The sequence below is a fragment of the Bacillus sonorensis NBRC 101234 = KCTC 13918 genome, from assembly GCF_001592005.1.
Lineage (GTDB): Bacteria > Bacillota > Bacilli > Bacillales > Bacillaceae > Bacillus > Bacillus sonorensis.
In genome coordinates, this window is record NZ_BCVZ01000004.1 from 1 (window position 1) to 56,846 (window position 56,846).

Genomic DNA, 56,846 nt, shown 5'->3' on the forward strand with positions numbered 1-56,846 from the left:
GCCCCGCCGCATTCGCCGCGATTGGATTGGCGCCTTGATTCACAATTTGCCCCGCCGCATTCGCCGCGATTGGATTGGCGCCTTGATTCACAAGAACCGTCATTTTTGCCCCGGACGGATTCGGCGTTTGTAATGAGGCTTGTTTTCGGCTGAAATCCTTCGGAATCAAAAGAGCGGCATAATATTTACGATCGTTCAGCCCTTCACGGGCGGTTTTTTCATTTTTTATTTCGACCCATTTCACCGCTGATGTACCGTCATGATTTGCTTTTTGTACATCTTTTATGTTGCGGACAATAGCGGCGCCTGCGTTTATGTTTCCCTGATTCGGCATATCAGCGCCCTGATCTTCATTCACAATCGCTATCGGAAGATGTTGGGGGGGTGGATGGACTGATGGAATCAATGTGAGAGAAAAAATCAAAACCACCAGGCATACGATAAACGGCGAGAATAAGAGTAATTTTTCTTTCAGCAATTTCATTCGGCAGATCTCCTTTTCAAAAAATGAACACAGTGTTGATTAACAATCACTGCGTTCATTATAATGGAATAAAGGCAAAACTCAATGAACGATAAATCCGCAAATGTTCATTTCTCAACAAAAAGAAGAACATTGTTTATAACTGAAAAAATAAAGCGGCGAAAGGCTGGTATGTATGGCAAAACAGACGGACAGAAGAATCAACCGCACAAAAAGGATGATCAGAGATGCTCTATCAGAGCTGATGGAGGAAAAAGCATTTGAAGAAATCACCGTAACCGATATGACAAAAAAAGCGGACATTAACAGGGGAACATTTTACTTGCATTATCAAGATAAATACGACTTATTGGATCAGAGCGAGGAAGAAATCATCGATGAAATACGGGAGATCGCCAAACAATCGATTGAATCGATGGGGGCATTGAAGACGCCTGTCATTGAAGCGCCTCTTCCATTTGTAGTCGACATTTTTGAATACTTTAAAGAGAACGCGGTCTTTTTGAAGGCGATTTTAGGCCCAAAGGGAACGGGATCGTTTCCAATCAAATTTAAATCCGTGTTGTCCGAAAACTTAACACGCATTCAACAGTCGATCAGGACGAATACGCTCGTCCCCGAAGAATATTTAATCTCCTATATTGTAGGGGCCCATATCAGCGTCCTACAGCAATGGCTGGAAAGCGGCATGAAGGAAACGCCTCATGAAATGGCGCTCTTCTTATCAAAAATGACTGGCATGGGCCCCGCATTTGTAGCGGGGCTGAGAAAAAATTGCTGAAGATCGGGGGGGGACATCCCCCGTCTTCTTTTTTTGCCGGAAAATATGAATAAGAAACCTAAAATAAACCAAAATATAGTGAAAAAGGTGGTGAGAACATGGAGAAGAAAGGCATCCAAAACAGCAGCATCGAACAAATTCAAAATGACCATGAAACAGAAAGCGCATTCCAGCAAGACCAAAAAAACAACAAACAGCAAAAAAGCGGCAGGACATTAAAATAAAACGGAAGGTGATGAAACTTTATGAAGCATGTAAGGGCATTGTGTGTAAAGTTCATTGCAAGCCTTGTTCTTTTATATGTGATTTTAACTCTGTTTTTTGGTGTTCCTTTTGGAGACGTATTTGTTCTCACATTGTTTGTAGGAGTTGTATCCTATCTTGTCGGCGACCTTATGCTGCTTCCAAGAACAAATAATATAACAGCGACAATGGGAGATTTCGGCCTTTCCCTGATTCTGATCTGGGCGATTCTCGCCATGCAGGATAATCCGCCGTATGCCTCGCTCGCATGGGCTGCCATCATTTCAGCACTGGGCGTGACCATTTTTGAGTATTTCTTCCACCGCTATATGGCGGCGAATATTTTAGACGAAACAGAGGGCGAAAAAAAGCGGGAAAACAGAGGAGCTTTGCAGTATCAAAATGAAGCGTCAGATGAACTTTACCCGGTAACTCCATCAAAAAAACGCGATAAAAAATAAAGAAAATCCTATTGGGGCTCATCCGTTCCGATAGGATTTTCAATCTTTTGCCAGGCGGCTATACACCCATCTGTTCTGCCCGCCAAAAGGCCGTTTTCATTCAAACCAAACAGTTCTCCTTTTGTCCATACAAGCGCGAAGGCGTCCCCGCCGATTCCGTTCGATGTCGGTTCAACACCTGTAAGGCAGTCTGCCGCCGCAATTGCCGCATCAACGGCATTTCCGCCTTTTTTCAACATATCAAGGCCGGCATGGGCCGCAAGCGGCTGTGACGCCGCCACCATTCCTTTTTTTGCATAAACGGTGTTTCGCTTTGACGGATACGGACAGTGCAACAGATCATAATTCATGATTTCCCCCCTCCTGCCACTACAGCTTCGGAATTGAAATAAAATAAATCCTTCCTCTTGAAGGAAATAGAACAGGCCTTGTCGAAATCTATTCCTTTAAAAGCAAGGAGGACATAGCATGAAGCATGATCTAGCCAAACATTTCGATTACCATATTTGGGCAAACCGCCAGGTGTTTGAGCGCCTGAAAAGCCTTCCGGAAGACCTATTCAAGACAGAAATCAAGAGCGTGTTTCCTTCTGTTTCAGCCGTCATCATCCACATGTGTGTCACAGACTCACTTTGGCTGGACATTATAACCGGAGGCGGCTATGAGGAAACAAAGGCACTTGCTGTGCGGCGCAATGAAGAACTAAAGGAAGCTAACATTGAGAAACTGATCGCTTTTTTTGAAGACACCGCGGCCAAATATCAAGCTTTTTTAGAGGGGCTTGACAATCTCGACCTACCTCTCGCGGTTGAACACCCGGCGCTCGGGCGGAGAGAAACAACCGTTGCCGAGCTGATGAATCACGTCATCAACCACGGCACCTATCATAGAGGCAACATTTCAGCAATGCTGCGGCAAATGGGATATTCGAGCGTCCCGACGGATTATGCCTATTATCTATGGAAATAGCTCGTATTGACAATATCAAGGGGGCTGAAATACTGGCTTTGGAGTCATCTGACTTCTTTCACGGTCAATACAGCCCCCGCTTTTATCCAGTTAAAACAGTGCGATGATCATCTGCGCAGGTGCATATTCCTGCTTTTTCGACAGTTTTGAGCTTAAATGACTTGAGTATTTTTATACGGGATAGGGTCTTTACAGCCGGCTTCTTTAAACCCTTTCAGCCTTAATGTGCAACTGTCACATTCACCGCAAGCGTATTCTTCTCCGTTATAGCAGGAGGTGGTAAGTTCGTACGGCACATGCAGCCGAAGTCCCAGAGTGACCGTATCCGCTTTACTTAAGTTGATAAGAGGAGTATAAATGTTTGTTTTTTTCCCTTCGATATTTCTTTTAGTCGCAAGGCGAATCGTATGGTTTAAGCTGTCAATAAACTCAGGACGGCAATCGGGATATCCGCTGTAGTCGACTCCGCTTACCCCGGTGTAAATCGCTTCCGCTTTTATCACTTCCGCATAAGCTGCCGCACAAGAGAGAAAAATTAAATTCCGCGCCGGTACGTATGTTGCCGGAATGGCATCTTGATTCATTTTCTTCGGAACGTCTATATGTTCATCAGTTAAGGCGCTGCCTCCTATTTCTTTGAAAAACTCAATATTCACAATTCTATGATCGTGTACTTGATAATGCGCTGCTATTTTTTTTGCCTGTTCCACTTCTCTGGAATGCCTCTGACCATAGTCAAATGTGATGGCATGCAGCATGTAGCCTTCTTTCTCGGCAATCCCCATGCAGGTGGCACTGTCTAATCCCCCGCTTAAAACAACAACTGCTTTCTTTTCATTCTTTTTCATGTTACACACCCCTTGTCTGCGGATCCCAAATGATCTTATGAATTTGAAGATTAACCTGAATATCCTTCCGTCTGCTGTTTAGCACTTTTTTGACAAGGTCTGCCGGCGTCATCGTCTCCCATACCGGACTCATTAAGAGACGGCCTTTTTTATAATGCTTGTCAATGATCTCCATAGCAATGTTAAAATCATGTTCCGTTCCGATAACAAATTTGATTTCATCCTGTTCATCTAATAAATCAAAATTTTCATAGACCATTTTTTTCATTTCTCCGCTGTCTGGAAGCTTAAAATCCATGATAAAGCGGACTTTATTGGATATGATGGTGGAGAGACGCCTCATGTTTATAAAAGGCTTTAAAAGAATAGCGCCATTTGTTTCAACATGGATATCTTGAATGCAATCGATTTTGGCCAAACGATCAATTAAAGCCATTGATTTTTCCCCGTGGATTAACGGCTCTCCTCCGGTCAAACAAACATAATGATTTCCCAGACAGCGAACTTTTTCCGCGATTTCTTCTATTGTCGCTTCAAACTCAGGTTTGCTCGGTGCATAACTGTACGTCGTATCGCACCATACACAGCGCAGGTTACAATGAAACAGCCTGATAAATGTCGTCTGCTTTCCCGCAGCAGATCCTTCTCCCTCAATGGTTTCGAACATTTCCACCAGCGGTAATGAAGCATTTGTGTCAAAATTCATCTTACACTCATCACCCTCCTGCGCTTTGATAATACTTCAGTGAAATTTTCCAAAAAACGGCACTGAATACTAGAAAACCGCCGACATATAAGAAATAGTGAAGCATATTTGTTTCATGGGACACTTGCAAAAGGCGTTCTACCGGCACATTAGCGACGATTACGATTGGAAAAACAAAAACAAAAATAATTTTGCCGATCCCTTTAAAAAAAGACGTCGGATATCTAAATAACGTCATAGCTCCTAAAAACAATTCATGCAGTCCGTCTACTTTCGTGAACCAGATTGATAATGTCATGGTGATAATCCAGAGCGAGTAAGCCAGTACCACCCCAGTTAAAATAAACAATAAGTATTCCAGGATTTGATGAATGTGCAACATGACGTTTAGATGGGCCAATGCATAGATGATCAGCGCAATGGCCGGAAATAAATTACCGAAATTACCCATATCCAGTTTCCTTAAGGATGCAATGAACTGGCTGTTTACCGGTTTTAGCAAAAGAAGATCCAAAGTTCCTTTATTAACCAATGACGGAATATATGGAAGATTATTAATGAATAATACAAAAATGAAAGACTTTAAAAGCTCGCTCGTTCCAAGCAATAAGTAAATTTCATATATACTCCATCCATTGACGTTTTCCACATAGCCATAAAGTGTATTGAAGAAAATCAGCGTGATGGCAAACCATATCAGGCTGTCAATGATATTCATAAAGAAGTTGGTTCTGTACATCATTAAATTGATGCTATTGATTTTAACAATATGAAGAAAAAGACTGATGTATCTCATGTCACGCACCAACCGATTCATATTTTGACATCGCCCGTTTCCAAGCGTACCTCGAAAAGACAGATAGTATTCCGATCCATATCAGCTGTGTAAATAAACCGTATAGGATATCGCCGGCTTCCAAACGGCCAAGATATATGTTTGCAGGAAAATCAATCAAGTATGCAAATGGGAGGTTTTTGACGATAAGATAAAATGGTTCCGGCAAAAGCTGTAATGGAAACAACGTTCCTGAAAGCAGCTCCAGCAAAATATCTACTGTAAAAAAGAAAGAGGCAATCTCAACAAAATAAAAGGAAAACAGAGAAACGAGAAAATACAAACTATAATACAGAATCATCGCCAAGACGACGGCTGCAATCAGGCCGGCTACATCATGAACATCAGGAAATAAAAAATATTCTCTGTTGCATAAAGCAACGATCACCAAGGGAATGCTGACAAGGATGAATTGCACCAGCTTATTTCCGGCATTTTTCGAAAACCAAAAACCCCAGTAAGAAATGGGTTTTGTTAAATATTTCGAAAGTTCGCCGCTGCTCACCTCATCTTGAATCGACCAGTGAAAAGTGGGCAGCAATAAGATCTCGAACATTTTTGCAATAATGACATAGGTAATCATCGAATGAATTGTATATCCCTCAATGAATTGTTTATGGTCATAGACATTTTGCCATAAATAAACGACGGCAATTAGAGGAAGCAAGCTGAACGCCATATACAGCAGGGTGTTGAACCGGTACTGGAAAGCGGTTTGTATCGACATGAGCCCTGGTTTAATATATTTTTTCAATTTTTTCATCTCCGACATGCTCTGATTGTTTATAAATTTCCTCTAATAGAAATTGTATTTCTGTATGCTTCTCTTCAAAATGAATGATGTCGCAATCATTGATTATATCTCTTAAAGCCTGGCTGAATAGATTTCTGCTGATTTTCAACAGAATGGTATGGTCATGTTCTTCGATGATTTCGCCGTATTGCTTCAGCAGCGAAAGGCTGTCCTTATCTGAAAACGTGATTGACAAAAACTTATATTCACCATCGTGCAAACCTGGCAATCCATCGAGGCTCCCGTTATAATAAAGCTCCCCATCCCGCAAAATCAGAAGATGCTCACAAAGCTCTTCAATATCAGGCAAGTAATGGCTCGTTAAAATAACCGTTACGTCTCGCTCCCGGCAGTACGACTTCAAGAATCGTCTAATATTTTTTTGGGCGATAAAATCCAAGCCGATTGTTGGCTCATCTAAAAATAAAATGTCAGGTGAATGAAGGAGAGCGGCTATTAATTCGCATTTCATCCTTTCGCCGAGAGAAAGATTTCGAACAGGCGATTTCACAACATGCTCCACATGCAAAGCGGCTGTCAGCCGCTCGATGCTCCGCTCGAACTCGTCTTGGGAAATCTGGTATATTTCTTTATGAAGCAAAAATGTTTCATATGGGGTAAGATCCCACCACAATTGATTTTTTTGTCCCAATACCACCCCTATTTTTCTTAAAAATGCCGGTTCTTTTTTATGCGGTGTAAATGAATCGACTGTTATCCTGCCGGAAGTGGGTGTAATCAAACCCGTCATCAACTTTATTAATGTCGACTTGCCGGCGCCATTTGCACCGATAAGACCAATTATTTTTCCTTTTGGAATCGAAAAAGAAACATTTTTTACAGCATGAACCATTTCTTTTTTGCGATGAAATAAACTCTTCACTGAATTCCAAAATCCTTCATCTATTGAAGCTCTGCTGAATGAACGTGATACATTTTCCACCTTTATAATCATGAAACGAATCCTTCCGTTGTCAGATTTTAAAATTTGAAAATTTCTGCGAAATCAGTGCCGGCCTGCATGCCCCTATATGCATTTAATCCTTTTACCCCATTTTCCAAATGAAGAATGGCTCCTTGGGATTTATAGGCATTCAACGCTTCTATTTTTTGATCGATCACACCGCTGATATCACAAGCGAATTGATACGTTGTTAATGGAGTCCAAACTTCGTATTGCAAACACCTTTTGATCCTGTTTGTCCTTTTTTTATTTCGCAGAAAATGAGAGCGGCTTAAAAATAATGCTTCACCGGTAACTTCATTGACAATTCGGTGATCACGGTCCGCTTCCTCTGAGTGAGGATAGTATACATAGTCAGGCTCATACTCATCTATGTGCATCATGACCTTTTCAACAAGGTCTCTTCTATAGGTGAGATCCCGGTCTTTTTCTTTTAGAAAATGAATATCTTGCGTTCCGATTATTCCGCAAGCTCTACGGCATTCCTTCTCCCGTATGTCAACATTGTTTTCGATGCTGCCGTCGATTCCGGAAAATTCGCCCATTGTGACGATAATGATTCTTGCTTGATCCCCATTTTGAATCGCTTTGGCTATTGTTCCACCGCATCCGATAATTTCATCATCATGGTGCGGGGCAATGACTAAATGTTTGCTTTTATTTGAGTGCATTTCCATTCTCCTTGCTTGAAGATAGCTTTGTGACGTAAATCATAAACTCGCTGCCTCTTTTAAAAGGCTCTTTATTGTAATCTCCGTAAAAACCCAAGACAGCGAACCCCCTGGACTTCAGAAGATAAAACATTTCGGTCGGCAGTGTATACCGAGTTAAAAATTGGAATTCGTATTTTTCCGTCACTTTATCATGTTGATGTATTTCAAATAAACAACGGGTTGATACAATTTGTTTGTAATGATCGATGCGAAAAATATTCTGGGATTTAATATACTGATGATCTTTTGGCGGATGAGCTGTGTTTCCGAAATCTTTTTGCCTTTTGTCATAAGCGCAAACTTGCGGCGGCGATATGATGTCAAATATAAATCGGCCCTCTGGTTTTAGCAGCTGCTTTATCTTTTGAAGCGCTTCAGCCTGGTCTTTCGGAGTCAACAGATACTCAAATACGCCGCCGCTCATAAATACATAATCAAACCGGCTTACGCAATGAAAATCCTTAATATCGGCAACTTCAAAATGAACGCGTTCTGAAGATTTCCGATCACATTGAGCAAGCTTCTTTTTTGCAGTTTCAATCATCCCTGCTGAAATATCGATGGCATGAACGATAGCTCCATTTTGCGCCAATTGAAAGGCCAGCCGGCCGGATCCGCAACCGATATCAAGAATTGAGACCCCTTCCTTTGCAAAGCTGGTGTAGAAATCAAATAACCCGTCCGGTTCAGGTATTAATTTGTCATAAACACTTGAGATATTGTCATACTGTTGTATTTGCTGAGCCATTCTTTTTTACGCCCCTTTCGGTTGCTTTGCTTTCCTTTTTAAATCCCAGGAAAAAGGAAATCTGCCATAAAGCAAGATATGCAGCTACACCTGTTCCAAACTTATTTTTTAAAGGAGTCCAGCTTTTTATCATGTTTTTAAATATCCGCTCAGGAGGCGCGTACCATTCTTTTCCCAATTGAACGCCTCTAGCTTGTCCTTTGCCATAGTTGTAAGAGCTCTTCAAATCGCCATACAATGACAAAGCAGGATGTACAACGCGCGCGCTGTCATCGTATCCGATACTAAGATTAGCCTTCCTTACCCTTGCATCAAAATCGTAATCTTCCGTCCAGTTGATTTGCTCGTCAAAATAGTAGCCGTCTATTTGATCGACAATATTCTTTCTAAATGCCAAAGGCGGAGAATACGCATTTTTTTTAGCGGTATGAATATGCCTTGAAGTGGCGATTATTTTTTCTCTTTTTGACCGGTAGGCAAAAAGCACCCTTCCTTTAGCCAACGGATGTTCAGACAACATTTTGTATAATGTTGCTATACAGCCCCTTCTAAAAATACAATCAGAATCCATCAGCAGCACATTGTTCTTGCTGGAAGCTTTGATTCCTTCGTTATAGGCCTTCGCAAGATTGGGAACCGGCAGATGGACCATTTTCGTATTGTGCTTTTTTGCTATGTCTTCAACCTGTTTGGTTGCACCGTTGAGCGCGACTATTATTTCCGCCTCTGCGTCTATGCTTTTTAAACACTCGTCAAGCCTGGGATCATTATATGCCGGTATTACGATCGACAAATCAATCAATACTGCTCACCTTTTTTAAAGTATTTTCCAAATCTTTCAGAACGGGATCCAAAATATAAAATTCTCCGAAATCTTTCAGTTTAGCCAAAACGTCTTTTGAATTTCTGAAGGTCTCCACTTCAGGTGTATGAAAGTATGGCACGCCTATTTCTGCGCAAAAATGATGAATGTCGGAAACAATGGAGTCTCTTATTGGCATGCAATAATGAATGACCGCTTTATAATCCTTTTGTTTTGAAGTTAAATAGTTCTTTATCCTATTTGAAAGCGAATGTTGATATAGTTTTTTCAATCTCAAATGTTCTTCCTTGGATAAATCCCCCATCTGTATCCAATCATAAGCGCAAAATGTCGGATTCATTTGATATTCATAAGGAATAACGCCTGCATTGGACAATATGATCGGATGTATCCTTTCATATTGATTTGTCACTTGCCTTATTTTTTTCCCGATATAGGAGAAGTCGTATGGTTTAGCCCATGTGCATACATGAAATAAAGCAATGTCTTTTCCTGCTGGTGGCGCGTATTCTCCACTGCAAAAAAACCGTTGCCATTCTTCAAATTCTTCGTGAAAAATATGGTCGCGGGTTGCCCCTCTTTTAAAGGTCGTTTCCCCCTTATAGACATTCTTCAGTTTGTATTCTGGAAAGTTGGGATAGGTCGCGCTCATGATCTGTCACCTCATCCTATTTTTTGATAAAAAAATGATTTAAGATTAGAAAATCCAGTTCAGAACTAAAAAATGAACGAATGGCATCCTTTGGTGAACAAACGATCGGCTCATTTCCAATATTAAAAGATGTATTCAAAACAGCCGGTATGCCGGTTTCTTCGTAAAAACATTGAATGAGCTCCCAATAAGATAAATTTGTCTCTTTATCTACGATTTGCGGCCTTGTGGAACCATCGATATGGGTGACTGCCTGAAGTAACTCACGCGAGGATTCGTGTATGGTCGCGTTTAACAGCATATAAGGAGACGCCGTTTCCTCCTTAATCGCGAGCGCCTGGTTTTCTGCGCTGATGCTCGGAGCAAGGGGGCGCCATTGTTCCCTTTCTTTTATATCATTTACTTTTTGAAGCATGTTTTCACTTTGCGGATTGGCCAGGATGCTCCGGTTTCCTAATGCTCTTGGTCCAAATTCCATTCTTCCGGCAAATCTCGCCCCGACTTTTCCTTTTTTTAAAAGCTGGACTGCAGCTTCGTTTATGCCAGTCTCAAAAAACTCGTATTTAATTTTATATTGTTCCAGCAAGTTTTTAATGTCTCCATCACTAAAGTTCGGCCCTGAGTAAACATGATCTTTTGAAAGTGTGACTTCAAAGCCCAGTTCTTTAGACAGCAACGCTCCCGCCCCTAATGATGTTCCCGCGTCAGATGCGGCAGGCTGTATAAAAATATCTTTCACTTCTTCTAATTCAAGGAGTTCTCTATTGCCTACACAGTTGAGTCCCACACCTCCCGATAGGCATATCCGGGAACAGCCTGTGAGTTCCAGCGCTCTTTTGGCCAAGTAGATCAGATTCTTTTCCAATGCTTTTTGTCCAAAAGCAGCTACATGTTTATATGATAAGGCATCAAGCTCATCGCATAGTTTGGCTTGTTTGCTATCGTAATAGTAATTTGCTGAATTTACTTTTTCGCCAAACTTTTTATGAAAATACATGATCCAATCTTTTAAAATTTGGTGATAAGTTCTTTTATTTTCATCATATTGATTGACAATGAGAGGGACATCCCCGTCCCATGCGCCATAAGAAGACAAGCCCATTGTTTTTCCTTCTCTAAATCTGCCCAGACCAATATATTTGGACAATCCCTCATAAAAGATTCCCAAGGAACTTTCCAAAGGATATACTTCAATGTAATCAATTTTCCCTTTTTCACCTTTTGCGATTGTGATGGACTCTTCCTCACCGGAACCGTCTACGACAAGTATTGCTGCTTCTTCAAATCCGGAACTATAATATGCTCCAGCCGCATGGGCTTGATGATGGGGGTATATATGAAGCTCGGGATCCTTTTTCCGGGAAAATATATGTCTTGGAAATACGCGGCCCATGATGTCCTTTGATGTCAACCCATGCTTGCCGCCATACTCCACTTCAAGTTTTGTCACATCCCACCCCAATGCTATGTAGTCGATGTCATCTGCTGTAATGCCTGCTTCATGCAAGCAATACGCTATGGAATGAAAAGGGGGAGTGTCAAAAGCTTTTTTTCTTCTTATAAATCGCTCTTCTTCAGCGGCAGCCAGCAATTTCCCTTGATAAAATAAACTTGCACTCGAATCGTGCACACCTTTATCCCAGCCATTTATCCCTAGCACATACATGAAAACACCTCATTATATTTTCCTCCTGATCTCCATAAATTCCTGAGGAAGAAAGATTGGTCTAACTGATTTTCTGATGAAAACATAAAGATCAGTATGAATATATAAATCTTTTATTGTGTCGTACCCGATGTTTATCTTGTTCATTTCCTCATTTAATTTTTCTGTGTTCAAAAAAGGTTCTTCGGCTACTTGATAGCTGCTGAAGTTTTTATATTTTTCCTCCAAATCAAAACCCATTTCATGCAGGTGCTTAAACAGATAATGCTCCCGTTGTCCAAGCCGGTCTGCACTAATATTGAGATAAATTGCATCCCCTGGTTCTCCTTTTAAAACTTCTTGCGCCCGCTGCAGCCATAAATCTATACCTTGTCCGTGATCAAGCGGATCGCAATGGAAAACGTCGTATTTCTTTTTATACTGATCAGGGGCTTCATATTTAACATCAAATTCGAATGCTTCAATTTGCAACCCGTGCCTCCCGCTGTAGTCTTTGATAAAAGAAATGAGATCACGGTCTATATCGCCCACAGATATGTTACATGCGCTGCTGCTCATTTGCCCGAGAGCAAGGCTTGTTAAATCGTCATCACCGCAAAAAAATATATGTTTCCATGGAGGTATCTGCTCAAAAATCATATTTGCACGCTTAACCGAAGTGCTCCATGTTGCTTGAAACTGTCCATGTTCTCTTTTGTTTTTTATCCTTTCGGGTATAACCGCATTTGCACAATCAACAGCAACCTCATCGTTTTTCAGTTTCTTTGAAAATACAATGTCGCCGTTTTGGCTAACTTGACAAAGTCCGTGATGACTTAACACATACAGGAGATTTATAGCGGTGTGTACCGTTCCGGTTATATCGATGACCTCTTGAAGCCTGTTTGCTCTATTTACACACTGCCACACATACGTTTCAAAACGCGGAAAGCTGATCCTGCTCCACAGATTCCATATCCCTACTATCTTTTCGGCCTGTTTATGTTTAAGAAGATGTCCGATTTCTGTTTCAAGATCTATCTTTAAAAAATCTTCATAGCACTTGTTTAAAATGTCTATAAGACCACATCCTATCAGCACCGGGATCTGCAAAACGAATCGTTTTGCAGATCCCTGTTTTTTGTTACATCGTTTTAGCGTTGGTTAAAAAAAGTTCATATTCTTCAAGTTCCAAATCGTCAGTCAAGAGCAAATCTTCAGAAACTTGTTCTTCCGTATGTTTCTTTTCCATATCCATCACCTCCTTTCAAATTTTTCATATCTCGCACTGGCTTCATTTGTTTCCTGGACATCGACCCATTTCACATTCGGTTTATTTCGCTTTGTTTTGCATAATGACTCTATGATTTCAAAAAAAACTTGAGCGACCCTTTCGGTGCTTGGCTCATATCCTCCCTTTTCCTTGTTAAATTCATCGAAATCATTCAACACATAATGGTCATACTTTTTTTCCAAATGATGCTTTACTTCACGGAAATCGATTAACATATCTTTCTCATCTAAAGCTGAACCGGTGATGCAAAAGGTCACTTTGTAGTTATGGCCGTGAAGTCTTTCACATTTTCCCGCACCGGCTACTTTATGGGCGCAAGAAATCCAGAAATGTTTTGTTAACGTATAGACATATTGATCGCTCATAATTTTATCCCCTTTTTCACGCTATCTTTTATTCATTAATCAGAATTTTCCGGATTATAAAACGATGAATAGAATCCAGGTTCTACTGCCTTTGGATCCGTGTGTAAAAAGGTTGCAATGACAATGAAGCGAAGTATTGTTCATGGTTTAAAAATGGTTGTGTGTTTTCCAAGAGGATTGAAGGATGAAAGCATCGTTTCAAACGAAACGTATTGGAGAAAGTTGTTTTGTAAACTGTTTTTAGAGAAAACGATGCGGTTGATGGTAAAATAGAAGATACGTTCATCTGCTGCAGGTTCTTCTGCTTTGAAACAAGTTCACACTTGTACAAATAGCGTATAAAAAACCGCCGCTTTGATTTCCAGCGTTATCATAATATGTAACTAATTGCAATATAACACCGCCGTTTTGTCGAAGTAAGGGAAAAATTGTCGTTTTTCCTTAAAACTCAAAAATATTAGATGTCTCCAAGTTCTCAAACAGCAGCCGCTTCTCCCCATAAAAATACACCCCTTAGAAGATTGGGCCCGGCAAAGGGCGCCAATATCTAAGGGGTGTACTAAATCAGGTGATTTCCGGATTAGAATGCAGCCGCTGCTTTTTTCGCTTCAGCAAGGCCGTCTTCAATGATTTTTTGCGCTTGATCAGGAAGCGCGTTGTGTCCTTCGACGACAACCGTATGCAAGTCTTGAATTCCGAAGAATCCCATGACGGTTTTCATGTAGTTCAGAGACATTTCCATTGCCGCCATCGGACCTTCAGAGTAGATGCCGCCTCTAGCATTTAATAGGGCAACCTTTTTGTCTCCCATTAATCCTTTAGGGCCTTCAGGAGTGTATGTAAACGTTACTCCTGCGCGGGATAGATAGTCGATATACGTGTGAAGCACCGCTGGAACCGCGAAGTTCCACAATGGGAAAGCAAACACGACTTTGTCCGCTTTAACGAACTGATCCAGGTAACGGTCGGCAACAGCTGCGGCCGCCTTTTCTTCCTCAGTCAATTCCATGCCTTTTCCTGCTTTGAATGTTCCGTTAATCGCATTTCTGCCAAGGTACGGCGGGTTTTCTTTATAAAGATCAAGCTCGATGATTTCATCATTAGGATGATTTTCTTTATAGCTGTTAAGGAACGCTTCGTAAAGTTTGACAGATACCGCTTCTTCAACTGTGCGGTCATTCGCTTTCACAAATAATACTTTAGACATTCTGTTTTACCTCCTGCGCTAACAATTTAATATTTACTTACAAATAGTATGTTACTTTCTTTTAGACAGAAAGTCAACTTATTTATTTCAATATCAAATTATTTTTCTATCAAAAAAAACACCCGGAATCGGGTGCCTTATTTTGAATCTTGCTCTTGATCAAGCCGTTCATAGGTAACTGAATGTTTTTGACCCATCGTTTCTTTATTTGTTAAATCCTCCATTTGCCTTGTAAATTCCCGGTCATCCCCTTCCCCCGCTACATCTCTTTTGTCTGTTTCGGCTTGGGCATCAAGCGTATATCTTGCGTAAGGGACGGCTTCAAGGCGCTCATAAGGAATTTCTTTTCCGGTTTTTTCGCATATTCCATATGTTCCGTCTTCCATCCGTTTGAGCGCGTCTTCCACTTCCCGCAATAAGTTCCTGTCTGTCTGCCGGAATGTCAGCTCTCTCATCCGTTCGACATACACACCGGCATGGTCGGCAAGGTGATTATCAACTCCGTTAGACAATTCCCCCGTTTCTTGGCTCATCGTCTGATCAATTGTTCTTTTACCGGAAAGTCCTTTTTTTAAATCCATCAATCTATGATAGAGGCGTTCTTTTTGTTCTTTTGTCAATGACATACGATCTCCTCCTTTGTTTTTCTTTTCCCGATGTATGAGGCTTAAAACGTGATGGCGCTATTGTGCGGACGGTTCAGATATATTTTTAGCTTCCGGATCATAAATTTCAGTTATTATGACATCACGACAAGTGAAGGGAGCATTCTTATGAAAAAGACGCCCGGAACTCAAGGCTCGCAAAATCATGTGCCGCATCCGATAAGGGAGGATGGCGCCGGTGCAACCGATTTTGGCCCCCGCGACATCATGCGGGATCTCGAGAATCCCGACATGCTCGTTCCTCCGGCTACGGATGCCGGTGCAATCCCCAATTTAAAGTTTTCGTTCTCAGACACCCATATGCAGTTAAAGCATGGCGGCTGGTCGCGTGAAATAACAGTTAGAGAGCTGCCTGTTTCCACAACGATTGCCGGGGTGAACATGCGGCTGACGCCCGGAGGTGTACGCGAGCTGCATTGGCATAAGCAATCAGAATGGGCTTACATGATCTTGGGTCATGCCCGAATCACCTCAGTCGACCAGGACGGGCGGAACTTTATAGCGGATGTCGGACCGGGGGATTTATGGTTCTTTCCCGCTGGAATTCCGCATTCGATTCAAGGGCTTGGTGATGGCTGTGAGTTCCTTCTCGTCTTTGACGACGGGAATTTTTCAGAGTTCGATACCTTTACGATTACCGACTGGTTCGCACACACACCGAAGGACGTCCTTGCCGCAAATTTCGGTGTACCTGAAAGCGCCTTTGCCCATATTCCCGACAAACAGCGCTACATATTCCAAACAAAGGTGCCCGGCCCGCTGGAAAGCCAGAAAGTATCAGATCCTTATGGGACGGTGCCAAAAAGCTTCATATACCGCCTGCATGCACAGGAGCCAATCATAACTCCGGGCGGGACGGTTCGGATTGTTGATTCCTCCAACTTTCCCATCTCGACGACCATCGCGGCGGCGCTGGTGGAAATCAAGCCCGGCGGTATGAGAGAAATGCATTGGCATCCGAATAACGATGAGTGGCAGTATTATCTATCTGGTACAGGGCGTATGACTGTATTCGCGGCGAACGGGACGGCCCGGACGTTTAATTATCGGGCCGGGGATGTAGGGTATGTCCCCTTTGCCATGGGGCATTACATTCAAAATACCGGCCCCCAAAGCCTTTGGTTTTTAGAGATTTTTAAGAGCAGCCGCTTTGCCGACGTTTCATTAAACCAGTGGATGGCACTGACGCCAAAAGAGTTGGTGCAGGACCACTTGAATGTAGGATCAGAGCTGATCAACGCCTTGCGAAAGGAAAAATGGCCGGTCGTCAAATACAATACAGACAGAGAGGCGTAAAGCTGTTTAAAAGGGAAACTCATCTGATTGTCATGTTTATAGAAGCGCCGACAAAGAAAAAATCGAATCCGGCAAGAATCCGAAGTCAGCCGCTTTACATTTTGAAAGCATGACCCGATTTTTTTGTTTTTCGGGAACATCGCTTTTCCAACATCCTTCGACAACGGCCACTTCCATCTGCATCCGCCGGTGTTTACGTGCACTCCTTCACAATGAGACCAACTCAGAAAGACGGACTTCAACCGGCTCTATGCGTCTTCTCATCCCTCAAAAAACCCGGCTTGCTGCAATGTGAAAACACAAATAAAAAAGGCCGTTCTCATGAAGAAACGGCCTGTCATCTTTACGCGCATAAATATTTTGATAAAATCGCTTGGATTTCAAGCATGTCGGTATCCTTTGTAAATTCCAGGTCAAAGACTTTGCTGCTTGTCATCAGTGAAAGAGCGGAGTCAGGATTGAACATGCTGACTTCTCTGATCGCAAAGCCTTCAATAGATTTGTAAGGCAAAAAAACACGGACTTTCTTTTTGGAAAACAGTTTATTGTCAAAAAAAATAATCCGTTTGTTGGTAAAACAAATTTGATCAATTCTTAGCCTGCAGACAGCTTCAATTTTTTCTCCTTCAATAAGCAGCGGTTCAAACTTTTTTCCGTCCGCTGTTTTGCTAGCTGAAAAAACGCCCAATCGAAACCCCTCTTTCTATGTACCCAATTTATGTTTATGCACAAGGCAAAAGTATTTTTCGGTTACTGCTAAGAATAGAATACGATAACCCTGTTTTATAAACAATTACGAGCAGATTACATTTTTTTACCGCTCTGTGTATGTTATTACTACCATTTAATACGCTGATAAAACATAGAAGGTTTCAACTTTTTATCACTTTTTTACTTATCATATGCATGTTATCCCATAACTTAAAAAGAACCGCAGAAAGATGTCCCTTTCTGCGGTTCTTTTTAGCGGTTTTCGTTTTCTATCGTGCCTTCCATACGTATCAGACACTTGCTCTTCCGTTACAGCATTCCTTCCTCCTGCTTTTTCCTGACTGTCTTCCCAAAGATATTTCTTGAGCTCTGATTAGCGGTCTTGCTTCATCCACATTCGCCCTTTCATTCGGTGATCATCTCTTCATAGTGATGATCACAGGGGGAATATTCAGGCTTTGATATCTTCAAAGTATTCTTTGTAATAACCGCCCACTTTATTTGTATTATCGATGATAAACAAAAACTCTTCTGTCTCGTTTTTGACTTCATAAGTTTTTCCAACGGTCAAAGCTCTGTTGACAATGTATTTTTTCGCATCAGTATGAATGCATGTTACCTTTTTTATAGTTTGGTTGTTCTGCCATTTTTCGTGAATCATATGAATAGCTCCTTTTTAATAACGATGTAATATTTCCATTGTAGCGGTTTTCAGCTGAAATGCAATGTGTATGAGGCAAAGATACATCACATTTCTTTCTGAACAGCCGAAACTGCAAATGAATATTGATTTCATTTGAATTTCTGTTATAGAATAGTGGTGTGCAGTTCCAAATCCAGCAATATACCCCACCTTCGGCGCCTCAGTGATCCAACCATAAAACACCCCATCACCAGGAAAAAAACCACAAGAAGACAGACCAAAATTTTGAGGGAGGTTTGTTTACAAACATGAGTTCTTTAACGATGCAGGTCAGTAAAAAGCTGGAGTCATTTTTGCAGGGAACAAAAAAGCTTTACATCAACGGCGAATTTGTTGCAAGCGCTTCAAGCAAAACGTTTGACACCCCCAACCCGGCTACGGGAGAAACACTTGCCACCTTGTACGAAGCAGGACCCGAAGATGTCGACAAAGCGGTGAAAGCAGCGAGGGAAGCTTTTGATCACGGGGAGTGGCGCACGATGCCCCCTGCCGAGAGAAGCCGGCTCATGTATAAACTCGCCGATCTGATGGAGGAACATAAGAACGAATTGGCCCAGCTTGAAACGCTTGACAACGGAAAACCGATCAGTGAAACGTCTGCCGGGGATATTCCGATGTCTATCGAACACATGCGTTATTATGCCGGCTGGGCGACAAAAATAACCGGCCAAACGATTCCTGTAAACGGACCTTATTTTAACTATACACGCCATGAGCCTGTCGGGGTTGTGGGACAAATCATCCCTTGGAACTTTCCGCTCCTGATGGCGATGTGGAAAATGGGCGCCGCCCTGGCGGCAGGCTGTACGATTGTCCTGAAGCCTGCAGAACAAACCCCTCTTTCCGCTTTGTATTTAGCAGAGCTTGTCGACAAGGCCGGCTTTCCAAAGGGCGTGATCAACATCATTCCGGGCTTTGGAGAATCAGCCGGGGAAGCGCTTACAGACCATCCTCTCGTCGACAAACTGGCGTTCACCGGCTCTACCGAAATCGGCAAAAAAATTATGGGGAAAGCGGCAAAGACCGTTAAACGGGTCACTCTCGAGCTCGGCGGAAAATCGCCGAACATCATCCTGCCTGACGCAAACTTGAAAAAAGCGATTCCCGGTGCATTGACAGGGGTCATGTTTAATCAAGGGCAGGTATGCTGTGCAGGTTCGCGCGTCTTTATCCATAAAGACCAGTATGACAAAGTCGTGGATGAAATGGTCGCATATGCAAAATCCCTGCGCCAGGGCGCGGGTCTTCATACAGATACGCAAATGGGGCCGCTTGTCAGCAAAGAACAGCATGAGCGGGTCCTTTCCTATATTGAAAAAGGACGCAAGGAAGGCGCGAAAATTGCCGCAGGCGGAACATGCCCTTATGAAGAAGGATATTTCGTTTCCCCGACCGTGTTTACAGATGTCGAAGATGACATGACGATTGCAAAAGAAGAAATTTTCGGACCTGTCCTGGCGGCAATCCCTTATGAAACGGTTGACGAAGTAATCGAACGGGCCAACCGGACAGAATACGGGCTCGCCGCAGGGGTTTGGACGGAAAATCTGAAAAACGCCCATTATATAGCTGACCGGCTCCAAGCTGGCACTGTCTGGGTCAACTGCTACAATGCGTTTGACGCAGCATCTCCGTTCGGCGGCTATAAACAGTCAGGCCTCGGCCGCGAAATGGGCTCATACGCTTTGGATAATTACACAGAAGTCAAAAGCGTATGGATTCACGTCGGCGAATAACAACATTTTCAGTTTCATATGGCAAACAAACACCGTCCCCAGGCTTGGACGGTGTTTGTTAGTGAATGTACAATATAACCTTCCCGCTCTTCGTTCCAATGTATCGTAAAATGAATGGAAGCCATGTCTTGAGATTGACCGCTGATGTTGGCCGTCAAGGAAAAGGATGTTTTTTTTAAATGGGTAAATGTTTAAACCGGTTGAATTCATTTTCTTTATTGGGAACAATCTTTTCTTTCGGAAGCTACTTCGTTTATAAAGTGAAAGAGCTGATTGGATTCCTGTATACAGGAATTCTCTTTTTGACGGCCCTTATGGCGACATATGTGATAATCGCTGTAAAAAAAGAGCTGCTAGAATACAAATAGCTCTAAAAAATAGAGTCAGGAGCGATCATGAGAGACATCAGCCAAACCGTTATTCTCCATTCATTAACTGATGCCAATACTTGCCCGCATGGGACACAATCTTTACATCGCGGTCGATTGCAGCGATCGTTTTGATGAACGAACTGGTAGATGTACTAGACTTTATCTTTGCCGTATTCATTTATTTTGCAACAGCAGCGCTTGCTTTTCCACGCTCTTCAAAAAGCGTCAATTGGAAGAGACAGTGATTTTACACGGTAAAGGGGAAAAAGAGATATGAAGTTCCAGGGGATTTTTCTGTTTAGCGGGATATATGCGGTGATTAGCAACGAAATCAAAGAAGCTTTCTCCATAATCGCAGCATGAGCACAATCGCTGCGGTGCAGTGACAGCCGCTGCACTCCAAAAAATGTGGAGAAAAAGCCATAAAAAGGACGAAGCTTCCTAGATTGAAAGCCGTCCCTAAATGATATCGTGCTTTTTCAGCTCTTCATATTCTTTTTTCAGCATCCCCATGATGATTTCGTCTGAATATTGATTGTTTAGAAAAAGAGACTGTCTGATGATTCCTTCTCTTTTAAACCCGGCTTTTTCATATGCTCTCAGAGCGCGGCTGTTATGGGAAAACACTTCCAGCTGAAGCCGGTTTAGTTTTAATGTTTCAAAAGCAAATTTCAGCGCCAGCCGCACGGCTTCTGTTCCATATCCCTTATTCAAGTGGCCTCTGCTGTGCAAAGCAATTCTGAAGCCCGCTTTTTGATTTTCCCGGTCGATTTCTACAATCGACAAGTCGCCGAGCAGCTCATCGTTATCCCGCAGGCAAATCGCGAAATCAAAGCGTGTCTCATCTTGTATGATCCGTTCGTAATGTTCATACAATTGATCCATTGTAAATACATGCCTTGTTCCCGTCATATACCTGATTTCTTCATCTTGAGCAGCCTTGTAAAAGCTCTTCATATCTTCTTTTTTGACGGGTCTTACATAAACGGAGCGGCTTTCCTGCATGACCATCCCCCCTCTTGAAGATTTGTTCACTTTCAATCATGAATCTTGATATGCAGCAGACCAATGATACGGCTGAATGTCCTGCAAAGATTTAAAAACGAGACGGCCATCAGCGGCAGTAACAGCGGCTTTCAGGTCCGGTCCCCAGTAAAAAAGCCTTTCCTGGCATACCCCGCAAGGCGTTAATACCTTATATTCGGAATGTTCATCATCTCTGACAACACAAATAGAGTGGGTGATTTTTGCTCCCAGCTTATGCGCTTCAAGAATGGCGCCTGTTTCAATGCATAGTTCTGTTGAAGCATTCATCACTTCAGGAGCCACGCTCGTCAATATTCTTCCATCGTCTGTATACATTGCGGCCGCTCCGCCCCATCCGGTAGGATACCTCTTTTGAATTAAGTCGACAGCGGCTTCGTAAAGAGCTTGTTCAATCTTCATGTTTATATCCCCCATTATCTACTATATTCCAGAACGTGTTCCAAAGGCAGTGTACAATCTCTATCATTTGCCGTCTATGGATCTACTTCATACGATACATGATTTTTCCCTGAAGGTAAATAAAACATCAGGGAACCCTGATAGGCGATCTTATCCATCTCCGCATCTTCCCAAGATTTTACGGGTTTATAACTCGCTTTTAACAAAAAACGGATTGGCGGCCCTATTGATTCTCTCGAGGTCTTTTTGTGTGAATGTGATATTGGCTGCCCCGCTGTTTTCAATCAGATATTTTTTTCGTTTTGTACCGGGAATCGGGACAATATCGCTGCCCTGTGCTAATACCCAGGCAAGCGCAATTTGGGAAGGCGCAGCCTTATGATTTTTTGCAATTCTCTCAAGTTCTGCGACTAATTGAAGATTACGATTGAACGTCTCCTCTTGGAACCTTGTGAAGCGCCTTCTGATATCATCGTCAGCAAAATCTTTGTATTGTTTGAGTTTGCCCGTTAAAAAGCCATTTCCGAGCGGACTGTGGGCGACGATACCAATGCCCAATTCCCGCGCTACAGGGAGCACTGCTTCGATATCACGATTCCATAATGAATATTCTGATTGCAGAGCCGTTATTTGATGAACTTTACTGGCGCGGGCCAAGAGGTCTGCGCCCGCATTTGAAAGCCCCAAAAATCGGACTTTTCCTTCTTTGACCAGGTCGGCCATGGCTCCGACCGTCTCTTCAATCGGGACATCCGGGTCGGGAATGTGCTGATAGTACAAGTCGACATATTCCATTTCAAGTCTCAGCAAGCTGTCTTCAATGCACTTTTTTACGTATTCGGGCCTTCCGTTCAACCCAACCGTGTTTCCGTGCCGATCGCGGACAACTCCAAACTTTGTGGACACGATGGCTTCTGAACGTCGATTTTTCAACGCTTTGCCTAACAGCTTTTCATTTTCCCCCATGCCGTATATATCGGCTGTATCAAAAAAATTCACTCCGGAATCTAAAGCCTGGTGAACGGCTGAGATTGCTTCGCTTTCATCGGCTTCTCCGTAAAATTCAGACATGCTCATACAGCCTAGTCCGATGGAGGACACTTCTAACCGGCCCAATTTTCTTTTTTTCATGTTCCCACCTCAATTGAATATGATTGCGGAGCATTTCTGCAGGATGCTTGAAGCATTGATAAATATATCGAAAATCTTTTTAAAAATATAGACTTATATTTGTACTTGAGTTATTCTAATGTAATTGTGGGTCCAAAAATAAGTGCAGCTTTCATCAAAAACGGCAGCTTGAACCTCTATGGTTCGGTTGCCGTTTTTTCTATGTAACTTTTACTTTCACAAATTTGTGTTTCCCTAGTTATGCCGACGTTTTGAATCATTCTCCGGACCTCGCTTTTTAGAATTTTGCATTTTGATCTAATGAGCAATTCGCTGATGAATTGATCAGCGATGTGTCACTGCGGCAAAAGCTGTTCGGCTAGCGCTTCCGCCCCATGATTCATTCTCCCCAGCTTGTATTCCGCGGTTTTTCTGTTTTCATTTATCCGAAAGCTCTGCTGCAAGTTCAGCATAACCATCTTATTTTGCGATCCGCTATGCATGACACATTTCTCCGGCGAATAGATTAATATGAAGGAGCTGAGAAGAATGCGTTCTTTACTGGAAGACGCGAAAGCTTTCAGACAAAAGACACTGAAAGATCTTCAAAACAGGCAGGAGACCGACGGATCATGGAGATTTTGTTTTGAGGGGCCTGTGATGACGAACAGTTTTCTCATTCTTCTGCTGACATCTCTCGGAGATCATGACTCTTCTCTGATCTCCAGTCTTGCCAGGCGGATCAGGTCCGAGCAAAACGAAGATGGGACATTCCGAAACTATCCGGATGAAGCTGAGGGGCATTTGACGGCGACGGTGCAGGGCTACACCGGCATGCTGGCTTCAGGAATCTATAGCCGCGATGAACCGCACATGCAAAAGGCGGAGGCGTTTATCAGATCAAAAGGCGGACTTCGATCTGTTCACTTTATGACAAAATGGATGCTGGCCGCTAACGGACTGTACCCGTGGCCGAGATTATATTTGCCGTTGTCTTTTTTGCTCATTCCCCCCGTGTTTCCGCTGCATTTTTATCATTTCAGCGCATATGCCAGAATTCATTTCGTTCCGATGGCGATAGCTTTGAACAAAAAATACGTGCTGAAAAACGAGCAGATCGGCTCGCTTCGCCACTTGGATGAAAATATGTCAAAAAATCCGCTCGATTGGCTCAGCATCCGCTCTTTTGATGAACGTAACTTTTATCCTTTCAATCTGCAATGGAAGGAGCTTCTGAAATGGCCGGTTTATGTTCATAACCTCGGGTTCGAAGCCGGGAAAAGATACATGCTGGACAGAATTGAACAAGACGGTACACTGTACAGCTATGCCAGCGCGACGATTTTTATGGTTTACAGTCTGCTATCACTGGGGATCTCCAAAAACGACCCTGTCATCAGAAAAGCGGTTAGCGGAGTAAAAGGACTTGTTGCGCCGTGCGGCGGTGAAGGCCTTTATGTGGAGAATTCAACTTCAACCGTTTGGGATACGGCATTATTAAGCTATGCGATGCAGGAAGCGGGAATGTCTCAAAAAAGTCCAACCGTCTCCTCTGCGGCTGATTATTTGGAAAAAAGGCAGCATATCAGAAAAGCCGATTGGGCCGTCTTTAATCCTCATGCAAAGCCGGGCGGCTGGGGTTTTTCAAATCTTAACACAAACAATCCGGATGTGGACGATACAGCGGCAGCATTAAAAGCGATCCCTTTAAACAGAAGGCCGGCCGACTGGACCCGGGGGCTTGCCTGGCTCTTGTCCATGCAAAACAAGGACGGCGGATTTGCCGCCTTTGAAAAAAACGTCGATCATCCATTGATCCGCAGACTGCCGATTGAATCTGCTGATGAAGCGGCGGTTGATCCGTCGACAGCCGATTTGACGGGCCGCGCTCTGCACGCACTTGGTCTGAAAGCGGGATATACGGAAAACCATTCGGCTGTCAGGCGGGCACTGCATTGGCTTTATCGCCGCCAGGAGAAAAACGGCTCATGGTACGGCCGCTGGGGCGTTTGCTATATTTACGGAACATGGGCGGCTTTGACCGGGATGAAAGCTGTCGGCGTAAGCGGAGAACACCCTTCCGTCAAAAAAGCCCTGTCCTGGCTTAAATCGATTCAGCTTCCTGACGGGAGCTGGGGTGAATCATGCAAAAGCTGTGAAATCAAAACGTTTGCGCCCCTTGCCTATGGCACGGCCGTTCAAACCGCATGGGCGCTTGAGGCTTTGCTGCAATACGAGGATCCACGCGAACCTCTGATCCAAAAAGGGTTCCGCTTTCTCATTGACGATGGCCTCCACCAGCCAAAACACCTCGTCTATCCGACGGGCATCGGGCTTCCAAAACAATTTTACATTTATTATCACAGCTATCCTTTTGTGTTTCCTCTTTTAGCATTAAGCGCGTTTATTAAACAAATGGAAATGAGGGAGAAACGTTGAACAGAGATGTATACAAGGAGGAATTGACGTCCTGGGCCAGCGGCCTGAAAGAACAGGTAAAACATGATTCTTCTTTGGAAAGCTGTTTAGATCAGCTTTTTCGATTGCTCGATGATGCTGATGCGACTGAACAGGAATGGTATGAACAGGCGGAAGCCGTTTATGAAGCAATCAGCCGAAGCAGCGCTTCAAAAAACCCGCAGCAGTACAGAATGGTTCCGATCGGAGGCCACCGCCTCCCAAGGCTTCCCTATTCCTACTCGGCTCTTGAGCCTTTTATTTCAAAAGAGATTATGTTCCTTCATCACACGAAACACCATCAGAGCTATGTCGACGGGCTGAACAAAGCCGAACGGGAGCTGCAAAAGGCGCGGCAGACAAAACAATTTCAGCTTGTGAACCATTGGGAACGGGAGCTTGCTTTTCATGGCGCCGGGCACTATTTGCATACAATTTTCTGGTATGCGATGAATCCGAAAGGCAAAAGAAGACCGACTGGTGAGCTGCTTGAGATGATCAACCGTTCGTTTGGCAGTTATTCCGCTTTTAAAGAACATTTTTCAGAAGCGGCCAAACATGTGGAAGGCGTCGGCTGGGCGATTCTCGTATGGGCCCCGCGCTCACACCGCCTTGAAATTTTGATCGCGGAAAAGCATCAGCTGATGAGCCAATGGGACGTCATTCCGCTCCTCCCCCTTGACGTATGGGAGCATGCCTACTATCTCCAATATAAAAATGAAAAGGCGAAATATGTGGACAATTGGTGGAACGTCGTTGATTGGCGGGAGCCGGAAAGACGCTTCGCCGCGGCGAAACACATCCTGTGGGAGCCATATTAATCGGCAGAAAAAATCCCTAAACTTAAAGGTTTAGGGATTTGAAAACTCCGATCACATCTAAAAAGACGATAATAATGACGACCGGCGCTACGTAGCGGATTAACAGAAGCCAGGCAGCGAACCATTTGCGGCTGATTTTTGAGCCCTCTTTTAATTCCGCGAACAGCTCGTCCTTCGGTATTTTCAGCGGGACGAAAACAGCGATTAAAAACGCTCCGACCGGCATTAAAATATTGCTGACGAGATAATCCGCCGCATCAAAGATTGACAGGCCGAAAATGGAAACATGCTGAAGCGCTCCGTATGATAAGGCTGACGGAATGCCGAACAGGAAAATCGCGATGCCTCCCGCCCAGGCGAATATTCGCCTTTTTCTCGCGTCTCCTTTTGACAGAACGGAAACCAGAATTTCAAGCATCGAAAAAGCTGACGTAAGCGTCGCAAATAAAAATAATAAAAGAAACGCCAATAAAAAGAGAATTCCAAACGGCATCTGATGGAATACGGACGGAAGCACATTAAATAATAGCATCGGTCCGGCATCAGGAGATAAACCGAATGAAAACACGGCCGGGAAAATCGCGATTCCTGCAAGGATCGCCACTGATACGTTTAAAAGCGTGACGGAAACAGCCGACTGCACGATATTTTCTTTTTTGGATAAATAAGAGCTGTACGTCACCATGACGGACACCCCGACGCTCAAGGAGAAAAAGGATTGTCCCATGGCAAACAGCACGGTCTCGGCTTTGATATGTGAAAGATCAGGCTTTAAGAAAAACTCAATCCCTTCCATTGAGCCAGGCAGCGTGACCGAGCGGACAATTAAGAGGAGAAAGATGATGAAAAGGGCCGGCATCATAAACCTGCTCGCCTTTTCAATTCCACTGCTGACTCCTTTTGCAACAACAACGATCGTAATGATGATAAAGAGGAACTGGCTGGCCAGGACGAGATAAGGATTGGCAATCGTTTCCCCAAAAAGGGCTGCATAATCCGCACTTCTTGAAAGCTCTCCCGTCAATCCTTTGAAAATATAAATGATAATCCAGCCTCCGACAACGCTGTAAAACGACAGCAGAATAAAGCACGTGATGATGCCGAGCCGTCCTATCCAGTGCCAGAGCGAACCGGGCGCCAGCTCCTTATAAGATTCAACTGCGTCTTTTTGGGTCTTTCTACCGATAATAAATTCAGCCAACAATAAAGGAAGCCCAACTAATAATGTAAAAAGAATAAAAATAAGTAAAAATGCCCCGCCGCCGCTGGTTCCGGCAACATAAGGGAACTTCCATATCGCGCCGAGCCCGATTGCCGAGCCGGCCGAAGCTAAGATGAATCCAAGCTTTGATGACCATATATTTTGTTTATTTTCCACTAAAGCACCTCTTCTTCTCATGTCTAACCTGCACATCAGGCTACAAACTATCATTTTAAAAATCATAAACGAATTCGTCAAGGTTTTCAAACATTTCTTTCAGTTTACATAATATATTTATCGTTTAATAAAACAAAAACCTTCCTGGTGTTGAATTATTCAGAAGATTAATTATAATAAGAGAATACTATTTTCGTTAGATTTTCTACACCACGCGTAAGGAGCTGGACACATGAGTCATTTAATCAAGATCAGTCAATTTACCGGAAAAACCTTTGCCCTATGGGTGATCCTATTCGCGGTGCTCGGGTTTGCGTTTCCTTCCCAATTTACCTGGATCAGCCCCTATATTACGATTCTGCTTGGCGTCATTATGTTTGGCATGGGATTGACCCTGTCTGCCGATGATTTCAAAGAACTGTTGAGAAGGCCGCTGCAGGTGCTGATCGGCGTGCTCGTTCAATATACGATTATGCCTCTCACTGCTTTTGGACTGGCCTACGGGCTCAACCTCCCTTCGGAAATTGCCGTCGGCGTCATTCTGGTCGGCTGCTGTCCCGGCGGAACGGCTTCAAATGTGATGACATTTTTGGCTAAAGGAAATACCGCGCTGTCTGTCGCGATCACGACGATCTCAACATTGCTGGCGCCATTTTTAACGCCCTTTCTCATTTTGCTGTTTGCAAAAGAATGGCTCCCGGTATCACCCGGATCATTGTTTGTTTCGATTTTGCAGGCCGTTCTGATTCCAATTCTGGCAGGGCTGTTCGTCCAGTTTTTCTTCAAAAGACAGGTCGAACAAGCGGTGCAGGTGCTGCCGCTCGTGTCGGTCATCGGCATTGTCGCGATCGTAGCCGCAGTCGTCGGCGGAAACCGGGAAAATATCATTCAATCCGGCCTGCTGATTTTCGCTGTTGTCGTTCTTCACAACGGGCTCGGTTTATTTCTCGGCTTTATGTTGGCAAAGTGCTTTAAAATGGATTATCCTTCGCAAAAAGCCGTCTCAATTGAAGTCGGCATGCAAAATTCAGGACTCGGCGCAGCGCTTGCAACCACCCATTTTTCACCGCTTGCCGCCGTGCCGAGCGCGGTCTTCAGCGTCTGGCACAACCTTTCCGGTTCATGGCTTGCGACATACTGGGCCAAAAAAGCAAAAAAACGGGAGAACGCTCCGGAAAAGACGGAATCCCCTTCCCTTTGACGACAAACAAAAAGCTTTGACCGCCAAAACGGTCAAAGCTTTTTTATGGATTGATTTATCCCTCTAACAGGAGCTGTTCAGGATCTTCAAGCAGGTTTTTCACGGTGACTAAAAATCCGACGGCTTCTTTTCCATCGACGATCCGATGGTCGTAAGATAAAGCGATGTACATCATCGGGCGGTTTTCGAAGCGCTCTTCATCGATCGCAACAGGACGCAGCTGGATTTTATGCATGCCCAAAATTCCGACCTGCGGGCTGTTTAAAATCGGAGTCGATAACAGAGAGCCGAACGTTCCTCCGTTTGTGATCGTGAATGATCCCCCTTGTAGCTCGCTGAGAGACAGTTTATTGTTTCTCGCTTTTTTGGCAAGCTCGCCGATGTCTTTTTCAATATCGGCAAACGTTTTACGATCCGCATCACGGACGACCGGAACGACAAGCCCTTCAGCAGCGGCGACCGCAATTCCGATATCATAAAACTTCTTGATGACAAGCTCGTCACCTTGAATTTCCGCATTGAGAAGCGGATATTTTTTCAGGGCGGCGACAACGGCTTTTGTAAAGAAGGACATAAATCCAAGCTTTACATCGTGCTGTTCAAGGAATTGGTCTTTACGGCGCTTTCTGAGATCCATAACCGCCGTCATATCCACTTCGTTAAAAGTCGTCAGCATAGCGGCGGTGTGCTGGACTTCAACGAGGCGTTTGGCAATCGTTTGTCTCCTGCGGGACATTCTCTGCCGTTCAACCGGTTTTGCCGAATCCTCAGAATTAGCGGCCTTTCCTTGAGGTTTTGGCGCGGCCGGAGCTTTAGGCGGCTGCTCGTTCTTTTGGTAGGATTCAACATCTTGTTTTCTGACCCTTCCGAGCGGATCGCCAGTTGGAATTTCTGATAAATCAATGCCCTTTTCCCGGGCAAGCTTTCTGGCAGCCGGAGAAGCGACCGGTCTTGTTTTCCCGTTCTCCTCCCGGCCTGACGCGCGATCCGGAGTGTCAGCCTTCACTTCAGGCGCAGCCGGCTTTACTTCCGGAGCCTCTGCGCTTTTTTCAGCATCGGCTTGAGGAGCGGAGTCCCCGCCTCCTTTTCCTTCGCCTTCTGAAATCGTTCCGATCACTTCGCCGACTTGAACTGTATCACCGGAGTCTTTCAGCACTTCCTGAAGAACCCCGGACTGTTCTGCCGTTAATTCCACGTTGACTTTATCGGTTTCCAGTTCAAGCAGGAATTCCCCTTGTTCTACATAATCTCCCGGTTGTTTCAGCCATTGGGCTATCGTTCCTTCTGAAATTGATTCCGCTAATTCAGGTACTTTAATTTCCGCCATTTTTTAGTTCCCCCTTAATTTTTGCGAGTCAAGCTCTCAGATACAATTCGTTCCTGTTCCTTCTTATGAACGGTCGGATCCCCTTCTGCCGGACTTGAACGTCTTCTTCTTCCAATGTAGCGCACGTTCACGCCTTTTGGTGCGACCTCTCTTAAATAAGGCTCAATATAATTCCAGGCGCCCATATTTTGCGGCTCTTCCTGAACCCAAACGATCTCTTCCAAATGCGGAAGCTTGGCGAAGATCGCCTTTATATGCTTCGCAGGGAAAGGATAAAGCTCTTCTACACGCGCGATGTGGAGCCAGTCTTTTTCAGCCTCCATCTTATTAAAGTAATCGCTGATGTCGATTGAGACTTTACCGCTCGAAAGAATGAGACGCGTCACCTTTTCATATTGATGAGAAAGACCTGACATTTCGTATACCGGCTTAAAGCCGCCTTCGCTGAGCTCCTGCACTTCGGACACCGTATTCGGATTTCTCAGCAGGCTTTTCGGCGTCATAATGATGAGCGGGCGGATCTCCTCACGAAGCAGCATTTTGGCCTGCCTTCTTAAAATATGGAAATATTGCGCCGCACTCGTCAGATTGGCGACGGTCCAGTTATTTTCCGCCGCAAGCTGCAGAAAGCGCTCCGTTCTGCCGCTCGAATGCTCAGGCCCCTGTCCTTCATATCCGTGCGGAAGCAGGACGACAAGCCCTGATTTTTGCCCCCATTTTGCCCTTCCTGCGGAAATAAACTGGTCAAAATAGACTTGAGCCGCATTCGCGAAGTCTCCGAATTGCGCTTCCCAGATCACCATCGTTTCCGGCGAAGAAACGTTATAGCCGTATTCAAAGCCGAGGACAGATCCTTCAGAAAGCGGGCTGTTATGAACCGCAAATGCCGCTTTTGTATCTGCAAGGTGATGCAGGGCGATGAATTCATCCCCTGTCTTGCTGTCATGAAGAACAAGGTTGCGATGTGCGAATGTGCCGCGTTCTGAATCCTGGCCGGTCAGCCTTACAGGCGTGCCGTCTTTCAAAATGGACGCAAACGCCATCACCTCGGCCAAAGACCAATCGACTTTGCGGTCATCTTCAAACGCTTTGGCGCGCCTTTCGAGGATTCGTTTTAACTTGTCGAAAACGTTGAAGTTTTCAGGCCATGCGATCAGCTCTTTGTTAATTTTGCGCAGGACATCAAAATCAACCGATGTATCGACATTCGGAAACCCGTTGGATACCGGCTCCGGCAAGACGATTTCATGTACCATATCTTCCTTTTTGGCCGGCACTTTTCGGTACGCTTCTTCCAAACGCTTCATCACCGAGTCTTGTATTTTTGAAACGGTGTCTTTTTCAATAATGCCTTTACTGATCAGCTTTTCTGCAAAAATATTTTTGACAGTCGGATGTTTTCTAACCGCATCATAGAGCATCGGCTGTGTCGCCGCCGGTTCATCCATTTCATTGTGTCCAAAGCGGCGGTAGCCGATCAGATCGATTAAAAAGTCCTTATTAAAAGTCTCGCGGTATTCAACCGCAAGCTGAACCGCTGACAGGCATGCTTCCGGATCATCGGCGTTGACGTGGACAATCGGGATTTCAAAGCCTTTGGCAAGATCGCTCGCATATTTCGTCGATCTTGACTCATTGCTTTCGGTTGTGAAGCCGATCATATTGTTGGCGATGATATGGATCGCTCCGCCGACCTGATAGCCCTTCAGCTGGCTGAGGTTCAAGGTTTCGGAGACGATGCCTTCGCCAGGGAACGCCGCGTCACCATGGATCAGGATCGCCAAGGATTTTTTGACATCTTGAACCGGATAGCCGCTCTCTGTTCTCGTTTCCTGGGCGGCTCTTGTGCTGCCCTCGACAATCGGATCGATGAACTCAAGATGGCTCGGGTTGTTCGCCAAGGTAATCCGCGCCGTTTTTGTCTGCTCACCCTGAATCTGGCGTTTTGCGCCGAGATGGTATTTGACATCCCCCGTCCAGCCGTAGTTGATTCCGATTGATCCCTCTGAGGGGACGAGATCCTTATTCGGGGCATGCTGAAATTCGGAAAAGATGATTTCATAAGGTTTTCCGAGCACATGAGCCAAGACGTTCAGCCGGCCCCTGTGCGCCATTCCGATATTAATGCTCGTCGTTCCCGAAGAAACCGACTCGGCGATAATATCATCCAGCATAGGTACAAGCGCATCAAGCCCTTCAATGGAGAAGCGCTTTTGCCCGACAAACGTTTTGTGCAAAAACTGCTCCAATCCCTCAACTTCTGTCAGCCGTCTTAGGACATCTATTAATTTCTCTTTCGATTTCGGGGCGAATAATTCTCCCGACTCGATCTTTTTCATCAGCCAATTGCGCTCTTCAAAAATATGCACATGGTCAAATTCAAAAGAAATCGATTTTTTGTATGTGTTCCTTAAGTACTGGATGGCTTCTAAACCGTTCATTACTTCTTTAGGGGCATCTTTGCAAATCACAGATGCCGGGATTTTTTCCACATCCTGTTCGGTCAGACCGTACTCGGCAAGCGGAAAAAGCTCCTGTTTTTCTTGCGTTTTTCGTAATGGATTGACGGAAGCGTTTAAATGGCCATAGGTTCTAATATCTTCTGCAAGTTTTACCGCGGATGCGATTTTTTCAATAGAATCTGCCGTGAAATGTGCCTCTTCAGTCTTTCCAGAGGCGGCCCTTATGTCGCCCGGGGGAGCTCCGAGATCGTCAAACATCCCTTTTAAGTCAGGATCGATGTTCTCTGGATCCTTGACATACTGATCATAAAGCTCCAGCACATAGCCGAGGTTCGGACCGTGAAATTCTTCCCAAGTCATTCTTTGTTTCATACTATTTTGAAACATTTGAACATTACCCCCAACCTAATAATCAAGTGAATGATTCACTATCTTAATATATCTTCTGAACCCTTTGCCCAGAAATATGTAATAAAAACGCTTCCACGTACATTTTACCACTGATTCTCATTCGTTTCTACACAGATTGTTCAAATAAAATTAAAAAATCATCTTGAAAAATAAAATATTTCATAATTTTGAACATTCAGATTGAAAACTTATGGACACTCTTTGAACTCGCTTTGAATTTTCCCTTTCCGGAAATTTTTTAAACCACTGAATGAACGACATTCGAAAAAACAAAATTTCAAAAATTAAAGTTGATAAAGATAATAAAAATTGGTTTATTCCGCCAATAAAAACAGATGGCCGCAAGCCGTGCAGCCATCTGTCATACCTATCCTATACTTTTGTTCAACAGCTTTTTTAACAGCGGGTACAGCACATCAGGAAGCTGATCGACATCAGGGACGAACAGACTGTACTTGCCGTACATATCCTGGATCGTTTTCACTTGCGATTCTTCGATTTCACTGTTTGATAAAAATACATTGATGACTTCGATTTTTCTTTTTCTCGCTTCCATCACCGCTTCATGTGTATCGACAATCCCGTTTTGTTCATAATTGAAAGCAGCAGGCTCCCCGTCTGAAAAGACGATCAGAAATTTTTGCCCTTCGCTTCTTTGAATGAGCGTTTTCGCCATTTGTCTGATCGCAAAGCCGTCCCGGTTGTCTTCCTCCGGTTCAAGCTGCATAATGCGCGGCCCTGCGTTCTCTTTTAAAGAATCCCTGAAGGAGACGACGGTATGAAAATAATTGGGCTGGCTCGTCTCTGTCGCATCATTTGTATCCTCCCAAAACCCGACAATCTGATGGGGGACGGATACAGATTTGAGCGCTTCATGAAACAGCACGATGCCCCGCTTTGTCTCCTCCATTTTGTCATGCATGCTGGCGGAGCAGTCGACAAGCAATGTAAAGACGGCATCAATTTCGGTTGACGGCTCCTGTTTTTTGTAGAAAAGCCGCGGATTCCGCTCCGTAAAGTAGCGAAGCAGCTTATTGTTCAATCTGCCCGCGTGCAAATCGGTTCTTGGCAGCGTTTTTTTATGCTCCAGCGTTTTTTGGATCATTTGCTTCAGACGTTTTTGATAGGATTCGATCGTCTTTGCCTGCTCGTGATATGCCTGTGTTTCTTCAGCTGTGGGATAATCAGGCGTTTTAAAAATTGAAAAGGCGTAGCGGTTTTCTTTTCCGGCCGCCATTCCGCCTGCATTCGGTTCATCCTGAACGGAATCAAGGGATTCGAGTTTTGAGTAATCTTTCCTTTTTGTCTGTTTTGCCGTTCCCTGGACCGCACCGAGGGCCTGGTCGCCGTCCTCGCCCTCTCTTAAAGCGCCGCCTGCAATATCCGTTTTCGCACCGTGCTCCAAATCGAATTGGAGAAAACTTTTGGCAGGCGCTTCCGTTTCCCTGTGCCATGTCGGCATTTCCTCATCAAGGACTTCCTCGTCCCCATCGCTTTTCTCATCCAAAGTCAGATCGTCGCTGAGTTTCGGCTTCGCTTTTACATCATGGAAAAGGAAGTCTTCTTCAACCTCGCCGTATTCAAGCTCAGGAAAAAAGAAATACGTGTTCAGCATATCTTTTTCAAGAACCTCTTCAAAGCCTTCCATTAAGATGTTGACAATTGATGCGATCTCCCTGGTGGAACGCGCTTCATATACGCGGCTCAGCTGCTGTTCAATAAATCCTTTCAGCGGATCAATCGATTCATGGATATGCGGTATATCCTCCAGCGGCGACTCGGCCGCAAGCTTGACATAGATGGCGCAGAACAGGGCGTCCGTAAAAATGCTCCGCTCCAAATTCAGCGTCAGCTGTGTCTTAAAATGTTTCCGGTACATCGATTTGCGGCTGAGAAACACGGATTTTGTTCCCGGCCTCTCCTTTTTGATGCACTCTTCAATTCTGATATCTTCAAAAAGCATAAACAATTGTTTTGCTAAACTCTTAAACTGGAATTGGCGGATCGCAGCAAGCATCTCCGCGAAATCAGTCATTGAGCTGTAGCGGGTTCCGACGGAGCGCAGGTACACATCGCTCTTCAGCCCGGCAACCATATCCCGTTCATCACGATCCTTCCAAAAATGGCTCATATAGATCTTTTTCTCAAAGGGATTGTAATAGGACTGAACGCCGTACTCCACTTCAACCTGATCGCTTTTTGCGAGCGTCTTGGCTAAATCCGTCAGCTCCATAAATAAGAGAGAGTCGATCTTGCTGTCATTAAATTTAATAAACTTCATGAAAGAACCCTCATTCAAATAAAGTTTGGGCAATATTTCGGACAGCCGCTTTCTCGCGCTCATCATCCAGCTTTTCTACGATGCCCCGTTCTATCGCGCGCAGCGGCGGAATGTATGTTGAAAGGTCGCATGTATCCAAAAGAGCCCTGATAGAAGCCGCTTCTTCAGACACCTGTCCATTGTGCGCCTGTGTCATAAGGTCAGAAGACAAGGTGACAAACCGGCTGAGCAGCTTCTGATCCTTTAATTCAGACTGTGTTTCAAGCACGTGTCTCAGCAGGTCCCCTTTAATGTACGGAACATCGATAATGACAAATCTGTTTTTTAATGCCTCGTTTAACGGCACGGTTCCGACATAGCCTTCATTAATGGCGGCAATGACGCCGAAGCCGCCTTCCGCTCTGATGACCTCGCCGGTAAACGGATTTGTCATCGTTTTTCGGTAGTCAAGCACCCCGTTTAAAATCGGCAGTGTCTCGGGCTTCGCCATGTTGATTTCATCAATATATAAAAAATGCCCGTGTTTCATCGCTTTGGTAACAGGGCCTTCAATAAATTCTATGGAAGCCTGCCCGTCTGTATTGTCAATCGTTTTATAGCCGACAAGCGCCTCGGCGTCAAGGTCAACCGAACAATTGACACTGTGCATCGGTTGTTGAAAGTAGGCGGACAACGTTTCGGCGAGCTTTGTTTTCCCCGAGCCTGTAGGCCCTTTCAGCAAAACATTTTTGCCGAGCGAGAGGGCGATGATCGCATCGTAAAGGACCGCATTGTCCTCTGCCTCATAACCGGGCTTTCCGATCAGAGATTGAAATTCCTGTCCTGGTGTCCGGTTTGCGGACTGCATCAGCCTCTCCTTTATTTTTTCCGGCAGCTGTAGTTCGTGTAGGTCGTATTTCATTCGTTGTAAGTTCCTTTCTAAAAAACGTCTTCTGCATCAAGTATACTAACAACCTTTGTTTTCCTCAATATATATGACTGCTGCCGTTTTATCGGAAAAATGGATTATTTTTTGCTGTCATGTGATAGAGCGCCGCACACCATTCGCCCGCCTGAATTTCCGGACGGATTTGTTAAATCATCATCCTGCTTTTCGTGAATAATAAAAGCACTTCCATCCTGGTCAAGCAGACTGAATTTGCTTTTCCTATCCAGTGTGACGTCAGGCGCATTGACGATGACATCGACTTTCCCGTCGGCCCCGACTTCTATATTCGGCAGATCCCCGGCATGAGGCCCTTTCGGATTGTTGAACCCGTGCTCCTTTTGTGCTGGATTGAAATGGGCGCCGGCGCTTTCAAAATCAGGTGTTCGGCACTGGCCTGTTTCATGGATGTGAAAAGCGAGCAATCCGGGCGGCAGATCATGGGCGGCCACCCTTATATCAAGGCCTTCGGCGGCAGATTCAGAAACCTCTATAAAACCGGTTTTTGTTCCATCGCGTTTGATCAGCGGCACCTGAATCGGCTGTGTCACAGGTTCAAATGTTTCTTTATGCTCATGTTCGACAGCCTCATGATCAAGCTCTTTTTGCTGTGCGCACGCCGATGCCAGACAGATGGAAACACATGTGAGCAGCGCTTTGTACAATCGATTCATGTCGAGCTCCCCTTTGTCTTTTTCCTTTAGTTTAGACAACGGCAGAATCTGATAAACCTTTCCTCTATAGGGATTGATTGCACAAAAAAAAGCCATAAAAATGGCTTTTTTAGAAAGAATAGCGCTTTGCACCGAGATAGCGCTGCTTCCAATAAGAATTGTTCATATCACTGATGCTGACTCCCGAATCATTGGCATTGATGAATTTTCCGTTGCCTAAGTAAATGCCGACATGGGAAGGACCTGGCTTATATGTAGAGAAGAACACGAAATCCCCTCTTGAAGGCTGGCTGACAGGCGTCATGATACTCCAATATCCGGCTGCGCTCAGTCTTGAAACAGATGTGACTTTGTTGAGCGCATAATAGATAAAACCGCTGCAGTCAAAACCTGAAGGATTGTTGCCTCCCCATCTGTATGGAACGCCAAGCTGATTTTCGGCTTCGGCAATCATTCGTTCCACCTTCGTTCCTTGTGAAATGCCTGATGAAGTATTTGGCGTTTTAGACGAAGAGCTTCCTGAAGACGTTGATTTTGACGCTCCGGAAATTTTCAGCTTTTGCCCGACTTGTATAACATCAGTCTTTAAGTTGTTGGCTTCTCTGATGCTTTGGACGGTCACATTCATAGAGTTTGCAATCTTCCATAAGGAATCGCCTGCCTTGACGGTATAAGTCGTCGTTTTTGAACCGCTGCTTGAGCCCGTTTTCCCTGATGAAGAACTTGAAGACGAACCGGAAGACGGCTTTTTGCTTCCGCTTGAAGCAGTCCCTTTTACCTTCAGGACTTGATTTGGATAAATCGTATCCGACTTCAAGTTGTTCAGCGTTTTAATCTCGGCGACGGTCATATTCAAATGATTGGCGATTTTCCATAAAGAGTCGCCCAGCTTGACCTTGTACGTGCTGCTTGAACTCGTTGACCCGCTTGATTTCGAAGACGAACTTGAGCTTGACGATGACGACTTGCTGCCCTTGCTTGAGCTTGAGCTCGTTGCTTTTCCTTTAACAACAAGCTTCTGGCCCGGATAAATCATATCACTGCTTAGGCCGTTTAACTTTTTGATCTCCTGGACGCTCGTTTTGTAGTCACTGGCGATCAGCCACAGAGAATCTCCTGATTTGACGGTGTAAGTCGTTGTTGCAGAACTTGAGCTTGAGCTGTTTGATTTTTTGTTGCTGTTTTTTGCCTTTCCGTCTGGAATTTCCAAGGTTTGTCCAACATAAATGACCGTTGATGATAGATTGTTGGCTGATTTCAGTGCAGAAATGCTTGTGTTGTACTCTGTTGAAAGCTTCCATAGGGAATCTCCGCTTTTCACCTTGATTGTCTGGGCTTCCGCCGGTGTCGCAGCCAACGAAGTTCCAACTACTGCAGAGGCCGCCAAACCTACTGCTATCTTCTTCTTCATACCTTTTAACCTCCCGCCTCAATTTTATTTCTCTCTATGTATCCATTACACTTGCTTTGCTTAAAACGCCGTCCGCCTGCCAAGCGGGTGACGTGATCACCTCTTGCTTTAAGCGAACGAGACCCCCTTTTCGTTCTTAAGCAAAAATGCAATTCACGATTTGTATCGGCTGATTTCGATTTTTTTTAATAGTTTTTTATAAATCCATTTTTTCAATAGCAACGCAAAGATGTTTTTTCGGGTATGTTGATTGTGTTGATTTTCTAAGAAGGAAACGCCGTAAAAGCTGTTTGAAGGAAATACAGAAAAGATGTATGGGACAGTCCGGCTGAAAAAGCGCCTGTCTTCGGCGGTTATATGCGGCTTTTATCGATGCTTGTCGGTCGAAGCTTGCTGGACTTGGGCAAGACCCGCTGATGGCCGGGCCGGTCATAGATGGGAATCCGGCAGCAAATGAGGGCAACTTAGGCACCAATCGATCATCCTCATCTGTTATCCGGGTGCAGACTCTCGATCATGCTCCTCCATACAATTCTATTTTTCATCATAAAATTCCTCCTTGAAACCACAAATTGACTATATCATACATTTTTTTTGCCAGCATCCGGAATAGGGCATATCTTTCATTTAGATCATCCGACGTTTTACATTTTTATTTTTTAGTATTAAAAACCCGCCTTCAAAAAGCGGAAAACATGAATCTATACCGAAAAACCTAGTTAATGCTAATTTCAAGATGAGCAAAAAGACCCTTACGTCTTAATTCCCGATAACTTTCATAGTTCGGCTTTAATCGATTGTTTGTCAGGACATCATTTTTTTCCATTTTATATGTATTCTTCCGTCCTTTGTATCACATCTTAAGCCATAGGAGGTGACGACATGGTGATCCAAAAATGTTTCCAATATTTATGTTCCCTGCTTGGCGTTATTTCTCTTTCATTTATATATGTGCAGATGTTTAAAAAAACGAAACATCCGAAAAAAGATTGAACAGACATTTATTGCATTTTATACATAACATGTTATAATTTCTCTCGTTATCCAAAAGAAACGGGGAACAACGATGAGGGAAACAAAGGATGTAAAGGAAAAGGCAAAACTGTTTATAACGATTTTAATCCCGATTTTAATTACACAGGCCGGATTGTCTTTGATCACGTTTCTCGACACGGTGATGTCCGGTAAGGTCAGCGCTGCCGATCTCGCCGGCGTTGCAATCGGGTCGAGCTTGTGGACGCCTGTCTATACGGGGCTTGCAGGCATTTTGACGGCTGTGACACCTATTGTCGCCCAATTAATGGGGGGCAAACAGCAAAAAGATGTGCCGTACACTGTGGTTCAATCGATCTATGTGGCGGTGATCCTCAGCCTGCTGGTCATTTTTTTCGGATTTTTCATAATCGATCCGATCCTGGAAACACTTCAGCTTGAGGATAAAGTATCGCTCGTCGCACATCAGTATTTATTATATCTTGGCATCGGCATCCTGCCGCTGTTTGTGTACAACGTTATGCGTTCGTTTATTGATTCGCTCGGCAAAACGAGAGTGACGATGCTGATTACCTTATGCGCCCTGCCTATTAATTTTGTACTCAATTATCTATTCATCTTCGGAAACTTCGGATTTCCCAAATTGGGAGGAGCCGGCGCGGGATTGGCCTCCGGTTTGACGTATTGGTGCATATGTCTGATTTCTTTATTGATCGTTCACCGAAAAACGCCATTTTACCAGTTTAAGATTTTCGGGACGTTCTATTCATTTTCCTTGCCCGAAAGTCTGAAGCTGTTGAAAATCGGCTTGCCCATCGGTTTTGCGATCTTCTTTGAAACGAGCATTTTCGCTGCGGTCACCTTGCTGATGAGCCACTTTGACACGGTAACGATCGCTTCCCACCAGGCAGCGATGAATTTTGCATCGCTTCTTTATATGCTGCCGCTCAGTGTTTCAATGACATTGACGATCGTCGTCGGTTTTGAAGCCGGCGCAAAACGGTTTGAGCATTCTAAGGCTTACAGCTACCTCGGCATCTCGATTGCGGTTGGATTTTCGCTATTCACCGCTTTTGTCATTTTATTGTTCAGACAGCAGATTGCCGGAATGTATACGGGGGATCCCGACGTGCTGCACCTGACAAAGCACTTCTTATTGTATGCCTTGTTTTTTCAGCTTTCAGACGCCATCGCCGCACCGATCCAAGGAGCGCTCAGAGGGTATAAAGACGTCAACTATACGCTTGTCACCGCTCTTGTCTCCTACTGGATCATCGGGCTTCCTGTCGGTTTTGTCATTGGTACGTACACTTCATTCGGGGCGTACGGATACTGGATAGGATTGATCACCGGGCTTGCAGCCGGAGCCGCAGGGCTTTTCCTCAGGCTCAGGCTCATTCAAAGCCGCTTGATCAGACAGCACGGCTGATAGCGGTCAAAAAAAGGTATAGAGCGGAAACGCTCTATACCTTTTTTATATTTCCTTTAATCGTTCCACTGATATGTCCAAAATGTTTCTTTTTCAAACCATGTTTCAACGACAGGCTCGCCGTTCGCTATTTTTTTCTCAATCTCTTTGAGAAGGCCGCCTGTCTGTGACTTGTGCGCTTTTAAAGCGTTCATTTTGACATCGGCTACTTCTTTAATATCAAGAACAACATCAGGCTTGCCTAATACTTCTTCTCGATGATGGGTGATCGCCATGCATAACACGCGCGGCCGGTCTTCTTTCTTTTTCCGGGACAGCGCACGGATAACCGCCGCTCCGCAGGCGTCATGGTCTGGATGGACGCCGTGGCCGGGATAGAATGTCACAATCAGGCTCGGTTTTACATCATCGATTACTGCTTCCACTTTGTCAGCCAATAGATCTTCATCTTCAAATTCGAGTGTTTTGTCGCGGAGCCCGAGCATTCGCAAATCTTGAATGTTCATTTCCTTGCAGGCATCCATCAATTCCTGCTTTCTAAGCAGAGGAAGCGTCTCACGGTTGGCAAAGAGCGGATCTCCCATATTTCTGCCCATTTCTCCGAGGGTGAGACAAGCATATGTCACAGGTATATTTTCTTTTCGGTTTAAAGCGATCATTCCTGCCACTCCGAAAGATTCATCATCAGGGTGCGGGAGGATCACAAGCAAATGTTTTTTCATTTATAACACCTTCTTTTTAGACTGCAAATGGCTTTTTGCTGATTTGAAGTGAAATGGCGAGCTTGCCTCCAGGCAAATGACCGGCGAGGAGCAGCCGTCCTTCACCATCAATCGTATAATCGGTGAGACCCTCGGCGTAAATCCAGCCTTCCTCTGTTTTCAAGCCTGCGCGGTAAGGTCCGTTTCCCGTGATTTTCGCACGGGAGCAGACGACTTTTGCATTTCGGATAAACGCAACCACTGTCATGTTCTGTTCATTTTTATGAGCCGAATATGATCCGGTTGTCGTTTCTAAATGAATATAGACAGGCTCACGTAAAAATGTGTCTAAAGAAGCTTGAACATCTTCTTTTATAATTGCTTTCATGCTACTCCCTGCTTTCTTTGTTTGTTAATACTTGCAAACGTTCTGTATGCCGTTCAATCAGCTTCACTTTTAGATCTGCTTCAAGCGCGGAGCTGGTAATCCGCTGAACGGATTGAACATATTTTTCACATCTCGTTTTTCTGAGTCTCGGATGGGTTCTGAGGTCATTCAGTTCATCATCGATGGCTTGATTGAGCGCCTGTTTCCCCTTTCCATTCATCGTCCGGTTTTTCCAGAGGGTCAGATAAGCTTGAAAAAGTTCGGGTTCGTTTGCCATGCCGGGCCACCTCCGAATCCTTCAATAATGTTTAATTATACATAATCAGCGGTTATTGAAAAGAAAAAGGGCTTATGAATGATAGGAATTTTTTCTTTTCAGAATGACCTTTGACTGCTTTTTCCATTTGAACTGGGACAGAGTAAACAAAATCAGCGCCGCCCAAATGCAGGAAAAAGTGAACGCTTTTGCGCTGCTGAACGGTTCATGATAGACAAAAACACCTAAGAATAGCGTGATGGTAGGCGCGATATACTGTAAAATTCCGACCTGATAGAGCGGGAGCTTTTTCGCTCCTTCTGCAAAGAGAAGGAGCGGAATGGCTGTCAGCACGCCGGCCATAAACAGCAGCGCCATCGTTCCAATGCTCATGGATGCGGCCTGTGAATGCCCTTGCCCGCTAAAGAACAACAAATAAATGAGAGCGACCGGCGCAATCAGCATGGTTTCCAGTGTAAGTCCGACAGCGCTTGTGAGCGACGTCCTTTTTTTGGCCAATCCGTAGAGTCCGAAGCTGAAAGCCAGTATAAGCGCGATGTACGGCACAGAACCGTACTGAAATGCGGAAATCAACACACCAGCGGCTGCAATGAGAACCGCGGCTGCCTGCATTCGCGACAGCTTTTCCTTTAAAAAAACGATCCCGAGCAAAATGGAAACAAGCGGATTGATATAATAGCCGAGACTTGCTTCAAGGATAAAGCCGTGATTGACTGCCCATATGTACACATACCAATTGATTGTGATCAACACGGCGGAAAATACAAGCGGAATGAGGGCTTTTCTGTTTTTCAGCAGCGAACGGAATGCCTTCATCCCGCCTTTCCATTGCCGCAAAAACAGCAGTACCCCGCACATAAAGACAAACGACCAGATCATGCGGTGAGCCAGTATGTCAAGCGCGCCTATATGATCGAGCAATTTCCAGTATAAAGGGAGCAGCCCCCACAATATATAAGAGCATGCTGTATAATAAATCCCTTTCATGTGAGTTGATTGATTCATGAGTCCATTCTCTTCCTTTCTTCTATCATCACTTCGCACGCTTTTCACATAAAAGGCATATACTGTACCGTCTATGTGAAAGGAAGTGTGATCGTGTTTGATTGGCAGCGCTTTTTTCCATTTCAGCAGCAATTTTCAAAGGACGGCGTTAGAAACGCCGACCCGAAAGATGTTGAACATTATATCAGCCAAGTGATGAAAAGCGTTTTTGGACCGGGGTATACGGCTCAGTTTCCTTTTCGTGACCCTCTCGCAAAAGAAACACCGGCGGCAGATGAAACCGAACCGATTGACATGTTTGAAACAACAAGTCACGTATTTGTTAAAATTCCGCTTACTAGAGATCAGCTTAACCCCCTGAAAATTAAACATACTTCACAAACCCTGATCATAGAAAATTACCCTGAAGCAGGGCGGCAAAAAAAAGTCATTCTTCCCTCTCTTGTACGGAAAAAAGGTACAAAGGCCGTATTTCAGGACGGCATTTTAGAGGTGATGTTTTTGAAAAACGAAGACTTCAGCCTCTCTGAAGTCGAGATCACGTTTTGAAAACGGCCCGGTTTTAAAAACGGGCTGTTTTTCTTTGTCATCCGTACAAAAAAGCGCCGTTCTCCCTTCAAGGCTCTCCAATAATACATATTAACACTCGGATGGAACTCTATCATCCTATTTGCCTCATCCGGTGAGACCATGTCCTATGAACCCTGTATTGTAGTCAATCCGCCTTAAAAAATCTATGTATCTATTTCCTCTTTCAATCCGCATTGATTGATTAATATAATGATAATGGTTCTCATTTGAAACCTATATTGAAGGAGGATGTATATGAAAAAGAAGATCAGCACACTTATCAGCGCGATGATATTGATGATCCTTTGTTTTTCTCCGCAAGCTTCGGCTGCATACAACGACCTGCACAAAGGTTATGCAACCTATACAGGATCAGGCTATTCAGGAGGGGCTTTGCTTCTTGACCCGATTCCTTCCGATATGGAGATCACGGCATTAAACCCGACAGACCTTAATTACCGCGGAGTAAAAGCCGCTCTGGCCGGCGCCTATCTTGAAGTAGAAGGACCGAAAGGAAAAACGACCGTCTATGTTACCGACCTGTATCCTGAAGGCGCACCAGGAGCCCTCGACCTTTCGCCTAATGCCTTCCGCAAAATCGGCGATATGAAAGACGGAAAAATCAACATTAAATGGCGGGTCGTCAAAGCGCCGATCAAAGGCAATTTCACATACCGGATTAAAGAAGGCAGCAGCCGTTGGTGGGCGGCGATCCAAGTCAGAAACCACAAATATCCGGTCATGAAAATGGAATACTACAAAGGCGGCAAATGGATCAACATGGAGAAAACGGACTACAACCATTTCGTCAGCACCGATTTGGGGACAGGCTCTCTAAAGGTCAGAATCACCGACATCCGCGGGAAAGTTGTGAAAGACACGATACCGAAGCTTCCTGAAAATGGGACATCGCAGGCATACATGGTGTCCGGTAAAGTACAGTTTCCTGACTAAGTAAAGCAGACAATACGAAACGGCGGTCAAAGGAGGACAACCTCCGGCTTTGGACCGCCGTTTCTTATTCATCATTTAGAAAAATGCTTCATTTTTGATCAGTAGCCGGGTGCTGCTCCTCCGTATGGAGCTCCGCCAGGAAAACCTTTGTAAGGCGCCGCTCCGAACGAGGCGGGTCCGTAAAGTCCGGGTGCTCCTCCGTAATATGGCGCTCCGCCATAGCCCGCATAAGGCTGCGGGTATGCGTACGGCCTCGGGTAGTTAAAAAGCGCGCTTCCAAGAAATCCGCCCAATAGGCCGCCAACCAAGGGCGCTCCAAAACCCCAGAAAAACGGGGATCTTGCCGGATAACCGGCTGGATTGGATCTCATGTATCCATAAAACATATGAGGGTTCATCGGCATTTATCCTCCTTTATGTCTGCCTATAGTCAAGGTATTCATAAAGTCGGGAAACGCTTGGGCTCTGTGCTATTCTTCATACATCATTTTTTTGGTCATTCCGCCGTCAACCGTTATGTTCGTGCCGGTAACAAACCTGTTGTCCGGATCGGTTAAAAAAAAGCATGCCTTGACAATATCAAGCGGACGTCCGACTCTGTTTGAAAAATGCTGCTCATGATCTTTTTTCCGCAAATCTTCATAATGTTCTGTTTCGATCCACCCCGGAGCAATGCTGTTGACCACGATCGAATCCTTGCTTAAGGAAGCGGCCAATGCATGGGTCAAAGCGATGATTCCCCCTTTGGACGCGGCATATGCTTCACTGTTCGGTTCAGACATAAAGGCTCTTGTCGAAGCCATATTGACAATCGCGCCTCCATTTTCGTTTCCCCTCATCTTTTTGGCGGCCTCTCTTGAGCAGAGAAACACGCTTTTCAAATTGGTGTTCAAGACATCGTCCCATTCATCGGCTGTCAAATCATACGGTGATTTCCATGCTGATTTCCCCGCATTATTAATCAGGACAGAAAGCGAACGGCCGTCCTTGACAGCCTCATCCATTAAACGCTTTACATCCTCTTCATCGGAAATATCCGCGTGTACAAACCGGACCTGCAAGCCTGATGCGGACAGCTCCTTTTGCAATTGACCGCCTTGTTCATGTAAAATGTCGGCAAACAGCACGTCATAGCCTTTTTCCGCGTATGCTTTGACAAGTTCCTTTCCGATTCCCCCGGCGCCTCCGGTGATAACGGCGGCTTTTTTTTCGTTCATCACTGCCCGCCCCCTTCTGAATCACAATGATGCTCGGCCCATTTTTGTATTTCCTGCAAAACAGGTTCCAGCGCCGTTCCTTTTTTCGTCAATTGATAAATGACTTTCACCGGCGTTTCAGGAAGAACCTGACGTTCGACGATTCCGCCGTGTTCCAATTCTTTTAAACGTTCAGCCAGCATTTTTTGGCTGATCATCGGTATCATCTCAGTTAAATCTTTAAACCGTTTTGGTCCATCCAATAACACATGAATAATCAGTCCATTCCATCGTTTGCCGAGCAAAGAAAAGGCGGCCTCCATTTTAGGACACATTGTAAACCCCAATTCTCTCACCCCTCCATATCCAGTTGACAAATATAAATTGAAACATTAGAATACTCATTAAAGTTACAAAAAGTAAGTTTCTAACTTTTTGTCTTATTCTATCATAACACGTTTAGCCCAAAGGAGGAAGTCACATGACTGCATCAGAAAACAGCATGATTAAGGTATTGACAGAACGCACTTCGATTAAAGAATATGACACAAACGCCGCTATTTCAAAAGAGGAACTGACAGAGCTGCTGCGCATTACGACAAAAGCTCCGTCCGCCTGGAACCTTCAGCATTGGCATTTTACCGTATTCCACAGCCAGGAATCAAAAGACAGACTGCTGCCAATCGCCTACAATCAAAAACAAGTGTCACAAGCATCTGCGGTTGTCGCTGTTTTGGGAGATCTCAAGGCTAACTTGAACGGTGAAGCTGTCTACGGTCCTTTAACTGAAGCCGGATATATGACGGAAGACATTAAAAACACGCTGCTCTCCCAAATTAACGGGGCATATCAAAGCAGCGCATTTGCCAGAGACGCCGCTTTCACCAACGCGTCGCTCGCAGCTATGCAGCTGATGATCGCAGCGAAAGCAAAAGGCTATGATACATGTGCGATGGGAGGCTTTGACAAAGAAGCATTTGTTAAAGAATTCGCGATTGATGAGCGCTATGTACCGGTCATGCTGATTTCGATCGGAAAACCGGTTAAACCGGCTCATAAAAGCAGCCGCTTCGAAGTATCAGAAGTGTCAACATGGCTGTAAAATGTTTAAAACCTTAGCCCTTTTAAGGCTAAGGTTTATTTTTATGCTATTATATATGTTTCATACCAGCTTTTTGCCTGTTCCATTTCCCTGCGTGCAAGCTGATGGCCGCCGTCCTCCCAGTGAAGCAGCACATCAGCTCCGGCGCTTTTGAATAAGTCTTCAAGCTCATTTGTTTCTTCCGGCGGGCAAAGCGGATCCATCTTCCCGGCGCCGATGAAAACCGGTACCCCCGTCATATCGGGAAGCGCGGCGTTTCTGAACGGAACCATCGGGTGATGCAAAATGGCTCCTTTCAGCACCTGTTTGTGGCGAAACAGCAAGCCTCCGGCGATATTTGCGCCATTTGAGTAACCGACGGCCACTACCTGCCCCCTGTCAAACTCAAGCTCTTTTGCCGCTTGATCGAGAAAGGCTTTCAGCTCATCCGTTCTTTCAATCAAATCTTCCACATCAAAAACGCCTTCTCTTAATCGCTTAAAAAAGCGCGGCATGCCATTTTCCAACACATTTCCCCTGACGCCGAGCAAATTGGCGCGGGGATCAATCATGCGGCCGATTGGCAGAAGATCGTGTTCGTTTCCTCCTGTTCCGTGCAATAGCAGAAGGGTAGTATCTGATGTCCCTCTTTCAAAAATATGGTTCACATGTAGTCACTCCTATTCCCATTTTGGAAGAACGCCTTCGATTTGACGCCTGTGCTGTTCAAGCCAATCCGGAAGCTTCAATGCTGTTCCGAGAGCCGCGGGGTCTTCGTCGACAAGAAAGCCCGGTCCGTCCGTCGCCATTTCAAATAAGATCCCGCCTTTCTCCCTGAAGTAGATGGACGTAAAATATTGCCGGTCAAGAACCTCTGATGTAGAAAACCCGCTTGCGTTCAGCAGCCTTTTCCATTCTTGTTGATCTTTATGATTCGTTCTGAACGCAACATGGTGAATCGTTCCGTAACCGCCTGTCCCCCTCGTTTGTCCGTTGATTTTGACATCCAAGCGGTTTCCGATTGTTCCGCCCGATTCCAGCCGGACGCAATCCCCGTCTTCGCCCTTTTTCCGATAGCCGAATTGCTCCTCCAAAAAGCTGATCGTCGCCTCCGGACGGTGGCTGTTCAATGTAACGCCTTTCATGCCAATAATCGCATAATGCCGCGGGATACCTGCGGCTTCCCATGTGCTTTGTCCGCTTTCTCCGGCTTCTGTGATGGAAAGCTGAAGCTCTTCCGCATCTTGAAAAAGGAGCACTTTTTCTTGGAAGAGCTCGGTTTCGCGAACAGCGATGCCAAGGCCTTCAAGCCGCCTTTTCCAGAAGGTAAGCGCGCCCTTCGGCACCGCCAAATCAATTCTTCCCGCCTGTCCGTTCCCGACCGTGCCCTTCATGCTGCCCTGGAATGGAAAGAACGTTAAAATGGTCCCGGGATCGCCGGTTTCATTTCCGAAATAAAAATGATAAGTGCCGGGATCATCAAAATTAACCGTTTTTTTTACGAGGCGGAGCCCCAAAACTTCCGTGTAAAATGCCAAATTCACCTTAGGATTTTTCGCAAATGCCGTAACATGGTGAAGTCCTTCTGTTTTCATGATGATTCTCCTTTTTATCTCGAATTCAAGATATTCATTATTGTAATGTTATTTTTTCTTTTTCGCAAGGCGGAAGTATTGTTTTAATAATTTAAAAAATCACTTTTTTCTAATAATTATCTTGTGATTAAATCTGACAACTGCTATGATAATGAACATTAAAATCGTTCAAGGAGGAAACAAGGTGAATAAACGGTTTTTTATTTTCATTCTATTTATCACCCCTTTTATCGGACAGCTTGTCTTGCTGCCGTATGTTAACCGGATCGAGCCGATCTTGATCGGGCTTCCATTCTTCCATTTTTGGCTGGTGCTGTGGATCGTGCTGACACCGCTGATCACATTTTTGATTTACAAGATCGAGAAGAAAAACGGAGGTTATGAATGATGCAGGGTAATTTAACAGCGCTATTGATAACGGCGGGCATTATTCTGGCCGTTGTCTGCATTGGATTTCTTGCCGGCAGCAACAAGCAGTCGCGCACATCGGTTGAAGAATGGTCTGTCGGAGGCAGGCGGTTTGGCGGGCTGCTCGTCTGGTTTCTCGTCGGCGCCGATTTATACACGGCCTACACGTTTTTAGGATTGACAAGCACGGCTTTTACGAGCGGAAGCGTGGCTTTTTTTGCGATTCCTTATTCGGTTTTGGCCTATTTCATCGCCTACTTCTTTCTGCCGAAAATCTGGCATGTCGCGAAGGTTCATCAATTGACGACGCTTGCCGATTACGCGAGGGAACGCTTCAACAGCAAACTGCTGTCCTCGCTTGTCGCCATCGTCGGGGTTCTCATGCTCATTCCGTACATCTGCCTTCAGCTCAGCGGCATTCAGGATACGCTACAGGTGGCGGGAACAGGCTACATTAACGTCAAAGCGGTCGTCATCATCTCTTTCATTCTTGTTGCGCTTTATACGTTTTTCAGCGGCATCAAAGGCCCTACATATACAGCCATTATTAAAGACATTTTAGTTTGGGTGATGATGCTGTTTATGGTCGTCTCATTGCCGCTCATCCATTTTAACGGCTGGACGCCGATGGTCGAAAAATTGGCAAGTGAAGCGCCGCACATGCTGACGATCCCTGCGGACGGGCCGAAAGGAATCGCCTGGTTTATTACGGCTTCCATTGTATCCGCCCTCGCTTTATTTATGTGGGCGCATGCGGCAACAGGCGTTTTCACGGCGAACAGCGCCGATGCACTCAGGAAAAACAGCATGTTTCTGCCGCTTTACAATATTGTGCTGATTTTGGTGATTTTTCTCGGGTTTATCGCATTCCTCGTTCTTCCGGACAATATCAATCCAAGGCTCGCCTTGCTTTATTTGATTCAAAGCTCTTACGGAGGCGTTACACAAGGGCTTGCCTATTCGACCATCGCCCTGGCGAGTCTCATCCCGTGTTCGATTATGGCGATTGGCGCTTCCAACCTGTTTGCCAATAATTTGTACCGCGATTTAATCAATCCTAGTGTGGCGGGAAGCAAATTGACGCTGATCACCCGTTCAATGGTGTTTGTCGTCATCGGGCTTGCGCTTTTGTTCGGCATGCTTTTCCCAACGGCACTCGTCACACTGCAGCTGCTCGGAGTGTCCGGCATGGTGCAGATTTTTCCGGCGATCGTCATCAGTTTATTCTGGAGGAATCAGACAAAAGAAGCGACCATCATTGGGCTTTTGGTTGGCCTTGCCGTAACATTTACGGTCTATCTGACAAAGACGTCTTTCGGGATTTACGAGGGCTTCTGGGGGCTGGCGGCCAATCTGCTGTCTGTCGTCATCCTTAATCCGCTGTTCGTGAAACATGTAAAATCGAATTCCGTTATCAGCTATCTGTTTGAACAAAAGAAAAACGTCCAAAAAAGCGCCTGATCAAAAAACCCTTACGCCTCTTCCGGGCGTAAGGGTTTTGATTATTGTTCCTTTTTGAGAATCTCAATTGCTTTATTTAATTGCGTATCATTTTTCGAAAGCTTATCCTGAAGCTTGACTGTCATCCCGGTCGTTGTTTCTCCGGTGATGACGCCGGTCGTTTTCAGCTTTTGATCGCGTTGGAAAGCTTTCACGGCTATTGCTGTCTGATCGTCGAACGAGCCTGTCGGTTTTACATTGTATCCGAGCGCCTCCAGCATTTGCTGCGCAACTTTCACTTCGTCTCCCGTGCTGCCTGACTGATACTTTTTCTTTGGATCGAGATACGGCAGTTTGGCATAGCCGGGGAGCTCAGCTTTGTATTGAGGCTTGATGCCTTTTTCGTGAATCCAGTCTCCGTTCGGCGTCAGCCATTTGGCAATCGTCAGCTTGACAGTAGATCCGTCTGAGAAGTTTTCCGCATTTTGCACGGTTCCTTTGCCGAATGTTTTTTCTCCGACAATCGGGATGCCTGAAGACTGATGAAGTGCAGCGGCCATGATTTCCGCGGCGCTCGCCGTTCCTCCGTTTACGAGTACAACGGTCGGCTTGTTCACTTTGCGGTCATTCTCGGCTTTGTACACTTCTTTTTTGCCGTTTTTCGTTTCAACCTGCATGATCGTTTTGCCTTTGTCGACAAACAGGTTGCTCATGGCAATCGCCTGGTCCATTAAGCCTCCGGGATTTCCTCTGAGGTCTAATACGAAACTTTCCGCTCCTTTTTTTGTCAAATCGTCAATGGCTTTGGTCAATTCTTTTGCCGTATTTTCGGAGAATGACGTGATTTGGATTTCGCCGATATTGCCGTCGATCATTTTCGAGTAAACCGTTTCAATCGGAATTGTATCCCGCTTAATGGTGACATTGATTTGACCGACGCCTTCCCTGTTCAACACCAGCTTGACGCTTGTGCCTTTTTCGCCGCGGATCATAGCTGTCGCTTCATTGACCGTCTTTCCTTTGACGCTTTTTCCGTCTACTTTCTGAATTTCGTCATGCGGCTTTAAGCCCGCTTTTTCTGCGGGAGAGCCTTTTATTGGCGCGACAATTAAGATTTGTCCATTTTTTTCTTCGACTTGGGCGCCGATCCCTTCAAATGAAGAGGTAATGCTTTCTTCAAAGGATGCTGCTTCTTTTTTATCCATGTATGTAGAATACGGATCCCCCAAAGCCTCAAGCATTCCTTTAATCGCCCCGTCTGTCAGTTTTTCATCATCTGCTTGTTTGTAATAGTCACTCTTGATTTTGTCATAGGCCGCCATCAGCTTTTCAAATTTTCCGCTGTCTGCCGTGGAATATGCTGACCCGCCGTTTCCTTTGCCCACGATAAAAAGCGTAAGCGCCGAGGCTGCGACGGCGGTAACCAGTACAATCAAAAAGAGCTTAACCTGCTGTTTCAAACGAACACCACCTTTTCTTCTTACCATATTATCACGGACGATTCTTTATTCGTCAACTCGGATCACTTGAAAAGCGGCTTTCGATAAACGGTTTCATTTTTTTCGCATATGCATACAAAAAGGAGGGATTTTATTTTGAGCGATTATTTAGACATGCTGGCTTATTTCGGAGTTTCCGGCGCACATCCGGGCGGGATGGCGCTGACAAAAGCTGTTCTCGCAAAAGCCGATATCGACCCGGAACGTCCGATTCTTGATGCCGGCTGCGGCACAGGCCAAACCGCCGCTTATTTAGGCCAGCTTCTGTTTTCGGTGACAGCTCTTGATTCAGATGCGGTCATGCTTGATAAGGCGAAAAAAAGATTTGCAGATGAAGGATTATCCATCCCTGTTGTTCACACTCAAATCGAAGAGACCCCTTTTCAGCCTGACAGCTTTGGATATGTATTGTCAGAATCGGTATTAAGCTTCACACACCTTGACTTATCATTGGCAGAAATCCGCCGGATACTTGAGCCCGACGGCAAGCTGATCTGTATTGAAGTAACTCTTGCAGACGACAGCCTTTCAAAAGAAGAAAAACAAGAAATCTGTGATTTTTACGGATTCACCGCTTTGTACACAAAAGACGAATGGATGGGCGTACTCCGCGAAGGCGGCTTTTCACAGATTGAGATAATCAGCTCCTCCTTGGAAGAAACCGATATTGATGAAGCCGTCACAGAGATGGATCTGTCGGAGGTCATTCCAGAAAAATCCTATCAAACAATGGAAAAACATCAGCGGCTGCTGGCAAAATATCAGGATTCTCTTCATCCTATTATTTTTGTGTGCGGCCAATAAACCATCATTTGTCCTCCTTCTTTCGTCCACCCTTTTCTAGCAATCCTGTCATATGCTGAATAGAGAATATACTAGATGATGGAAGGAGCATGTAAATGGAACGCTACTATAGATTTTGTCATCAGAACATCGGCAAAGTGGCCAGAATCACGGACAAAACAGGCCGCGTCCATGTCGGCAGAATTGTCCGTGTGTCGCCAAATAGAGTATTTATCGCCCCGATGATCAGAAGAGGCGCTACGGGCTACGGCTATGGATATTACGGCGGCTGGTGGGGCTGGGGCCCTGTTTACGGACTCGGACTCGGTTTAATCGCCGGTGTCGCACTTGCGGGCTTATTTTTCTGGTAGAATGAAAAGGCCGATGTACATCGGTCTTTTGCTTTTTTGAGAAAGTGACTCCATCCAGTGCTCATGAAAATCGCCGCCTTATGATATCGGTTCTTATAAAAAAAGAGCTTCCGCGCATGGCGCGAAAGCTTCTTTTTTATATTTTCTTCACTTCTTTAAAATATTCTTCGAGCGTCAGATCATGCTCTTTCATGACTTTGGCGGCTTTTTTGCCGACATAGCGGATATGCCACGGCTCATATTTATACTTCGTGATGCTTTCCTTGTTTTTCGGGTAGCGGATGATATATCCGTATTTATAGGCGTTGTCCTCGACCCATTTTCCGTCTTTCGTATTGCCGAAGGCCTCGGAAAGAGCTGTGCCCGCGCTTCTGCTGGAAATGTCGATCGCAAGCCCGGTCTGATGCTCACTCTGCCCCGGAAAAGCGACGGCTTCTTTCGCTTTCTTTTCTCCCTTTTGGCTTACCTCGGTATCATAGACCGTTTTTTGTCTGTCATATGACCTGTAGCCGGAGACGGCGACAAGCTGAAAACCTTGTTTTTTTGCGGCGGTGAACATGTCTTCAAGCGCCTTTGCCGCCTCTTTTCGAATATAGCGCTTATCGATGTCCTCCTTAAAGGAGAATTCAACATTCGGCACTGTTAAATCAGATGGTTCATAGTCTCCCGGAAGCGCATATTCTTTATTGACAAGCGCCAGGATATTTTCCGGGTTTTGAATCGTCGGCAGACCGTTAACATCTTTGATCTTGTTGAAGTATTTGCTTTCAAGCACAAATTCCTGATCTTCGAGATCGTTGTTGCTGTTGTCCGTCTTTTGATCTTTCGCATCCTTGTTTACATTTGAAACGTTTTTCGTATTGGTCGTATCTGTCTGCTTCTGTTCTGTCATTGAGCATCCTGTGCCGAGCAAAACCGCCGCGCTCAACAGAGATGCGATCGATGCGTATTTATACTTTTTGTTCATTAATATCCACCCTTTTATCAAAAGCTGCGGAACGGCCTTATAAAGCCGTGTCCAATGCCAGCAGAATCATATCATTGAATGTTGTCTGTCTTTCTTCGGCCGTCGTTTCTTCTCCTGTAATGACGTGGTCGCTGACCGTTAAAATCGACAGGGCTTTCCGGCCGAATTTCGCCGCTAATGTATAAAGCGCAGTCGTTTCCATTTCAACTGCAAGCACGCCGTATCTGGCAAGCTTTTCGATTTGGCTGTCTTCATTGTAAAACTGGTCGGCCGTAAACACATTCCCTGCGGTAACCGGGATATTCCGTTTTTTCGCGGCGTCATAGGCCGTTTTTAAAAGCTCAAAATCGGCGCATGGGGCAAAGTCGATCGACCCGAATGCGACCCTGTTGATCTGCGAATCCGTGGAAGAAGTCATCGCCAGAATGACGTCCCTTACATTCACATCTTTTCTGATTGCGCCGCATGATCCGACGCGAATTAAGTTTTTCACATCATAGCTTGAGATTAGTTCATTTACATAAATGGAGATGGACGGCACACCCATGCCTGTTCCCTGCACGGAAACGCGTTTTCCTTTATAGGTGCCTGTAAAACCGTACATGCCCCGCACTTCATTGTAGCATTCGACGTTTTCCAAGTATGTATCGGCAATGTATTTTGCACGCAGCGGGTCTCCAGGAAGGAGCACCGTTTCTGCGATTTGCCCTTTTTCCGCGCCAATATGTACGCTCATGATTATTCCTCCTGCCTTTTAAAGCTGACTGGTGATGAATGGTGGAGCTTCCGCTCGCATTATGTATTATAAACCAACATGGCAGAAAAAGAAAATAAAGCAATGTTTCATGTTGCAGAAAAACTGTCATGTTTAAATAAGGACAAGCATATCTTAAACAAGAATCATTCCGATTAGCCTGAAAGGATGGGAAGATGATGTTTCGCTCATTTAACAGATATCTCATCGATTTTACCGGTATACTTGTGTTCGGTGTTTTAATATGTCTTGTGACAATTGGAAAATCTCTGGCTGATGCCCTTCCTTTCCGTATTCCGGCATCCATCGGACAGCTCAACACGATTTTTATCAGCATTTTGATTGAGGCGCTTCCCTTTGTTTTAATCGGAGTGTTGATCGCCGGCTTTATTCAGATATTTGTAACTGAAGATCATATTCGCGCCCTGCTGCCAAAAAACAGGTTTTCAGCCGTCATTGCCAGCTGTGTGCTTGGCGCATGTTTTCCGGCTTGTGAATGCGGCATTGTTCCGATCGTCCGGAGACTCGTCGCTAAAGGAGTTCCGATTTACGCCGGCGTCGGCTTTCTTCTGACCGGTCCGCTGATCAATCCGGTCGTCATGTTATCGACTTATATGGCATTTGGCAATGATGTCCGCATGGCGGTCTTGAGAGCCGTCTCGGGTTTTGCGGCTGCCGTCCTTGTCGCACTGGTAATCAGCCTGTTATTTCGGTCAAGCCAGCTCAAGATGCTCAGCCGCGAAGATGACCGCAAAACCGCCCCTCCTTCTCCCCCTTTTTCGGAACGGCTCTATCATATGCTGAAGCATGCCATTGATGAATTTTTTGACATGGGCAGATATCTGATTATCGGCGCTTTCGTCGCCGCACTTGTTCAAACGTATCTGCCTTTAAAATCGCTGTTTGTTCTGGGAGGCGGTATGCTTGACTCCACCCTTGTGATGATGGGGATGGCGTACGTTTTGTCGCTTTGTTCCGAGGCGGACGCATTTATCGGAGCTTCCTTCAGGAGCTTGTTCCCTGAATCAGCGATCCTCGGATTTTTGGTGTACGGACCTATGCTCGATTTGAAAAACACGATTATGATGCTCAGTGTGTTTAAACCAAAGTTTGTGATTTGTTTATCGGTGCTGATCACCCTGATTGTCTATATTTGCGTGAGGGCCGCCGGCCTTTGATAGAAAGGAGGTTGATCCACATGGTGTTTCAGCCGCAGCAATTTTTGCGGGCCGTCATTTTGGCAGCCTTTTCAGGATACTTGTTCAAAATCCATTACACAGGAGAAATCGCCAGGCTGATCAATCCGAAATATGAGTATACGAGCCTGATTGCCGCCGGAGCGTTCGCTTTCCTGTTTTTCATTCAACTGACAAGAATTTGGACGGTTCAGACAACTAAGCATGATTGCGGATGCGGACATGACCACGGCCAATCAAGACCCTTTTTCATCAAGATGATTCATTATGCGGTGATCTCTCTGCCGCTGATCACCGGCTTTACGTTTGCCCCCGCTGTTCTAAACTCATCCGTTGCCGCCAATAAAGGAACGATGCTGGCCAAAACAGAGCCGGGCGCCAATGCTGAAAACAACGGACATGTCACAACACCCGGGATCCAAAAAGGATTGGAAGAGTCCGCTATTTCGCAAACGGCATATGAGCGGAATATGGCCCGGTTTAAAAGCTCGAACCCGCTCGTGATGAACGATGATCTGTTTGCCGATTATTACGACGAAATCAGCTCGAACCCAGGTGATTTCACCGGCAAACAGATCATTGTCAAGGGTTTTGTCCATAAAGAGCCCGACCTGAAAAAGGATCAGCTTGTCTTGTCCCGCTTTTTGATTACACATTGTATTGCAGATGCAAGTCTGATCGGCTTTCTTGCCGAATGGGACGGAGCGCGGGATGTAAAACCGGATACATGGCTCGAAATAGAAGGAACGCTCGGCAAGGCTTCATGGAACGGAAACATCATCCCCGTCATCAAAGCCGAAAAGCGAAAAATGATCAAAGAGCCGAAACACCCTTATGTGTATCCAGTGACAATCAAGATGACAGAATAAATCCGGGGCTGTTTAGTCATCCTATTTTTTAGGAAGGAGGAAGCATCAATGGGAAAAAAACAGCGCAACAGAATCACCGGACAGAAAAAAAACAACCACATCCCGACGAAGGATGTGATTGCAGCGGAGGAAGCGCACGAAAAAGAATTCAGCGCCAGAAAACGAAAGAATACAACATAAAAAACTGCGGAGAACTTGTCCGCAGTTTTTTTGAGCGCTAGGATGACTGCAGCAACAAGCGGTTGATTTTGCTCCATCCTGTTGAAAGCAGTTTATAATAGGTTTTTCCTTTCCTTCCTTCATCAATTAATACAATGTCGCCTGTCGCAAGAAATCTGGCTTTATAATCGTTTGGCACCGTGTCATAAACGTTAAAAGTCGAAAACGTACGCTCCAATACATCCTCATGGGTTCTGCCGTTTATTTCTGTTCTGTAAACCATCTCATATCCCT

The 56,846-nt window shown here is 44.9% G+C and carries 61 protein-coding genes and 1 pseudogene (1 of these 62 running past the window's edge); 21 read left to right on the top strand and 41 right to left on the bottom strand.

Translation table 11 applies throughout. From position 1 onward, the window contains the following. Positions 1–484, bottom strand: a 484-nt coding sequence (locus BTR1S_RS06860; protein ID WP_156483219.1) for a YhgE/Pip domain-containing protein, incomplete at its 3' end; no start/stop codon positions are given. Positions 485–659: 175 nt separating this feature from the next. On the opposite strand from BTR1S_RS06860, the gene BTR1S_RS06865 reads away from it, so the two are divergent. From BTR1S_RS06865 to BTR1S_RS06875, 3 genes are all read left to right on the top strand, one after another. Further along, positions 660–1,265, top strand: coding sequence for a TetR/AcrR family transcriptional regulator (locus tag BTR1S_RS06865; RefSeq protein WP_006636228.1), 606 nt, complete (start codon positions 660–662; stop codon positions 1,263–1,265). A gap of 98 nt (positions 1,266–1,363) precedes the next feature. After that, on the top strand, positions 1,364–1,489 hold the full coding sequence (locus tag BTR1S_RS06870; protein WP_006636229.1) for a hypothetical protein: 126 nt from the start codon (positions 1,364–1,366) through the stop codon (positions 1,487–1,489). Positions 1,490–1,510: 21 nt separating this feature from the next. Further along, positions 1,511–1,969 (top strand): YndM family protein, encoded by a 459-nt coding sequence (locus tag BTR1S_RS06875; protein WP_006636230.1) that lies wholly within the window; start codon positions 1,511–1,513, stop codon positions 1,967–1,969. Between the two features lie 89 nt (positions 1,970–2,058). Here the strand turns inward: BTR1S_RS06875 and BTR1S_RS06880 are convergent. Beyond that, positions 2,059–2,319: pseudogene (locus BTR1S_RS06880) on the bottom strand (gamma-glutamyltransferase); the annotation flags it as partial. A 118-nt stretch (positions 2,320–2,437) separates the two neighbouring features. On the opposite strand from BTR1S_RS06880, the gene BTR1S_RS06885 reads away from it, so the two are divergent. After that, positions 2,438–2,938 (top strand): DinB family protein, encoded by a 501-nt coding sequence (locus BTR1S_RS06885; RefSeq protein ID WP_006636232.1) that lies wholly within the window; start codon positions 2,438–2,440, stop codon positions 2,936–2,938. 152 nt (positions 2,939–3,090) lie between these two features. On the opposite strand, the gene queC is transcribed toward BTR1S_RS06885, so the two are convergent. The 14 genes from queC to BTR1S_RS06955 form a co-directional block, all read right to left on the bottom strand. Further along, the gene (gene queC / locus BTR1S_RS06890; RefSeq protein WP_006636233.1) at positions 3,091–3,786 is read right to left on the bottom strand and encodes a 7-cyano-7-deazaguanine synthase QueC; all 696 of its coding nucleotides are present in this window, start codon (positions 3,784–3,786) and stop codon (positions 3,091–3,093) included. A 1-nt stretch (position 3,787) separates the two neighbouring features. Continuing rightward, on the bottom strand, positions 3,788–4,492 hold the full coding sequence (locus tag BTR1S_RS06895; protein ID WP_006636234.1) for a 7-carboxy-7-deazaguanine synthase QueE: 705 nt from the start codon (positions 4,490–4,492) through the stop codon (positions 3,788–3,790). Between the two features lie 10 nt (positions 4,493–4,502). Further along, positions 4,503–5,309 (bottom strand): ABC transporter permease, encoded by an 807-nt coding sequence (locus BTR1S_RS06900; RefSeq protein WP_224254413.1) that lies wholly within the window; start codon positions 5,307–5,309, stop codon positions 4,503–4,505. Beyond that, positions 5,290–6,081, bottom strand: a complete 792-nt coding sequence (locus BTR1S_RS06905; RefSeq protein WP_006636236.1) for an ABC transporter permease — start codon at positions 6,079–6,081, stop codon at positions 5,290–5,292. Before BTR1S_RS06905 ends, BTR1S_RS06900 begins: the two co-directional genes overlap by 20 nt. After that, positions 6,065–7,075, bottom strand: a complete 1,011-nt coding sequence (locus tag BTR1S_RS06910) for an ABC transporter ATP-binding protein (protein ID WP_006636237.1) — start codon at positions 7,073–7,075, stop codon at positions 6,065–6,067. The genes BTR1S_RS06905 and BTR1S_RS06910 overlap by 17 nt, the downstream gene beginning before the upstream one ends. 26 nt (positions 7,076–7,101) lie before the next feature. Further along, complete coding sequence (locus tag BTR1S_RS06915) at positions 7,102–7,755, bottom strand: PIG-L deacetylase family protein (RefSeq protein WP_006636238.1); 654 nt, start codon at positions 7,753–7,755, stop codon at positions 7,102–7,104. Beyond that, positions 7,742–8,545, bottom strand: coding sequence for a class I SAM-dependent methyltransferase (locus BTR1S_RS06920; RefSeq protein WP_006636239.1), 804 nt, complete (start codon positions 8,543–8,545; stop codon positions 7,742–7,744). Before BTR1S_RS06920 ends, BTR1S_RS06915 begins: the two co-directional genes overlap by 14 nt. Further along, entirely contained in the window at positions 8,520–9,347 is an 828-nt protein-coding gene (locus tag BTR1S_RS06925; protein ID WP_006636240.1) for a glycosyltransferase family 2 protein, read from the bottom strand. The genes BTR1S_RS06920 and BTR1S_RS06925 overlap by 26 nt, the downstream gene beginning before the upstream one ends. Next, positions 9,340–10,020 (bottom strand): DUF5591 domain-containing protein, encoded by a 681-nt coding sequence (locus BTR1S_RS06930; RefSeq protein ID WP_006636241.1) that lies wholly within the window; start codon positions 10,018–10,020, stop codon positions 9,340–9,342. The genes BTR1S_RS06925 and BTR1S_RS06930 overlap by 8 nt, the downstream gene beginning before the upstream one ends. Before the next feature lie 16 nt (positions 10,021–10,036). Then, complete coding sequence (locus BTR1S_RS06935; protein WP_006636242.1) at positions 10,037–11,686, bottom strand: carbamoyltransferase family protein; 1,650 nt, start codon at positions 11,684–11,686, stop codon at positions 10,037–10,039. A 12-nt stretch (positions 11,687–11,698) separates the two neighbouring features. Continuing rightward, the gene (locus BTR1S_RS06940) at positions 11,699–12,766 is read right to left on the bottom strand and encodes a bis-aminopropyl spermidine synthase family protein (RefSeq protein WP_061781671.1); all 1,068 of its coding nucleotides are present in this window, start codon (positions 12,764–12,766) and stop codon (positions 11,699–11,701) included. Positions 12,767–12,922: 156 nt separating this feature from the next. Beyond that, entirely contained in the window at positions 12,923–13,324 is a 402-nt protein-coding gene (locus BTR1S_RS06945) for a 6-pyruvoyl trahydropterin synthase family protein (protein ID WP_029418399.1), read from the bottom strand. A gap of 580 nt (positions 13,325–13,904) precedes the next feature. Beyond that, complete coding sequence (locus BTR1S_RS06950; protein WP_006636245.1) at positions 13,905–14,531, bottom strand: FMN-dependent NADH-azoreductase; 627 nt, start codon at positions 14,529–14,531, stop codon at positions 13,905–13,907. A gap of 137 nt (positions 14,532–14,668) precedes the next feature. Further along, on the bottom strand, positions 14,669–15,157 hold the full coding sequence (locus tag BTR1S_RS06955; RefSeq protein ID WP_029418398.1) for a TraR/DksA family transcriptional regulator: 489 nt from the start codon (positions 15,155–15,157) through the stop codon (positions 14,669–14,671). A gap of 147 nt (positions 15,158–15,304) precedes the next feature. On the opposite strand from BTR1S_RS06955, the gene BTR1S_RS06960 reads away from it, so the two are divergent. Continuing rightward, complete coding sequence (locus tag BTR1S_RS06960; protein ID WP_029418397.1) at positions 15,305–16,492, top strand: oxalate decarboxylase family bicupin; 1,188 nt, start codon at positions 15,305–15,307, stop codon at positions 16,490–16,492. A gap of 343 nt (positions 16,493–16,835) precedes the next feature. Here the strand turns inward: BTR1S_RS06960 and BTR1S_RS06965 are convergent, their stop codons facing one another. Further along, on the bottom strand, positions 16,836–17,180 hold the full coding sequence (locus BTR1S_RS06965) for a PH domain-containing protein (RefSeq protein ID WP_006636248.1): 345 nt from the start codon (positions 17,178–17,180) through the stop codon (positions 16,836–16,838). A gap of 474 nt (positions 17,181–17,654) precedes the next feature. After that, a complete protein-coding gene (locus tag BTR1S_RS06970) occupies positions 17,655–17,864 on the bottom strand; it encodes a DUF6501 family protein (RefSeq protein ID WP_006636249.1) in 210 nt (69 codons plus the stop codon). 290 nt (positions 17,865–18,154) lie between these two features. Between BTR1S_RS06970 and BTR1S_RS06975 the strand changes: the two genes are divergently transcribed. Next, positions 18,155–19,642 (top strand): aldehyde dehydrogenase family protein, encoded by a 1,488-nt coding sequence (locus tag BTR1S_RS06975; RefSeq protein WP_006636250.1) that lies wholly within the window; start codon positions 18,155–18,157, stop codon positions 19,640–19,642. Positions 19,643–19,821: 179 nt separating this feature from the next. Next, positions 19,822–20,010, top strand: a complete 189-nt coding sequence (locus BTR1S_RS06980; protein WP_006636251.1) for a hypothetical protein — start codon at positions 19,822–19,824, stop codon at positions 20,008–20,010. A gap of 462 nt (positions 20,011–20,472) precedes the next feature. Here BTR1S_RS06980 and BTR1S_RS06985 read toward each other — a convergent pair whose 3' ends face one another. The 3 genes from BTR1S_RS06985 to BTR1S_RS06995 form a co-directional block, all read right to left on the bottom strand. After that, positions 20,473–21,018, bottom strand: coding sequence for a GNAT family N-acetyltransferase (locus tag BTR1S_RS06985; RefSeq protein WP_006636252.1), 546 nt, complete (start codon positions 21,016–21,018; stop codon positions 20,473–20,475). Between the two features lie 36 nt (positions 21,019–21,054). Beyond that, on the bottom strand, positions 21,055–21,459 hold the full coding sequence (locus tag BTR1S_RS06990) for a cytidine deaminase (RefSeq protein WP_006636253.1): 405 nt from the start codon (positions 21,457–21,459) through the stop codon (positions 21,055–21,057). Positions 21,460–21,645: 186 nt separating this feature from the next. Further along, the gene (locus tag BTR1S_RS06995) at positions 21,646–22,590 is read right to left on the bottom strand and encodes an aldo/keto reductase (RefSeq protein ID WP_029418396.1); all 945 of its coding nucleotides are present in this window, start codon (positions 22,588–22,590) and stop codon (positions 21,646–21,648) included. 528 nt (positions 22,591–23,118) lie between these two features. Between BTR1S_RS06995 and BTR1S_RS07000 the strand changes: the two genes are divergently transcribed. Both BTR1S_RS07000 and BTR1S_RS07005 read left to right on the top strand, forming a co-directional pair. Further along, positions 23,119–25,008, top strand: a complete 1,890-nt coding sequence (locus tag BTR1S_RS07000; protein WP_006636255.1) for a terpene cyclase/mutase family protein — start codon at positions 23,119–23,121, stop codon at positions 25,006–25,008. Beyond that, the gene (locus BTR1S_RS07005; protein WP_029418395.1) at positions 25,005–25,847 is read left to right on the top strand and encodes a superoxide dismutase; all 843 of its coding nucleotides are present in this window, start codon (positions 25,005–25,007) and stop codon (positions 25,845–25,847) included. Before BTR1S_RS07000 ends, BTR1S_RS07005 begins: the two co-directional genes overlap by 4 nt. Before the next feature lie 22 nt (positions 25,848–25,869). Here the strand turns inward: BTR1S_RS07005 and BTR1S_RS07010 are convergent, their stop codons facing one another. Further along, a complete protein-coding gene (locus BTR1S_RS07010; protein WP_006636257.1) occupies positions 25,870–27,225 on the bottom strand; it encodes a sodium-dependent transporter in 1,356 nt (451 codons plus the stop codon). 232 nt (positions 27,226–27,457) lie between these two features. On the opposite strand from BTR1S_RS07010, the gene BTR1S_RS07015 reads away from it, so the two are divergent. Further along, the gene (locus tag BTR1S_RS07015) at positions 27,458–28,426 is read left to right on the top strand and encodes a bile acid:sodium symporter family transporter (protein ID WP_029418394.1); all 969 of its coding nucleotides are present in this window, start codon (positions 27,458–27,460) and stop codon (positions 28,424–28,426) included. A gap of 55 nt (positions 28,427–28,481) precedes the next feature. Here BTR1S_RS07015 and odhB read toward each other — a convergent pair whose 3' ends face one another. The 6 genes from odhB to BTR1S_RS07045 all read right to left on the bottom strand — a co-directional run bounded on the left by odhB (position 28,482) and on the right by BTR1S_RS07045 (position 37,917). Then, positions 28,482–29,753, bottom strand: a complete 1,272-nt coding sequence (odhB, locus tag BTR1S_RS07020) for a 2-oxoglutarate dehydrogenase complex dihydrolipoyllysine-residue succinyltransferase (protein WP_006636258.1) — start codon at positions 29,751–29,753, stop codon at positions 28,482–28,484. Positions 29,754–29,767: 14 nt separating this feature from the next. Further along, on the bottom strand, positions 29,768–32,602 hold the full coding sequence (gene sucA / locus BTR1S_RS07025; protein ID WP_006636259.1) for a 2-oxoglutarate dehydrogenase E1 component: 2,835 nt from the start codon (positions 32,600–32,602) through the stop codon (positions 29,768–29,770). A gap of 391 nt (positions 32,603–32,993) precedes the next feature. Continuing rightward, a complete protein-coding gene (locus tag BTR1S_RS07030) occupies positions 32,994–34,907 on the bottom strand; it encodes a vWA domain-containing protein (protein WP_029418393.1) in 1,914 nt (637 codons plus the stop codon). Positions 34,908–34,917: 10 nt separating this feature from the next. Further along, positions 34,918–35,808: an ATP-binding protein gene (locus BTR1S_RS07035; RefSeq protein ID WP_029418392.1), complete on the bottom strand. Its 891-nt coding sequence runs from the start codon at positions 35,806–35,808 to the stop codon at positions 34,918–34,920. 104 nt (positions 35,809–35,912) lie between these two features. Continuing rightward, positions 35,913–36,506, bottom strand: a complete 594-nt coding sequence (locus BTR1S_RS07040; protein ID WP_029418391.1) for a superoxide dismutase family protein — start codon at positions 36,504–36,506, stop codon at positions 35,913–35,915. A gap of 109 nt (positions 36,507–36,615) precedes the next feature. Then, positions 36,616–37,917, bottom strand: a complete 1,302-nt coding sequence (locus BTR1S_RS07045; protein ID WP_029418390.1) for a C40 family peptidase — start codon at positions 37,915–37,917, stop codon at positions 36,616–36,618. Positions 37,918–38,983: 1,066 nt separating this feature from the next. Between BTR1S_RS07045 and BTR1S_RS07050 the strand changes: the two genes are divergently transcribed. Further along, positions 38,984–40,339, top strand: coding sequence for an MATE family efflux transporter (locus tag BTR1S_RS07050; protein WP_029418389.1), 1,356 nt, complete (start codon positions 38,984–38,986; stop codon positions 40,337–40,339). Between the two features lie 56 nt (positions 40,340–40,395). On the opposite strand, the gene bshB2 is transcribed toward BTR1S_RS07050, so the two are convergent. The 4 genes from bshB2 to rarD all read right to left on the bottom strand — a co-directional run bounded on the left by bshB2 (position 40,396) and on the right by rarD (position 42,710). After that, positions 40,396–41,061 carry a bacillithiol biosynthesis deacetylase BshB2 gene (bshB2, locus tag BTR1S_RS07055; protein WP_006636266.1) on the bottom strand — a complete coding sequence of 222 codons (666 nt, stop codon included), beginning with the start codon at positions 41,059–41,061 and terminating at the stop codon, positions 40,396–40,398. 16 nt (positions 41,062–41,077) lie between these two features. Further along, positions 41,078–41,428: a YojF family protein gene (locus BTR1S_RS07060; protein ID WP_006636267.1), complete on the bottom strand. Its 351-nt coding sequence runs from the start codon at positions 41,426–41,428 to the stop codon at positions 41,078–41,080. A gap of 1 nt (position 41,429) precedes the next feature. Further along, on the bottom strand, positions 41,430–41,705 hold the full coding sequence (gene yoyC / locus BTR1S_RS07065) for a protein YoyC (protein WP_006636268.1): 276 nt from the start codon (positions 41,703–41,705) through the stop codon (positions 41,430–41,432). Positions 41,706–41,777: 72 nt separating this feature from the next. Continuing rightward, complete coding sequence (gene rarD / locus BTR1S_RS07070; RefSeq protein ID WP_006636269.1) at positions 41,778–42,710, bottom strand: EamA family transporter RarD; 933 nt, start codon at positions 42,708–42,710, stop codon at positions 41,778–41,780. 93 nt (positions 42,711–42,803) lie between these two features. Between rarD and BTR1S_RS07075 the strand changes: the two genes are divergently transcribed. Together BTR1S_RS07075 and exlX are read left to right on the top strand one after the other, a co-directional pair. Continuing rightward, positions 42,804–43,259 carry a hypothetical protein gene (locus BTR1S_RS07075; protein WP_006636270.1) on the top strand — a complete coding sequence of 152 codons (456 nt, stop codon included), beginning with the start codon at positions 42,804–42,806 and terminating at the stop codon, positions 43,257–43,259. Between the two features lie 276 nt (positions 43,260–43,535). Beyond that, positions 43,536–44,234 carry an expansin ExlX gene (gene exlX / locus BTR1S_RS07080; protein ID WP_006636271.1) on the top strand — a complete coding sequence of 233 codons (699 nt, stop codon included), beginning with the start codon at positions 43,536–43,538 and terminating at the stop codon, positions 44,232–44,234. 98 nt (positions 44,235–44,332) lie between these two features. Here the strand turns inward: exlX and BTR1S_RS07085 are convergent, their stop codons facing one another. From BTR1S_RS07085 to yodB, 3 genes are all read right to left on the bottom strand, one after another. Beyond that, complete coding sequence (locus BTR1S_RS07085; RefSeq protein WP_006636272.1) at positions 44,333–44,632, bottom strand: hypothetical protein; 300 nt, start codon at positions 44,630–44,632, stop codon at positions 44,333–44,335. Between the two features lie 72 nt (positions 44,633–44,704). Then, positions 44,705–45,451: an SDR family oxidoreductase gene (locus BTR1S_RS07090; protein ID WP_006636273.1), complete on the bottom strand. Its 747-nt coding sequence runs from the start codon at positions 45,449–45,451 to the stop codon at positions 44,705–44,707. After that, positions 45,451–45,777 carry a transcriptional regulator YodB gene (gene yodB, locus BTR1S_RS07095; protein ID WP_006636274.1) on the bottom strand — a complete coding sequence of 109 codons (327 nt, stop codon included), beginning with the start codon at positions 45,775–45,777 and terminating at the stop codon, positions 45,451–45,453. Before yodB ends, BTR1S_RS07090 begins: the two co-directional genes overlap by 1 nt. A gap of 155 nt (positions 45,778–45,932) precedes the next feature. Between yodB and BTR1S_RS07100 the strand changes: the two genes are divergently transcribed. Further along, positions 45,933–46,532, top strand: coding sequence for a nitroreductase family protein (locus tag BTR1S_RS07100; protein ID WP_411802641.1), 600 nt, complete (start codon positions 45,933–45,935; stop codon positions 46,530–46,532). A 41-nt stretch (positions 46,533–46,573) separates the two neighbouring features. Here BTR1S_RS07100 and BTR1S_RS07105 read toward each other — a convergent pair whose 3' ends face one another. Then, positions 46,574–47,179: an alpha/beta hydrolase gene (locus BTR1S_RS07105; RefSeq protein WP_006636276.1), complete on the bottom strand. Its 606-nt coding sequence runs from the start codon at positions 47,177–47,179 to the stop codon at positions 46,574–46,576. A gap of 12 nt (positions 47,180–47,191) precedes the next feature. Further along, positions 47,192–48,106, bottom strand: a complete 915-nt coding sequence (locus tag BTR1S_RS07110) for a ring-cleaving dioxygenase (protein WP_006636277.1) — start codon at positions 48,104–48,106, stop codon at positions 47,192–47,194. Between the two features lie 151 nt (positions 48,107–48,257). On the opposite strand from BTR1S_RS07110, the gene BTR1S_RS07115 reads away from it, so the two are divergent. Beyond that, entirely contained in the window at positions 48,258–48,494 is a 237-nt protein-coding gene (locus tag BTR1S_RS07115; protein ID WP_206702757.1) for a DUF3311 domain-containing protein, read from the top strand. Continuing rightward, on the top strand, positions 48,494–49,975 hold the full coding sequence (locus tag BTR1S_RS07120; protein WP_029418387.1) for a sodium:solute symporter family protein: 1,482 nt from the start codon (positions 48,494–48,496) through the stop codon (positions 49,973–49,975). Before BTR1S_RS07115 ends, BTR1S_RS07120 begins: the two co-directional genes overlap by 1 nt. A 41-nt stretch (positions 49,976–50,016) precedes the next feature. Here the strand turns inward: BTR1S_RS07120 and BTR1S_RS07125 are convergent, their stop codons facing one another. Then, positions 50,017–51,414: a S41 family peptidase gene (locus BTR1S_RS07125; protein WP_029418386.1), complete on the bottom strand. Its 1,398-nt coding sequence runs from the start codon at positions 51,412–51,414 to the stop codon at positions 50,017–50,019. Between the two features lie 135 nt (positions 51,415–51,549). Here BTR1S_RS07125 and BTR1S_RS07130 point away from each other — a divergent pair, with 135 nt between their 5' ends. Together BTR1S_RS07130 and BTR1S_RS07135 are read left to right on the top strand one after the other, a co-directional pair. Next, on the top strand, positions 51,550–52,257 hold the full coding sequence (locus BTR1S_RS07130) for a class I SAM-dependent methyltransferase (protein WP_006636281.1): 708 nt from the start codon (positions 51,550–51,552) through the stop codon (positions 52,255–52,257). Between the two features lie 95 nt (positions 52,258–52,352). After that, positions 52,353–52,607, top strand: a complete 255-nt coding sequence (locus tag BTR1S_RS07135) for a hypothetical protein (protein WP_029418385.1) — start codon at positions 52,353–52,355, stop codon at positions 52,605–52,607. Between the two features lie 136 nt (positions 52,608–52,743). Here BTR1S_RS07135 and BTR1S_RS07140 read toward each other — a convergent pair whose 3' ends face one another. Both BTR1S_RS07140 and deoD read right to left on the bottom strand, forming a co-directional pair. Next, positions 52,744–53,574: a M15 family metallopeptidase gene (locus tag BTR1S_RS07140; protein WP_006636283.1), complete on the bottom strand. Its 831-nt coding sequence runs from the start codon at positions 53,572–53,574 to the stop codon at positions 52,744–52,746. Positions 53,575–53,611: 37 nt separating this feature from the next. Beyond that, positions 53,612–54,310 (bottom strand): purine-nucleoside phosphorylase, encoded by a 699-nt coding sequence (gene deoD / locus BTR1S_RS07145; protein WP_006636284.1) that lies wholly within the window; start codon positions 54,308–54,310, stop codon positions 53,612–53,614. 197 nt (positions 54,311–54,507) lie between these two features. On the opposite strand from deoD, the gene BTR1S_RS07150 reads away from it, so the two are divergent. Genes BTR1S_RS07150 through yoyE form a run of 3 tightly spaced genes read left to right on the top strand, consistent with a single transcriptional unit; the run spans position 54,508 to position 56,573 of the window. Next, positions 54,508–55,506, top strand: a complete 999-nt coding sequence (locus BTR1S_RS07150) for a permease (protein WP_029418384.1) — start codon at positions 54,508–54,510, stop codon at positions 55,504–55,506. Between the two features lie 20 nt (positions 55,507–55,526). Then, positions 55,527–56,393 (top strand): TIGR03943 family putative permease subunit, encoded by an 867-nt coding sequence (locus tag BTR1S_RS07155; protein ID WP_029418383.1) that lies wholly within the window; start codon positions 55,527–55,529, stop codon positions 56,391–56,393. Positions 56,394–56,441: 48 nt separating this feature from the next. Next, positions 56,442–56,573 (top strand): protein YoyE, encoded by a 132-nt coding sequence (gene yoyE, locus BTR1S_RS22445; RefSeq protein WP_006636287.1) that lies wholly within the window; start codon positions 56,442–56,444, stop codon positions 56,571–56,573. Positions 56,574–56,610: 37 nt separating this feature from the next. On the opposite strand, the gene yodL is transcribed toward yoyE, so the two are convergent. After that, positions 56,611–56,846, bottom strand: the 3' portion of a protein-coding gene (gene yodL / locus BTR1S_RS07160; RefSeq protein WP_006636288.1) for a shape determination protein YodL. 85 nt of this gene lie beyond the right edge of the window; 236 of the gene's 321 nt are visible here — the last part of the coding sequence; the start codon falls outside the window, past its right edge; it ends in the stop codon at positions 56,611–56,613.

Coding starts and splice junctions, on each gene's coding strand:
- BTR1S_RS06960 (WP_029418397.1), top strand. CDS start 15,305: ATGAAAAAGACGCCCGGAACTCAAGGCTCGCAAAATCATGTGCCGCAT.
- BTR1S_RS07115 (WP_206702757.1), top strand. CDS start 48,258: ATGAACATTAAAATCGTTCAAGGAGGAAACAAGGTGAATAAACGGTTT.
- BTR1S_RS07135 (WP_029418385.1), top strand. CDS start 52,353: ATGGAACGCTACTATAGATTTTGTCATCAGAACATCGGCAAAGTGGCC.
- yoyC (WP_006636268.1), bottom strand. CDS start 41,705: ATGGCAAACGAACCCGAACTTTTTCAAGCTTATCTGACCCTCTGGAAA.
- BTR1S_RS06885 (WP_006636232.1), top strand. CDS start 2,438: ATGAAGCATGATCTAGCCAAACATTTCGATTACCATATTTGGGCAAAC.
- BTR1S_RS06930 (WP_006636241.1), bottom strand. CDS start 10,020: ATGAGCGCGACCTATCCCAACTTTCCAGAATACAAACTGAAGAATGTC.
- BTR1S_RS06920 (WP_006636239.1), bottom strand. CDS start 8,545: ATGGCTCAGCAAATACAACAGTATGACAATATCTCAAGTGTTTATGAC.
- rarD (WP_006636269.1), bottom strand. CDS start 42,710: ATGAATCAATCAACTCACATGAAAGGGATTTATTATACAGCATGCTCT.
- BTR1S_RS07155 (WP_029418383.1), top strand. CDS start 55,527: ATGGTGTTTCAGCCGCAGCAATTTTTGCGGGCCGTCATTTTGGCAGCC.
- queC (WP_006636233.1), bottom strand. CDS start 3,786: ATGAAAAAGAATGAAAAGAAAGCAGTTGTTGTTTTAAGCGGGGGATTA.
- BTR1S_RS06900 (WP_224254413.1), bottom strand. CDS start 5,309: ATGAATCGGTTGGTGCGTGACATGAGATACATCAGTCTTTTTCTTCAT.
- BTR1S_RS06980 (WP_006636251.1), top strand. CDS start 19,822: ATGGGTAAATGTTTAAACCGGTTGAATTCATTTTCTTTATTGGGAACA.
- exlX (WP_006636271.1), top strand. CDS start 43,536: ATGAAAAAGAAGATCAGCACACTTATCAGCGCGATGATATTGATGATC.
- BTR1S_RS06950 (WP_006636245.1), bottom strand. CDS start 14,531: ATGTCTAAAGTATTATTTGTGAAAGCGAATGACCGCACAGTTGAAGAA.
- BTR1S_RS06910 (WP_006636237.1), bottom strand. CDS start 7,075: ATGATTATAAAGGTGGAAAATGTATCACGTTCATTCAGCAGAGCTTCA.
- BTR1S_RS07110 (WP_006636277.1), bottom strand. CDS start 48,106: ATGAAAACAGAAGGACTTCACCATGTTACGGCATTTGCGAAAAATCCT.
- BTR1S_RS07030 (WP_029418393.1), bottom strand. CDS start 34,907: ATGAAGTTTATTAAATTTAATGACAGCAAGATCGACTCTCTCTTATTT.
- BTR1S_RS06955 (WP_029418398.1), bottom strand. CDS start 15,157: ATGTCATTGACAAAAGAACAAAAAGAACGCCTCTATCATAGATTGATG.
- BTR1S_RS06995 (WP_029418396.1), bottom strand. CDS start 22,590: ATGAAAAAAAGAAAATTGGGCCGGTTAGAAGTGTCCTCCATCGGACTA.
- BTR1S_RS06935 (WP_006636242.1), bottom strand. CDS start 11,686: ATGTATGTGCTAGGGATAAATGGCTGGGATAAAGGTGTGCACGATTCG.
- BTR1S_RS07090 (WP_006636273.1), bottom strand. CDS start 45,451: ATGAACGAAAAAAAAGCCGCCGTTATCACCGGAGGCGCCGGGGGAATC.
- BTR1S_RS06875 (WP_006636230.1), top strand. CDS start 1,511: ATGAAGCATGTAAGGGCATTGTGTGTAAAGTTCATTGCAAGCCTTGTT.
- BTR1S_RS07040 (WP_029418391.1), bottom strand. CDS start 36,506: ATGAATCGATTGTACAAAGCGCTGCTCACATGTGTTTCCATCTGTCTG.
- BTR1S_RS07000 (WP_006636255.1), top strand. CDS start 23,119: ATGCGTTCTTTACTGGAAGACGCGAAAGCTTTCAGACAAAAGACACTG.
- BTR1S_RS06975 (WP_006636250.1), top strand. CDS start 18,155: ATGAGTTCTTTAACGATGCAGGTCAGTAAAAAGCTGGAGTCATTTTTG.
- yoyE (WP_006636287.1), top strand. CDS start 56,442: ATGGGAAAAAAACAGCGCAACAGAATCACCGGACAGAAAAAAAACAAC.
- deoD (WP_006636284.1), bottom strand. CDS start 54,310: ATGAGCGTACATATTGGCGCGGAAAAAGGGCAAATCGCAGAAACGGTG.
- BTR1S_RS06865 (WP_006636228.1), top strand. CDS start 660: ATGGCAAAACAGACGGACAGAAGAATCAACCGCACAAAAAGGATGATC.
- BTR1S_RS07100 (WP_411802641.1), top strand. CDS start 45,933: ATGATTAAGGTATTGACAGAACGCACTTCGATTAAAGAATATGACACA.
- BTR1S_RS07140 (WP_006636283.1), bottom strand. CDS start 53,574: ATGAACAAAAAGTATAAATACGCATCGATCGCATCTCTGTTGAGCGCG.
- BTR1S_RS07150 (WP_029418384.1), top strand. CDS start 54,508: ATGTTTCGCTCATTTAACAGATATCTCATCGATTTTACCGGTATACTT.
- BTR1S_RS07015 (WP_029418394.1), top strand. CDS start 27,458: ATGAGTCATTTAATCAAGATCAGTCAATTTACCGGAAAAACCTTTGCC.
- BTR1S_RS07045 (WP_029418390.1), bottom strand. CDS start 37,917: ATGAAGAAGAAGATAGCAGTAGGTTTGGCGGCCTCTGCAGTAGTTGGA.
- BTR1S_RS07085 (WP_006636272.1), bottom strand. CDS start 44,632: ATGAACCCTCATATGTTTTATGGATACATGAGATCCAATCCAGCCGGT.
- BTR1S_RS06895 (WP_006636234.1), bottom strand. CDS start 4,492: ATGAATTTTGACACAAATGCTTCATTACCGCTGGTGGAAATGTTCGAA.
- BTR1S_RS06990 (WP_006636253.1), bottom strand. CDS start 21,459: ATGAAGATTGAACAAGCTCTTTACGAAGCCGCTGTCGACTTAATTCAA.
- BTR1S_RS06915 (WP_006636238.1), bottom strand. CDS start 7,755: ATGCACTCAAATAAAAGCAAACATTTAGTCATTGCCCCGCACCATGAT.
- sucA (WP_006636259.1), bottom strand. CDS start 32,602: ATGTTTCAAAATAGTATGAAACAAAGAATGACTTGGGAAGAATTTCAC.
- odhB (WP_006636258.1), bottom strand. CDS start 29,753: ATGGCGGAAATTAAAGTACCTGAATTAGCGGAATCAATTTCAGAAGGA.
- BTR1S_RS06970 (WP_006636249.1), bottom strand. CDS start 17,864: ATGATTCACGAAAAATGGCAGAACAACCAAACTATAAAAAAGGTAACA.
- BTR1S_RS07120 (WP_029418387.1), top strand. CDS start 48,494: ATGCAGGGTAATTTAACAGCGCTATTGATAACGGCGGGCATTATTCTG.
- BTR1S_RS06870 (WP_006636229.1), top strand. CDS start 1,364: ATGGAGAAGAAAGGCATCCAAAACAGCAGCATCGAACAAATTCAAAAT.
- bshB2 (WP_006636266.1), bottom strand. CDS start 41,061: ATGAAAAAACATTTGCTTGTGATCCTCCCGCACCCTGATGATGAATCT.
- BTR1S_RS07050 (WP_029418389.1), top strand. CDS start 38,984: ATGAGGGAAACAAAGGATGTAAAGGAAAAGGCAAAACTGTTTATAACG.
- BTR1S_RS06985 (WP_006636252.1), bottom strand. CDS start 21,018: ATGCAGGAAAGCCGCTCCGTTTATGTAAGACCCGTCAAAAAAGAAGAT.
- BTR1S_RS07060 (WP_006636267.1), bottom strand. CDS start 41,428: ATGAAAGCAATTATAAAAGAAGATGTTCAAGCTTCTTTAGACACATTT.
- BTR1S_RS07035 (WP_029418392.1), bottom strand. CDS start 35,808: ATGAAATACGACCTACACGAACTACAGCTGCCGGAAAAAATAAAGGAG.
- BTR1S_RS06945 (WP_029418399.1), bottom strand. CDS start 13,324: ATGAGCGATCAATATGTCTATACGTTAACAAAACATTTCTGGATTTCT.